Here is a 56,441-nt window from a genome sequence, read left to right as displayed (position 1 = left end):
CGCAGACACGCGCTACCTTCTGGCCGCCGATGAGGAAGCCGCAGAGCAGACGCTGGCAAGCCTCTTGCAGGCTCACGCCGATGGTGAACGCATCCGCCAAGACATCGCCTATGCGACCGAGGATCTGCGGGCAAAAGTGACCGAGGACCGCGAGGCCTTCGCGATCCGGTCTGTGCAGATTGGCGCGTCTATCGACAATGCGATGGCGCTCATCGAGCAGGAAAGCCTCGCCCGCGCGTCTCAGGGCGAGGCCCTTGCCGCATCACTGAACACGCTCACCACAACGGTCGGTGAAAACACCGCAACCGTGCAAACCCTCTCGGAGAGTGTCGACGGTATCTCAGGGCGGCACATGCTGCGCGTGAACGTGAATGGCGTTGCCACTGGCATGGTGATCGCAGCGGAGGCGGGCGACGATGGCGCGGTCAGCAGCTCTGTTGCCTTTGCCGCCGATAGCTTCACGATTTCCGCGCCGGATGGATCATCCCTCACCGTGCCGTTCTCGGTCTTTACCGTGGGGCGCACGATTGACGAGATCTATTACCCGCCCGGCGTTTACATGGAGGACATCTATGTCCGCAGGGCCATCATCGGGCGCGCGGACATCCACACCGCCAACATCGCAGAGGGTGCGATTACCAACAATTTCGCGGCTTTTGCCGGGTCCGATTTCTACCTGTCCTCAAGCTACCAAGAAGTGCTCGCAATCGACAATGTGGAGTGCTCCGGCAACACCATGTCGCTGCAGGCGAATATTCAGGTCGATGGGGCCTCGGCCATAGAGATCGAGGTGCGCGTCAATGGTGCGCCTCAGCGTGTCTTCACGGTCAGCGCCGGGATCTTCATGCAGCAGCAGAGCTACCCAGTAGGGTTTACTGCACGCGGCAGCACATATGTCGGTGAGGGCGGCGGATGGGTCAACATCTCAGTCAACGGCACCGCATCTGCGCATATTGTGCCGACGCCGATTTTCTACGCCGACCTGAAAACCATCATGATGACAGTCACGCCGGGTGAGGGAACGCATCGGGTCTCTCTGCATGCCCGCCTGAAGGCGGGAAGCATGTCGGCCTCCGCGCATGTCTTCAATCGCTTTCTGCAAGTTGAGGAAACCAAACGATGAGCAAAGAGATTTCCGTTTACTCCAAACAGACCGGCGCAATCCTTCGCGCTCTGGATGTGCCCGAGACCTATACGCCGGTTGACGACGACGAGACCGGCTATCTCGACGGCAAGCACTCGGACGTCACGCACTATGTGCCCGGCGGCGTGCTGCAAGAGCGACCCAAGATGAGCCTGTCGATCAGCGGCGCATTCGTCTCTGAAATCCCGGCAGAGGCCGTGGTGCAAATCAACAGCTCCGACTTGCCCGTATCCGTCACCGAGTTCTCGCTCGCACAATCCGGCATTGCGGCTGGCAGCACCGTGCAGGTGCGTGTCCGCCTCTGGCCTTACCAAACTGAAAACTTCGAACTTTCTGTCCCTGAAGAGGAAAATCAATAATGGCTTGGGTATCATCAGGCACGGTCACTGTGACCAATGGCAACGCCACCGTCACCGGCGCGGGCACCGATTGGTTTGGCGCGATGCAAAACGGCTGGGGCTTTGTCGGCCCGGACGGGCGGGTCTATGAGATCCTGACCGTCGATAGCGCCGACACCATCACGCTCAAGGCGCCTTATCAGGGTTCTACAGCAGCGGGACAGGCATATGCGGTCTTCCCCACCGGCTCGCATAACCTCGACCTTGCAGCGGCACTGCAGGAACTTCTGGGCAACTATCAGGGTTTTTATAACACCGTGGGTCAGGGGCGGTTTACAGGCGACATTGTGTTTGACGCAGACCGCGACACTGGCATGGGCAATCCGTCCTCCAATGAGGTGGGGTTGAAGGCGGGCGATGAGTGGCAATTGCGCTTGAAGGGCGGGAAGGCTTCAGGCGCTGCGGTGCAGGCGAGCCTCTCAGATGCGACTGAAGATAAACTCATGAAAGTGGGGGCGTTTGGTTTGGGCGGCGTTGCGTTAATTCCCCCGAACAACGATCTTAATGATATTGGAGCGACAACTGGCCTTTGGCGTGGCGGGGAAGCTGGGATTGCAAACAGCCCACCAGCCGGTCCTGTTGTCGTACAGCACCTTGTACGCTCAGCCGATGCTTACGTGCAGATCGCTGTGACGAGAGGACATGAAGCTCAACAAATATTTGCACGCCATAAGACCCAGACCTACGGTTGGTCGGATTGGGAAAAGGCTATCATTGTCAACAGCGCGGGCGTCACGCCTGACAACATTGAAATTCGCAACTCTGGCCCGTACCTGAACCTTACTGACGCTGATAGCGGCGTGAAGCATACCCTGAGCGGCAACAGCACCGGTGGTCACCTCTACGCAAAAATTGACCCGGCATCCAACGCATCGAACCCAAAGCTGTTGATTGAGGTTCAGGCCACGCGCCCGCTAGAGATTGGCAAAGATGACATAAAGTTTAACGTGCCGATTGGTAGTTACCTTGGCATTGGTCAGGCGGCCACTTCGCCGGTAAACGCCCTACACATTCGAGGATCAAGCGCCAACGATAGCCGGATAAGATTGCAGCGTGATGACATTATTGGTTCCGTTGGAATTGTGTCATATGACTTGTTGCTGGAAGGTAGAGGCTCCACGGGTACTGACGGCGGGGTAAGTTTCTATACCGGGGGAACGCACGCGGCTCGCATAACACCTGATGGCACGTTTCGACCGGGTTCTGACGGTGTACAAAACTGTGGTTTCCCCTCGTATCGGTGGGATGTTGTCTACGCCGCAACAGGTACAATCAACACGTCCGACGCGTGTACCAAGACCGACATTCAGGACTTGGATGCTGCCGAGCGCCGTGTGGCCGTGGTCGCAAAAAGCCTGCTAAAAAAATACCGCATTCGTGACGCTGTGGCCGAGAAAGGCGACGCGGCCCGCTGGCACTTCGGTATCATTGCCCAAGAGCTCGCAGCCGCCTTTGAGGCCGAGGGTCTGGACCCGTGGCGCTATGGCGTTCTGTGCTGGGATGAATGGTGGTCTGCAATGGTCGAAATCCCCGCCGAGACCGCGCCCATCATGGAAGAGGTGGAGGAAGAGATCACCCACACCGTGACAGTTGAGGAGCCGGTGCTGGATGCCCGAGGTGAGCCGACCGGCGAAGTTCAGCAGGTCGAAAAAGAAATGGTCGTGCTTGTGAAAAAACAAGTGGAGACCGGCGAACTGGAGACCCTCATTGAAGCCCGCACAGAGCTGCAAACCTTCGCCAGCGCCGAGGAAGCCCCGGAGGGGGCCGAGTACCACGACCGGCAAGGCGTGCGCTATGACGAGCTGTTCGCCTTTATTCTCGCTGCGATTTAAGGGCCTTTGAGGGGGCTTAAACGCCCCTTCAAAGGCTTCACAGTAGCGGAGGGCAGACGGGCGCAAGCGCCAATCTGCACGGGGCCAACATTCTCACACGCGACCCCGCCGACCAGCTCACGCTTCATGGCCGCCTCCTGTCCTCGAGGACGGCGCTTTCATGGAGTGATTCCAGTTGCAACTACAAGAGCAACGTTGTGGTGCATGCCGCAAACTGCTATTCAAATTTGAACCCGGCGCATTGTCTGGGGTGCTATCGATCAAGTGCCCCCGGTGCCGGTCTCACCTAGAATTGAGGCCCTTGAGCCCTTCACCAGAACGCCCAGAGCGTGATGGAAAGGACGGGCAAAGTGCCCAAATCCAAAGACATTCCCCTGCCCCCACTTCCCGCTGATACCCACGGGAAACCAAAGGGAAACCGCTATAAGCGCCAGTTCGGCGTTATTGTCATTGTCAAAGATGAGGCGGCGCAGATCGCCCTCTTTGATCGGCTGACCGCAGAAAGCCTCAAGTGCAAGGTGGTGAACACATGACCCAGATCACGGTTCACCACCGCTCGCCTTTGCCCAACACCTATCGGGCCGCGCGCGTGTCCAGTCTCTTCAATGTCGAAGGCGACGCAGATTTCAAAATCTCACTGGAAGCCCCGCTAAAGGACCGCCCTTGGCAGATCGGCCTGATCAAAGGCCCCTCGGGATCTGGCAAGAGTTCCATTGCCCGTGCGCTCTTTGGTGCGCGCCGCCTCAAATGCGCCAACCGCTGGCCGGGCAAAGGGGCCATCGTGGACGAGATCACGCCGGGCGGGTCGTTTGATGCGGTGACCGCTGCCCTCTCGGCTGTGGGCCTTGGCTCTGTGCCCTCATGGCTGCGGCCCTATGCGGCGCTCTCCACCGGCGAGAAATTCCGCGCCGATCTTGCCCGCGTCCTGTGCGAGCGCCCCGGTCTCTTTGTGATGGATGAGTTCACCTCGGCCATTGACCGTCGCGTGGCGACCATCGCCGCCGGGGCCTTTGGCAAAGCGTGGCGGCGCGGACCGGGCCAGTTTGTGGCCGTGGCCTGCCATGATGACGTGGAAGACTGGCTGCAGCCGGATTGGGTGATCGATACCGGACGCGGCGGCGAATTTGCATGGAGGCGTCTTCGACGATGCCCCAGCCTTGAGGTCGAAATCCACCAAACCGACGGCTCCCATTGGCCCACCTTTGAGCCGCATCACTACCTGAAAACCAATAATGTGATCGCTGGGAGCTTCTATCTCGCCCGCGCCGAGGGGGTGGATGTGGCCCATCTGGCGGTTACGCCCCGCCCCGGCCTGCGCGAGGCGCGCGCCTGCCGCTTTGTTGTTTTGCCAGAGTGGCAGGGCTTGGGGATTGGGCTGCGGTTTCTCACTGAGGTTGCCGCCCTGTGGCGGCGCGGCGTCAACCGGTTTGAGCGCCCGATGCCCACCCTGATCAACACATCGCATCCGGGCCTGTGCCGCCGGTTGCGCGCGCATGATCAGTGGATGCAGACCTCATGCCTTCTGTACGGCGGGGCAAGAAAGCAGGTCGGGCTGAAGGGTGGCATGGCGGGGCACTTGCGCGCCGTGCAGGGGTTTCGCTACATCGAATGAAACCGCGCTTAAACGCCCCTTCAATCCCACTTCAGCCCAAAATCTGGTTGCTGTAAAAAAGTCCGTAAATCACTGCAAAAAAGTCCGTCACGCTACAGCAAAAAAGTCCGTCACGCTACAAACAGCCACAATGGGAAACCACGGCACCCCTGCTGATGGGAAATCATGGGCGGTATGGGAAACCATGGTCCAAGCATAGCTCCCAGCGAAAACGAATCACATCAAACCATGGGATTCAGGGTTTTTTGCACCCAATCCTGCCAAAAGATGAGAACATAAGAGAAACAAAATCCACCTGCCTGCTTTCAACAGAAAGAAATGCGGGAAAATAGGGGAAGTTTTTCGCGGCAACAATGAGGCATATATATGGTGTGGGTGCGCGACCATGACCCCACATCCTGCAAAAATCCTCTTTTGAGCCCTTGAACAGCTCCGCAAGATGCGACTCAACGCACCGATTCTTACAAGAAATCCTCAAAAATCCCTTGCAGTCCCATGCATTCCCAGAGTATCCCTAATTCATCGGATGAAGACGGAGAGCACGGGGCACAAAACGACCCCAACGTCAAAATACGGCAGGTTTCATACAGGCCTTCGCTTTCATCACAAAGAGAGATCCGGCGCGCGGGCGAGCAGACATCCCCCCAGGTGGCGCGCGCAGTCGGACACCCCGCACAGCGGGTCAAGGTGGCGGGTTGATCAGTGGCAGCGGATCAACCCGCCCCTTTTAGTTTCAGGCCCCGCGTTCAGGAGGAACCGGGGAAAAGCGCGGGACGCGAGAAAGGGCGGCACATTGGGTCGCAGGTTCAGAGGCGAGAGCCACCATAAGGTGGACAGCAAGGGGCGGGTGTCTATCCCGGCCTCTTTTCGCCGTGTGCTTGAGGCCTCTGATCCGAACTGGCAGCCCGGTGACGCCCCCGAACTGGTGATCGTCTACGGCGATCAGCGCCGCCAATACCTTGAATGCTACACCATGGAAGCCATTGAAGAGGTCGACGCCAAGATCGCCGCCCTGCCCCGTGGCTCCAAGGGCCGCAAGATTCTTGAGCGCATGTTCAACGGTCAATCGCTGCCGACCACCGTGGACGAGACGGGCCGCCTTGTGCTGCCTGCAAAACTGCGCCAAAAGATCGATCTCGATGGCGAGGCCTTCTTTATCGCCTCTGGTGACACCTTCCAGATCTGGAAGCCCGAGACCTACGAAGAGGTCGAGATGGCCGAAGCCGAGAAGATGATGGAAGACCTGCCCGAAGACTTCGACCCCCTTGAATTCCTAGACGGCGCCGGAGGCGCATAACCCATGACGGACCGCACCGCTGCTCCCTCCGGTCCCCATGTTCCTGTCCTGCTGAAACCGCTTCTGGAGGCGGTGGCGCCGGTCACGGGCCGCTGGCTTGATGGCACTTTCGGCGCCGGAGGCTACACCAAGGGCCTCTTGGCGGCGGGTGCCGATCAGGTCATTGGCGTTGACCGTGACCCGCTGGCCTTCGAGATGGCGCAGGATTGGGCGGCGGAGTATGGCGCGCGCCTGGTGCTGCAACAGGGCGTGTTCTCGCGCATGGATGAATACGCCTCTGATCTGGATGGCGTGGTGCTGGACCTTGGGGTGTCGTCGATGCAGCTGGATCTGGCGGAGCGCGGTTTTTCCTTTATGAAGGACGGCCCGCTGGATATGCGCATGTCGCAAGATGGCCCCTCGGCCGCGGATCTGGTGGCAGAGCTCACCGAGGTGCAACTAGCTGATATCCTTTATAGTTTTGGCGAAGAGCGCGCCTCGCGCCGGATTGCCAAGGCGATCGTGCGGGAACGCGCGCTGGAGCCGATCACCACCACCCTGCGTCTGGCCGAGATCATCGAGAGCTGCCTGCCACGTCCCAAACCCGGCCAGTCCCACCCCGCCACCCGCAGCTTTCAGGCGCTGCGCATCGCGGTGAATGGCGAATATGAGGAACTGATGGGCGGGCTCTTGGCCGCAGAACGCGCGCTTAAACCCGGCGGGCTGCTGGCGGTTGTGACCTTCCATTCGGTCGAGGACCGCATGGTCAAACGCTTCTTCCAGCACCGCGCCAATAAGACCGGCAATGCCAACCGTTTTGCGCCCGCAATGGAAGAACAGCCCAGCCAGTTTGAGCTGGTGACCCGCAAGGCCGTTGGCCCCGACAAGGACGAGCTGGCGCAAAACCCGCGCTCGCGCTCGGCCCTGTTGCGCGTGGGGCGGCGCACCGATGCCGCTCCGGTGGAGATCACCGCCAAAGAGCTGAGCATGCCGCAGTTGAAAGAGACGCGCTGATGAGAACCCTTGCCTATATGATGACGATCCTCGCGGTCTTTGGTCTGGCGTTCTGGGCCTACCGCGAGAATTACGCCACCCAGCAGGTGCTGAAGGAAACGCGCGTTTTGCGGGGCGAGATTGCCTCTGCTCAGGTACGTCTAAGCGTGCTGCGTGCGGAATGGGCTTATCTCAACCGTCCCGACCGCCTGCGTGATCTGGCGGAACTGAATTTTGAAAGCCTCGGCCTTCTGCCCCTGCGCCCGGAGCAATTTGGCCGCGTGGATGAGGTCTCCTTCCCGCCCTCCGGTCTGGTGATTGAAGAGGGCGTCGAAGTGTCGGCCTATGGACAGGAAGCAGACGAATGATCCGCACGCCACTGCGCCCCCTCGCCCGTATTCTGCCCGCCCGCGCCCGTGGCGAGAACCCCGACCTGATCGAGCGCGAAAACATCGCCCAGCGTCACAGCGACATGGAAGCCCGCGCCCGGACCCGCGCGGAGGGCCGCCTGCTTGTGCTCGCGGCGTTCTTTGTCTGCGCCTATGTGGCGATTGGCGGGCGTATGGCGGTGATGGCCACATCGGAACCTGCTGAGCCCGTCTCGGTCGGGGGCAGCGCCATTGCCAACCAGCGCGCCGATATTGTGGACCGTGAGGGCCGCATCCTTGCCACCAATTTTGAGACCTTCTCGCTCTATGCGCAGCCACCGCAAATGGTCGATCCGCTGGATGCCGCCGACAAGCTGGTGTCGATCTTCCCCGATCTGGACCGCGAACGCCTCGTTAAGGACTTCACAGGAAGCCGTAAGTTCCTGTGGATCAAAAAGAAAATCAGCCCAGAGCAGATGCAGGCGGTGCATGATATTGGCGACCCCGGCCTGATGTTCGGCCCGCGTGAGATGCGCCTTTATCCCAATGGCAAGCTGGCCTCCCATGTGCTGGGTGGGGCCTCCTTTGGCAAAGAAGGCGTAAATGCCGCCGAGGTGATCGGCGTTGCAGGTGTGGAAAAGCAATTCGACGACTACCTGCGCGACCCTGCCAATGGCGGCAAGCCGCTGGCCCTGAGCCTTGATCTGTCTATTCAGGACGCCACCGAAGAAGTGCTTTACGGTGGCATGAAACTGATGAACGCCAAGGGTGCGACTTCGATCCTGATGGATGTCTACACAGGCGAGGTGATCTCGGTTGCATCGCTGCCCGATTTTGATCCCAACGAGCGCCCGCGCCCGCCCACCTCTGGCTTTGATCCGTCGGAAAGCCCGCTGTTCAACCGCGCGGTTCAGGGGGTCTATGAGCTGGGCTCCACCTTCAAGATCTTTACCGCGGCGCAAGCGATGGAGCTGGGGTTGGTCAATCCGGACACCATCATCGACATTCGCGGTCCGCTGCGCTGGGGCAAGTTCTCCATCCGCGATTTCAGCAACTACGGCAAAGAGTTGTCGGTGACACGCATTATCGAGAAATCCTCGAACATCGGCACCGCGCGCCTTGCCCAGCAGATCGGCACCGAACGCCAGCGCGCTTTCCTTGACCGTCTTGGTATGCTCAAGGCAACGCCGTTTGAGATCGTCGAAGCCTCTGGCGGCCAGCCTTTGCTGCCCAAGAACTGGTCGGAGCTTTCGACCATGACCATCTCTTATGGCCACGGTATTTCCACCACGCCAATGCATCTGGCGGCGGGCTATGCGGCGCTTGCCAATGGCGGGCGTCTCGTGCAGCCCACGATCCTGAAACAGAACGGCCCTCAGATGGGCGAGCGCATCGTCAGCGAAGACGTCGCGCGCGCCTCGCTCGATATGCTGCGCGGCGTTGTCAGCAGCGGCACGGCCTCGATGGCGGATGTGTCCGGCTATAGCGTCGGCGGCAAGACCGGCTCTGCCGATAAGCCCAAGCCGATGGGTGGCTATTACAAAGACAAGGTGATCGCCACCTTTGCCGCCGTCTTCCCCACCGATGAGCCCAAATATGTGCTGATCGTGACGCTGGACGAGCCGGAGATCATCGCCCTCGACAAGGACCGCCGCACCGCGGGTTGGACGGCTGCCCCGGTGGCCGGCGAGATGATTGCGCGTCTCGCGCCGCTCCTTGGCCTCAGACCGCAGATTGAACCTGCCCCTGTCACTGGTGTAACCCTCACCTCAAATTAACAGGTGGGGACGCCATGACCGAAAGACCAGCGCTAAAGCTCAGCCAGTTGGGACTGACCGCAAGGGCGGGGATGGACCCGCAAATCACAGGGCTTGCGGTGGACAGCCGCGAGGTGCAGCAGAGCTTTGTTTTTGCGGCCCTTCCCGGCTCTCGGGTGCATGGTGCCAAATTCGTCGATCAGGTGCTCGATCAGGGCGCGGTTGCGATTCTCACTGACACAGCAGGGGCCGAGATCGCAGGCGAAGCAATCGCCCGCGCAGGCGCAGCACTTGTGGTGGCAGAGGACCCGCGTCAGGCGCTTTCGGGGGCAGCGGCCCTGTGGTTCGGCGGGCAACCGCCGGTGATGGCGGCGGTGACGGGCACCAATGGCAAGACCTCGGTGTCGACCTTCCTGCGCATGATCTGGACCGAGTTGGGCCATCAGGCGGTGAACCTTGGCACCACCGGCATTGAGGGCGCATGGTCGCACCCGCTCGCTCATACCACGCCCGAGCCGATCACGCTGCATCGTGCCCTTGCAGCGGCAGCCGAGGCCGGTGTGACCCATGCGGCGATGGAAGCCTCCTCGCATGGGCTGGACCAGCGACGTCTGGACGGCGTGCAACTGTCGGCGGCGGGGTTTACCAACTTCACCCAAGACCATCTGGACTACCACGAGACCTTCGAGGCCTATTTTGCCGCCAAGGCAGGTCTGTTCCGCCGGGTTCTGTCCGAAGATGGCGTGGCCGTTATCAATATGACCGATCCCAAAGGTGCGGAGATGCGCGCCATTGCCGCCGCGCGCGGTCAGGAGATTATCACCGTGGGCCGGGGACTTGGCGATATTGCCCTGATGGGCATGCGGGTTGATGCCACCGGGCAGGACATCCGGTTCACATGGCATGACCGCCCCTTTGCCAAGCGGCTGAACCTCATTGGCGGCTTTCAGGCGGAGAACGTGCTGGTGGCGGCGGGGCTTGCGATTGCCAGCGGCGAAGACCCGGTGCAGGTCTTTGACACCCTCCCCCACCTCAGCACGGTTCGCGGCCGCATGGAACTGGCGGCAACGCGCGAAAACGGTGCTACGGTGTTTGTGGACTATGCCCACACCCCCGATGCGGTTGCGACGGCGATCAAGGCATTGCGCCCGCATGTGCTGGGACGTCTGGTGGCCATCGTCGGCGCAGGTGGGGACCGCGATGCGACCAAGCGCCCGTTGATGGGACAGGCCGCGCATGAAAACGCCGATGCGGTCATCGTCACCGATGACAACCCCCGTTCAGAAGATCCCGCCGCGATCCGCGCTGCCGTGATGGGCGGTGCGCCCGATGCGCTCAATGTCGGCGACCGTGCCGAAGCAATCCTGCGCGGTGTCGACATGCTGGAGCCGGGTGATGCGCTCCTGATCTGCGGCAAGGGCCATGAGAGCGGCCAGACCATCGGCACCGATGTGCTGCCCTTTGACGATGTCGAACAGGCCAGCATGGCCGTCGCCGCACTGGACGGGAGAATGGTATGAGCCTCTGGACCTCTGCAGATGCCGCTGCCGCCACCGGGGGGCGTGCGACCTCCGACTGGGCGGTGGACGGCATCTCGATCGATACCCGCACCCTTGCGCCCGGGGATCTCTTTGTCGCGCTCAAGGCCGCGCGCGATGGGCATGACTTTGTCGCGCAGGCACTGGCCAAGGGCGCAGGCGCCGCACTGGTCTCGCATATCCCCGAGGGCGTCGCCGAAGGTTCACCCCTCTTGGTGGTCGATGACGTACAGGCCGCGCTTGAGGCCTTGGGCCGTGCGGGGCGTGCTCGCACCAAAGCCCGCGTGGTGGCGGTGACAGGATCGGTGGGCAAGACTTCCACCAAGGAGATGCTCGCCGCGATGCTCGCGCCGCAAGGGCGCACCCATGCGGCGGTGGCCAGCTATAACAACCACTGGGGCGTGCCGCTGACACTGGCGCGAATGCCTGCGGATACGGAATTCGCGGTGATCGAGCTCGGCATGAACCACCCCGGCGAGATCGCGCCGCTGTCGCGTCAGGCCCGCCCGCATGTGGCGCTGGTGACGACCGTGGCCGCCGTGCACCTTGAGGCCTTTGAGGATGTGGCCGGGATCGCCCGTGAAAAGGCCGCCATCATTGAAGGGCTGGAGCCGGGCGGTGTTGCCGTGCTGAACGCCGATCTGGACGAAACCCCGGTGCTGCGCGCCGTGGCAGAGGCCGCAGGCATCGAGACCCGCTGGTTTGGCCAGAGCGCCGACGCCTATCGCCTCAAGGACGCAGAGCTCGACGGGGATATCACCCGCGCGCATCTGTCGCTGGCCGGGCGCGACGTCACCGCCGACATTCAATCGCTTGGCACGCATTTTGCCATGAACGCCACCGGCGCGCTGGCATCGGTGTTGGCGCTTGGCGGCGATCTTGATCTGGCGCTGGCCGGGCTGGCGGGATGGTCGCCGGTTAAAGGGCGCGGCGCGCGGTTCACCGTGGATCTGCCCTCGGGGTCGGTGACGGTGCTGGATGATGCCTATAACGCCAACCCGACCTCGATGGCCGCAGCGCTGACGGTGCTGGCTGCCACCCCAGCCACGGGCCGCAGGATCGCCTATCTGGCCGATATGAAAGAGCTTGGCCCGCAAGAGGCCGCGTTGCACGCCGCCCTCGCCGCGCATCCGGCACTGGATCGCATCGATCAGATCCACTGCATCGGCCCCTTGATGAAACACCTCTTTGACGCGCTGCCCGCGACCAAGCGTGGCATATGGGTCGAGACCTCGGCCGAGGCCGCCACCGCCCTGCCCACCCATATCAGCGGCGGCGATGCGGTGCTGGCAAAAGGGTCGCTGTCGATGGCGGTTGCGCGCGTGGTTGACGCGATCCGGGAAATCGGTCAAGGCAACCCACCTTCGTGAATCGTAAAGATAGACCACATTAAAACAGGAACCGCACTGGAATGCTCTATTGGTTGACCGCACTGTCGGACGGGGGGGATTTCTTTAACCTCTTCCGCTACATCACCTTCCGCGCAGGCGGAGCCTTCCTGACCGCGCTGATCTTTGGCTTTGTCTTTGGCAAGCCCCTGATCAATGTGCTGCGCAAGCGGCAAGGCAAGGGCCAGCCGATCCGCAATGACGGCCCGGAGGCGCATCTTGCCAAGGTCGGCACCCCCACTATGGGCGGGCTGCTGATTGTCGGAGCCTTGCTGTTTTCGACCCTCGTCTGGGCGCGCTGGGACAACCCGTTTGTGTGGCTGGTGCTGTTTGTAACACTGTCGTTTGGCCTCATCGGGTTTGCCGATGATTATGCCAAGGTTTCAAAACAAAACACCAAAGGCGTGCCCGGCAAGGTGCGTCTGCTGCTCGGTTTCCTGATTGCAATCGTCGCCGCGCTCTGGGCGAGCTGGAACCACCCGGCGGAGCTGCAAAACCAATTGGCGATGCCGATTTTCAAGGACGTTTTGCTGAACCTTGGCTATCTCTATGTGCCGTTCTGCATCTGCGTGATCGTGGGCGCGGCCAATGCGGTGAACCTGACCGATGGTCTGGACGGGCTGGCCATTATGCCGGTGATGATCGCGGCCGGAACGCTTGGCATCATCGCCTATGCGGTTGGTCGCGTTGACTTTTCCGAATATCTCGACGTGCATTACGTGCCGGGCACCGGTGAAATCCTGATCTTCACCTCTGCGCTCTTTGGCGGGGGGCTTGGGTTCCTGTGGTACAACGCCCCGCCTGCGGCGGTGTTCATGGGCGACACCGGATCGCTGGCCTTGGGTGGCGCGCTGGGGGCGATTGCGATCTCGACCAAACACGAGCTGGTGCTGGCTATTGTCGGCGGTCTTTTTGTGGTCGAAGCGCTGTCGGTGATCATTCAGGTGCTCTACTTCAAACGCACTGGCAAACGGGTGTTTTTGATGGCGCCGATCCATCACCACTATGAGAAAAAAGGCTGGGCGGAGCCGACGATCGTGATCCGCTTCTGGATCATCTCGCTGATCCTCGCGATGATCGGTCTGGCAACGCTGAAGGTGCGCTGAGCCACGCCAAAGGGACGCTTGTGGCCTGAGCCGCAGCGTCTGTTTAACATCTGAGCTATGAAAGCCGCGCGGGGGAAACCTTGGCGCGGCTTCGCTTATTAAAGGATGACGGCGTCGCCATAGGGGCGGAGCATCGACTGACCCCGAAAGGTCAGATCCTGTGAGCCTCAATCGGACCCGCCCTGCACCCAATGAGGGGGTGGTCTCTGGGGGCCGGTCTCCTGTGATATGTCGCGACACCGCCAGCATAGGGCAACGGGGTGAAAACACCCTGAGCAGAGCGTGCGGTGGGGGTGCAACGGCGGAGGACCTGTTACGGGTTTTCTTCTCGTCGCTTGCGCTGAAAAAACGCAACGCGGGACCGGACGCCGCTGTTGGGATCATCTTCAAGTTCCGCGACCAGCGCGTCCAATGTGTGCGCCATCTCGCGATCATGGCGCAAAGCGATCATCCCATCGAGCGCATGTTTGCGCACGATACTGGCGCGATCGGTCACAGCCCTTTGCAACAGCCCGAGGACGTCGGTATCGACCGTGATGTCTCGGCTCTGGAATTGCAGTTCCATACGAGAGCGCCCCGAAGGTTTGTCGATCCAGACCTTTCGGCGCTGAAGCAAAGGCCATCTGGCCTTGCCCGACAATAAGGTCTGAAGAGCCATCGCCCGGATATGCGGTTGGTGGGCTGTGCGAAAGATCCGCTCAAGCTGGGGGTCGACCTTGGGGGTTTTGCACAGTTCCCGAAACACGACCGTGAGGGCCGCGCCCTCGGACTGAATGATATCATCAACTAGGGCGCTGGCCACGTCGTCTCTTTGGGCGAGTGCCGTGATCATTTCTGGCCCCGCCTGCGACCAGCGCCCCCAACTGGCGATCCGTGGGAGGGCCGCCTTCAGGGCCGGGACGATGACGTCTGCAGAGGTCTGAGGCAGTACGCGTGCCAGGGCCTCGTGGGCCGCCTCGCGTACCTCAGGCACCCAATCATTTGTGCGCCAGAACAGGGCGTAGATGCTTGCAGGCGCGGTTAGTGGTGTATCCAGTTGCTGGAGCGCCGCTTCGCGTACATAGCCGTCCTGATGGAATAGAAAGACCTCCGCCAAGCTCGGAATCTGTTCAACTGCTTTAACGTTCTTTTTGCGACGGAGCGTCCGGCTCGCATAATATTGCTCGTCATAGTCCCAATCCGGCGGTGACCACAGGGTGTCGCGTAGGGCGCAGTAAGTCGCCTCGAACTGATCGGGCCGTGACGCCGCTTGGATTATGCGTGTGCCCTCATTGAGCAGGCGTTTGTAACCTTCTACATCTGACGAGCTAAGAGCGCGCGCAGCATCACTGGCCACCAGCCTCGCCCACAATCGCCTTAACACCATCCGCGCCTTTCCTCCCTATTTAGGCCATGCCGCCTTCGACCAGCCCCTTGGCGATGCGCGCGTAGGCCTCGGCCATGACGCCCTCTCCAGCGGCGATAGGCGTGCCGTTGTCGCCTGCCAACCGGGTCTCCAGATCAATCGGCAAGGCCCCAAGGAGCGGCAGGCCCAGGTCCTTGGCTTCGGCCGCAACGCCGCCGTTGCCAAAGATATTATGGGTGCCGCCGCAATCGGGGCAGGTAAAGAACGACATATTCTCGATGAGCCCCAGCACCGGGGTTTTGAGCGTGTTGAACATATCGAGCGCCTTGCGGGCATCCAGAAGGGCGACATCCTGCGGGGTGGAGACCACGATGGCGCCTGACAGCTCGGCCTTGGTGCAGAGCGTGAGTTGCACATCGCCCGTGCCCGGCGGCAGGTCGACGATCAACACATCCAGCTCGCCCCAGTTCACCTGCCCCAGCATCTGCTGCAGCGCCCCCATCAGCATCGGCCCGCGCCAGACCACGGCCTTGCGCTCCTCGACCATAAAGCCAATCGACATCACCGTGACCCCATGGGCATGGAGCGGCTCGATGGTGGTGCCGTCGGGGCTGGCCGGACGGCCAGAGACCCCCATCATGCGCGGCTGGGACGGCCCGTAGATATCAGCGTCCAAGAGCCCGACCTTGCGCCCCTGCCGGGCCAGCGCCACCGCGAGATTGGCGCTGACGGTGGATTTGCCAACGCCGCCTTTGCCCGAGGCCACCGCGAGGATGCGCCCGACGCCCGAGGGTTTCATCGGCGCGGCCTGCGGTTTGGGGTGACCGCCGAGTTTAAGGCTGGGGGCGGCTTTTTGCGGCGCGGGGCCGTGGGCGGTCAGCACCACCGAGACCTCCTCGACGCCGGGCAGTTCTTTCACGCAGGCCTCCGCGGCACGGCGCAGGGTTTCCATCTGGACGGCCATCTCTGGCGAGGGGGCCTCAATCACGAATCTCACCGTACCGCCCTCGATACTGAGGGCGCGCAGCATGTCGCGCGACACCAATGTGCCCCCGCCCGGAAGCGCAAGACGGTCCAATGCGGTGCGAATCTCTTCCTTGGTGACGGACATGGGGGAAACTCCTGTTTTGTGCCAAATTCGGGGCCGTGACAGATATAGGCATGCGGTGTCCGCCTGCCCAAGCGTCAAATTGCCCGCATGGGCGCGCAGGCGACCATTTATTGCCCGTGTATACATCAATCTGAAAGATTGTCGCTCAGCCATTGGGCAAAAGTAGAAAAATATCGTATCTACCCATGCACTTGCTGCATAGCAGAATTGTCCATTCCCCGGATTGTGCATTTGCAGCATTTCATTATCTTAAGGATCAACAGAGACACAGACAGTCAGTCGGGCACACGGTCCGGACGACACATAAGCGAGACGAGACGATGGCAATTCTGAACACGATCCATGCACCCAAATCCTTCACCACCGGCGGTGTGACCGGGATGATTGAGGCTGCTCGTGCCCGCTTTGCGCAATATCGCGTCTATCGCAAGACGCTGAGCGAGCTGGGCGAGCTGAGCAACCGCGAACTGGCGGATCTGGGTCTCAACCGCTCCATGCTGAAGCGCATTGCTCTTGAAGCTGCGTACGGCGAGGTTAAGTAAAGAACAAACGAGATCAGGTCCTTTCTCCTCCTCCCTTAAGGGCCTGTCCTACGCGGTGGCATCCTCCTCCTCCCTGATGCCACCGCACCTAATACCGGCGAGAGCCGGAACCAGATACACCGGGTTTCCTCCTCCCTTTTAACCCGGTGTTTGACAGAACGGCGGTGCCCTCTCCTCCTCCCTGGGCGCCGCCGTTTCCTGTTGTGGGGAGGCAAGTTTCCTAGTGTGCTCTTGTGATGCTGCGCAGGGTCTGACGGGCCTCCCCTTCCAACCCGCATTGCACGCGCGCCATCTCCCCAGAGTTTATTCAGACATCATTCCGTGCCGCACCAGCTGCGTTCTAGCGGCAGATTGTGTTACGCTGCTGGTGGTCATGCAAGCCGACACCTTTAGGCATCCAATGGGCATCGAATTCCATCAAGGCTGAACAGTTTAGCTGACACCTTCCGAATTGCCGCAAGCGGACACATATGCTTAGACGGTTGGGGGCAATGTGGACGAAGCCGACCTTCGCATTCACGCTGACCCCGGCAGATCACTCGGAAAACGAACATGCTGCAGTAGTTCAATCACTTCCCCAGCGGGGCCTTCAAAGATCGCGTTTTGTACGCTCACCTCAGGTTGGCCAAGTCCAAGATTTTCAGGGCCATGCAGATGCGTAGCGCCAACTTCGACGATTCGCGCGCATGCTTTCTCCAAGTCATTTACCGTCAGGCAAATATGCGCGAGTGCGCCCGTCACGATAACTTGGCCAACTTTCGCGCCCCTGCCCTGCATCGGGATACTTGCCTTCAGGTCGAAAATCTCGATCCAGCTTTTAGTGTCGGCCGCTTGCATCATAACGGCACGATCAATCCCATAATCCGGCAGTGTCCACTCATGCACCTGCCGGAAACCCAGTGCTTCGTAGAACGTGATCGAACGCTGCAAATCTGGGGTACGCATGGCAAAATGGTGAAATCCGACAAACAGTTGTTCAGTCATACTCTCATCTCCATATTACGGGAGATCGGTATCCAGCCCTAAGGTCCCATGAACAAGCCTGACAATTTTGACAGAGGGTCTCGTACACCCGCTACGACACAAGAGCGAAATCGCGCGAACCTGCACCAATGGTGTGATCTTGCCGTTGGTATGCAAACCATTCGAGGACAGTGGAAAGCATCTATTCTTATGGCGCTCTCGGAAGCTGAGAGTGATATACCAGCTCTCCAAGGTCGTCTCGCCGTGGCGGACCGAAGGGTGCTTGTCCGAGCGTTGCGCGAACTTGAGGAAGATCGTCTTATTGAACGTTCGGCTGGTGGCACCCGGTACTCCCTGACATCTGACGGAAGCCAGATAATTGAAATTCTGGGGGATATTGCCCGATGGCAGAGGGCTCGCAGCAAAACTGGTACCTGAGTTGACCAGCATTAAGAGCTCTCTACAGACCTTCGCCGCACGCGCCCCAATGTCAGCACTGGCGGTGATTGCTCAGGAATGTCGGTCCTCACTGAACATACCTGTCGATTTCCACTGCACATGGACGATCAGATTGCTGTCGGACAGCGGTCACGACACGGGTCATAATGCGGCTGATTTCACCCGAAAGGTTGGTTGCATCTGGGCTGGGGGATGGCCGGATCGGATCGCCTTAGGCGATTCGACCGCCTCATGTTGCAGTGATGCGTTCAGAACGGGATGTCATCGCTGGCGGAGACAAACCGGGCGACCACTTTTTTGGTGCCCGCTTTTTCGAAATCCACCTCCAGCTTGTCGCCTTCCATGCCGATGATGGCGCCGTAGCCGAATTTCTGATGAAACACCCGTTCGCCAATGGTGAAGCTCGAGGTGGCGGTCAGATCAATAATCTGCGAGTCGCTCTTGCGGGGCTTGGAATAGCCGCGCTCTGCCGTGCGCGCCTGCATGCGTTTCCAGCCGGGCGAATTATACCCATCCGCATTGCTCATCCGCTCTTCGATGGTGGAGCGCACCGGGGGCTCTGCCGCAGAGGGCGCAGCCGCGCCATAGCCGCCACCATAAAGGCCCGGAGGTGTCAGCACCTCCACATGCTCTTCGGGCAGCTCGTCAATGAAACGCGAGGGCAATTGCGACTGCCACTGGCCAAACACCCGCCGGTTGCCCGCAAAGGAGATCGTGCACACCTCCTCGGCGCGGGTGATGCCCACATAGGCCAGGCGGCGTTCCTCTTCGAGGCCCTTGAGGCCGCTTTCATCCATCGAGCGTTGCGACGGAAACAGCCCATCCTCCCAGCCCGGCAGGAACACCGCAGGAAACTCCAGCCCCTTGGCGGCATGCAGCGTCATGATCGACACTTTTTGCTCGGCGTCTTGCTTGTCATTGTCCATCACAAGGCTGACGTGTTCGAGGAACCCTTGCAGATTGTCGAAGTTTTCCAGCGCCTTGACCAGTTCCTTTAGGTTCTCGAGTCGTCCGGGGCTGTCGGGGTTCTTGTCCGCCTGCCACATGGAGGTGTAGCCGCTTTCATCCAAGATGATCTCGGCCAGCTCAACATGCGAGACCTCTGTGCGGGCCTGAAATTCCTCAAAGCTCTGCACGCCCTCAAGAACCGCATCCTCATCACCGTCATTCGGGACCACGGCGCGGGTCATCTGCCCCCAGCGGGCGATGTTTTCCACGAGCCGGCGCAGGGCGGCCCCGCCCTTACCCTTGATGAGACCTTCCTCGACCGCGAGACGCGCGCCTTCAACGAGGGAGACGCCGTTTTCGCGCGCCACCATTTGAATGGTCTGCTGTGCCTTGTCGCCAAGGCCGCGTTTGGGCGTGTTGACGATGCGCTCAAAGGCCAGATCATCCTCGGGCGAGATCACCACGCGGAAATAGGCCATGGCATCGCGGATTTCCAACCGCTCGTAAAAGCGCGGACCGCCAATGACGCGGTAGGGCAGACCAATGGTCAGAAACCGGTCCTCAAAGGCGCGCATCTGATGCGAGGCGCGCACGAGGATGGCCATTTCATTGAGGCCATACTGGCGCATACCACGGGTGCCGCGCTGCATGGCCTCGATTTCCTCGCCAATCCAGCGGGCCTCTTCCTCGCCGTCCCAATGGCCGATCAGGCGGACCTTTTCGCCGCCGTCGGCTTCGGTCCAGAGCTCCTTGCCCAAGCGGCCCTCATTGCCGCGAATAACGCCGGAGGCGGCGGAGAGGATATGTTTGGTAGAGCGGTAGTTCTGCTCCAGCCGGATCACCTTGGCGCCGGAGAAATCCTTTTCAAACCGCAGGATATTGCCCACCTCGGCGCCACGCCAGCCGTAGATCGACTGGTCGTCATCGCCGACGCAGCAAATGTTTTTATGCCCCGAGGCCAAGAGCCGCAGCCAGAGGTATTGGGCGACGTTGGTATCCTGATATTCGTCCACAAGGATGTAGCGGAACCAGCGATGGTATTGCGCCAGAAGGTCCGGGTTGTTCTGGAAAATCTCAACGCAGTGCAGCAGCAGGTCGCCAAAATCGACTGCGTTCAGCTCCTTGAGGCGGGTCTGATACTGATCGTAAAACTCGGTGCCGCGATGATTATAGGCCGCCGCATCCCCTGCGGGCACCTTGGCAGGCGTCAGCGCGCGGTTTTTCCAGTCGTCGATGATGTTTGCCAGCATCCGCGCGGGCCAGCGCTTGTCGTCGATGCCTGCCGCAGAGATGAGCTGTTTCAGCAGGCGGATCTGGTCGTCGGTATCCAGAATGGTAAAGTTGGATTTCAACCCCACCAGTTCCGCGTGACGGCGCAGCAGCTTGACGCAGATCGAGTGGAAGGTGCCGAGCCATGGCATGCCCTCGGCGGGCTGGCCGAGCATGCGACCCACGCGTTCCTTCATTTCGCGGGCGGCCTTGTTGGTGAAGGTCACCGCGAGGATCTCGTTGGTGCGCGCCCTGTTGGTGGTCAACAGATGCACGATCCGGGTGGTCAGCGCCTTGGTCTTGCCAGTGCCCGCGCCCGCCAGCATCAGCACCGGGCCGTCCAGCGTTTCCACCGCCTCGCGTTGGGCCGCGTTGAGGCCGTCCATATAGCGTGTGGAGCCCGCGGCCATGGCGCGGGCGGACAGCGATGCGCCCTCAAAGGCGTCCATTTCGTCAAATGTGCTCATGCGGCGATCCTAACCTGTTTCACAGTGGACGGGAAGAGGTCTGTTCACGCTCCGTTCCGCGCAAATTTCGATACGGCCTGATGGTGCGGCGCCCCCAACTCCGTAAGGCGCATAACAGCACGGGGGTGCGAAATAAAGCGGGGCCATGCTCCGCCATCGCGGCATGCAGATGGTCCAAAGGATAGGTGATCTGAGCCAAAGCAGCGCGCGCTGTTCCCATGCCAGAGGCAAGTGACGGCAAACACTGCCTATACTGAACGTACCACCACAAAGGTGTAAAACAGGCGGAGAACGCACGCCATGCGCAGAATAATGTACCTAAGCCGCGCCAGCAGCACCATGACAGCAGAAAAAGCCGCTGCCATTGTTGAAAAGTCGCGCCGCAAGAACGAAAGCCTCGGCATCACCGGGGTTTTGGCGCTTGAGGACGGGGTGTTTCTGCAAATCCTCGAAGGGCCGGACTTGGCGGTGGCCCAGCGCTTTGAGGCGATCCGCGGAGATTTCCGCCATCAGGCGTTTATTACGCTGTCAGACGGGCCGGTCCAGTCGCGCTGTTATCCGGGCCAGCCGATGCAAATTGTGATACCGGAAGAGTTGCCACAAGATGCGCGGGAGGCGCTGCTGTCGCGTTATGATCTGGCGCCGAAAGCGCCGCCCAAGACCCTGAGGCACCTTCTGCCCTCGTTCACCCAGTGAGCTTTTCCAGTCAACTTATCCAGTGATCGGAGCGCCGCGCGGCCAGTTCTTTTTTGCCAGCCCCCTAAATCCTGTGCCAGATGCGCAACCGCTGGACATGCGCAGCATTCTGGGAACAATGGCCGCATGAATTTGGATCAACGTTTCCCCGGCCTTGATGATCTGCGCGCCAAGGCCCGCGCGCGTCTGCCCCGCTTTGTCTGGGAATATCTCGACAGCGCCACCGGGCGAGAAGCCACGCAGGCGCGCAATCGCCGCTGCCTTGACCGGATCGGGCTGATGCCTGCGATCTTGGGTGGGCCGCAGGAGGTGAACCTGAGTACCACACTCTTTGGCACCAGATTGCCGCGCCCCTTTGGCATTGCGCCGGTGGGGATGTCGGGGCTGATCTGGCCCGACGCCGAAGGTCATCTGGCCCGTCATGCGGCGGCGACCCAGATCCCCTATGGGCTCTCGACAGTGGCGAGCCAAAGCCCCGAGGATCTGGCCCCGCATCTGGGCGAACAGGGCTGGTTTCAGATGTATCCGCCCAAGGATGAGGGCATCCGCAAGGACATGCTGGCCCGCGCCCGCGCGGCCGGATTCAAGGTCTTGGTGCTGACAGTTGATGTGCCGGTGGCCTCGCGCCGGGAACGGCAGGTGCGGTCGGGGCTGACACAACCACCCCGGCTGACCCCGCGCCTGCTGGCACAGGTGGCGATGCGCCCCACATGGGCGCTGGGGATGGCGCGGCAGCATCGCGGCGATGGCGGCATGCCACATATGCGCACGCTGGACAAATACATCGAGGGCGCGGCCTCGGCACTGTCGTCAACCGCGCATATTGGCTATCTGCTGCGCACCGCGCCGGATTGGGACTACCTGCAGTGGCTGCGCGATCATTGGGAGGGGCCGCTGGTGGTTAAGGGCGTTCTGGATGCGCGCGACGCGCCCCGGCTGGAGGCGGCAGGGGTTGATGCGATCTGGATCTCCAACCACGCGGGCCGTCAGTTTGATGCAGCCCCTGCCCCGATCGAGGTGCTGGAAGAGATGCGCGCCGCCACCGGCCTGCCGCTGATCCTTGATAGCGGCATTGAGGGTGGGCTGGATATCCTACGCGCCATGGCGCTGGGGGCGGATTTTGTGATGCTGGGACGGGCGTGGCACTATGCGCTTGCAGCATTGGGGGCCGCGGGACCGGCGCATCTACATGACATCCTGAGCAAGGATCTGAGCGCCAATATGGGACAGCTGGGTATCGGCACGCTGGCAGAGCTGCGCGACCTTAAGCGGCTGCATCTGGACTAAGTGCCAAAAAGTTGAGGCGCGATCCTCGCCCAAGGACCGCGCCTCCCCCGCCTATCCCCCCGGGTCAGACTGGTTGTTATGGGTGTCGCGCTGACGCGCCCGATCTTAGGCCGCCAGCAATTGTTTAAAGCTGGCCAGGAAGTCGCGCACCACTTGGCGCACCGTCAGATCGCGACCGCGCAGGGCGCTGTTGATCGGTAGCAAAGCACGCAACGGGGCGATATTCTCGCCACCCAGTAGCGGCAGTGCCTCGGGTGTCTCATGCACAAAAACCCAGTCTTTAAAGGCGCGCATCTGAATTTCGCGGGCTTGCAGAACCTCGAAATCGCGGTGGCGCGGATCGTCCTGAATTTTCTGGGCGCGGCGGCGGATTGCGGTCTCGTCGCCTTCGAGAATGTGCAGGAACCGGCCCTGATGCGCCACCAGCATGCCAGTTAACCCGGCCTTGCGGTTGTTGCGATGACACGCCCCCGCGATATCCGCGATCTGCTGCGCGGAGAGATCCTGAGAAGCGGTGCTGACAAAAACGAAGCGGTACATCTTTTGGGTTCCTTGGTGTGGTAGAACGAAGACCCTGCTTTGCGGTGGTCGTTGAGGATCGCGTTTTGCTGATCCGGTGCTGTTGATTAAAATTTATCCGAAATTCGCAAGAACAGAAGCACTATCCTAAAGAGTGGTTAACGCGCCAAAAGCTCAGGTTGAAAATGCTGCACTGCAAAAAAATGCGTGCGCTGGAGCCGTGGGGTGGCTACAACATCGCCAGCCCGCCTTCCCAAACGGCTTTCCGTGGCGGCAAAAACCGGGAGGTCCCGGCCAATGTTTCGCATTTCGGCAGCCTCATGCGCCGAAATTCAAGAATAAGGGACGCAAGTGAGCGCAATCATGCCGCAGATACCCAGAACCACGGATGGTCTGCGTGTCATACAGCCGTTACCACTTGCCCAACCTAGCAAGACCTCGGGGGAGAGATGACTGAGTTCAACAAAATCCTGATTGCCAACCGTGGTGAGATCGCCATCCGTGTGATGCGCGCCGCCAACGAGATGGGCAAACGTACCGTTGCTGTCTATGCGGAGGAGGACAAACTGGGCCTGCACCGCTTTAAGGCGGATGAAGCCTACCGCATCGGCGAGGGCCTTGGCCCGGTTGCCGCTTACCTGTCGATCGATGAGATCATTCGCGTCGCCAAGGAATGCGGCGCGGATGCGATCCATCCGGGCTATGGCCTATTGTCGGAAAACCCCGATTTTGTGGATGCCTGCGCGCGCAACGGCATCACCTTTATCGGCCCGAAGGCGGAAACTATGCGCGCCCTTGGCGACAAGGCCAGCGCCCGTCGCGTGGCCGTAGAGGCCGGCGTTCCGGTCATTCCCGCCACCGAGGTGCTGGGCGATGACATGGACGCGATCCGCAAGGAAGCGGCGGAGGTCGGCTATCCCCTGATGCTCAAGGCGAGCTGGGGCGGCGGCGGACGCGGCATGCGCCCGATCCACTCGGAAGACGAGCTGGAAGAGAAGGTTCTGGAAGGTCGCCGCGAGGCCGAAGCCGCATTCGGCAATGGCGAAGGGTATCTCGAAAAGATGATCACCCGCGCCCGTCACGTGGAGGTGCAGATCCTTGGCGACAAACACGGCGAGATCTACCACCTGTTTGAGCGCGACTGTTCTGTGCAGCGCCGCAACCAGAAGGTCGTGGAACGCGCGCCTGCGCCCTATCTGACGGATGCACAACGGACCGAGATCTGCGATCTGGGCCGCAAGATCTGCCAGCATGTGAACTATGAATGTGCGGGCACCGTCGAATTCCTGATGGATATGGAGACGGGCAACTTCTACTTCATCGAGGTGAACCCACGGGTGCAGGTGGAACACACCGTCACCGAAGAAGTCACCGGCATCGACATCGTGCAGGCGCAGATCCTGATTGCCGAGGGCAAGACCCTCGCAGAGGCCACCGGCAAGGCCAGCCAGGGCGATATCACCCTTAACGGGCATGCGCTGCAGACCCGTGTGACCACCGAAGATCCGCTCAACAACTTCATCCCGGACTATGGCCGCATCACCGCCTATCGCTCGGCCACCGGCATGGGCATCCGTCTGGATGGCGGCACCGCCTATGCGGGCGGGGTCATCACGCGCTACTATGACAGCCTGCTGACCAAGGTGACGGCCAAAGCGCCGACACCGGAGAAGGCCATCGCCCGTATGGACCGCGCGCTGCGCGAGTTCCGGGTGCGCGGTGTCAGCACCAACATCGCCTTTGTCGAGAACCTACTGAAGCATCCGACCTTCCTGTCGAATGAATACACCACCAAGTTCATCGACGAGACGCCGGAGCTGTTCCAGTTCGCCAAGCGCCGCGACCGGGGCACCAAGGTGCTGACCTATATCGCGGATATCTCCGTCAACGGTCACCCGGAAACCGAGGGCCGCGCCGCGCCGCATCCCGACCTGAAGGAGCCGCGCGCCCCCAAGGTCGACAAGGGCAACCTGCCCTATGGCACCCGTAACCTATTGGAACAAAAGGGTGCCAAGGCGGTCGCGGACTGGATGAAGGCGCAGCGACACCTGCTGCTCACCGACACCACCATGCGCGACGGGCACCAGTCCCTGCTGGCCACCCGCATGCGCAGCCATGACATGATCAAGGTCGCGCCGGCCTATGCGCAGAACCTCAGCCAGCTGTTCTCGGTCGAGTGCTGGGGCGGGGCGACGTTCGATGTGGCCTATCGCTTCTTGCAGGAATGCCCGTGGCAACGTCTGCGCGACCTGCGCGAGGCAATGCCAAACCTGATGACGCAGATGCTGCTGCGCGCCTCCAACGGGGTGGGTTACACCAACTATCCCGACAATGTGGTGCAGTTCTTTGTGAAAGAAGCGGCCAAGGGTATCGACGTCTTCCGCGTGTTTGACAGCCTCAATTGGGTCGAGAACATGCGCGTTGCCATGGATGCGGTGGTCGAGAGCGGCAAGATCTGCGAAGGCACCATATGCTACACCGGCGATATCCTCGACCCAGAGCGCGCCAAATATGACGTGAAATACTACGTCGGCATGGCTAAGGAGCTGGAAGCGGCGGGCGCGCATGTGCTGGGCCTCAAGGACATGGCGGGTCTGCTGAAACCGGCCTCTGCCAAGCTGCTGATCAAGGCGCTGAAGGAAGAGGTCGGCCTGCCGATCCATTTCCACACCCATGACACCTCTGGCATTGCGGGCGCGACCATTCTGGCGGCGGCGGATGCGGGCGTTGATGCCGTGGACGCGGCGATGGATGCCTTCTCTGGCGGCACCTCGCAGCCCTGTCTGGGGTCCATCGTGGAGGCGCTGAAGAACACCGACCGCGACACCGGTCTGGACATCGGCAACATCCGCGAAATCTCGGAATACTGGGAAAACGTGCGCGCGCAATATGCGGCGTTCGAGAGCGGCCTGATGGCCCCGGCCTCCGAGGTCTATCTGCACGAGATGCCCGGCGGCCAGTTCACCAACCTCAAGGCACAGGCGCGGTCCTTGGGTCTGGAGGAGCGCTGGCACGAGGTCGCCCAGACCTATGCGGATGTGAACCAGATGTTCGGCGATATCGTGAAGGTGACGCCTTCCTCCAAGGTGGTTGGCGACATGGCGCTGATGATGGTCTCTCAGGGCCTGACCCGCGCGCAGGTCGAGGACCCGAAATCCGACGTCTCCTTCCCCGACTCGGTGGTGGACATGATGCGCGGCAACCTCGGCCAGCCTCCGGGCGGCTTCCCCGAAGGCATCGTCAAGAAGGTGCTGAAGGGCGAGGCCCCCAATCTGGAACGCCCCGGCGCGCATCTGGAGCCTGTCGACATTGAAAGCACCCGCGCGGCGCTGTCCAAAGAGCTCGAAGGCTTCAAGGTCGATGACGAGGATCTGAACGGCTATCTGATGTATCCCAAGGTGTTCCTGGATTACATGGGTCGCCACCGCCAGTACGGCCCGGTGCGGTCCTTGCCGACACGGACGTTCTTTTACGGCATGGAGCCGGGTGACGAGATCACCGCCGAGATCGATCCAGGCAAGACGCTGGAAATCCGCCTGCAAGCCATCGGCGAGACCGATGAACAGGGCGAGGTCAAAGTGTTCTTTGAACTGAACGGCCAGCCGCGTGTCATCCGGGTGCCCAACCGTCTGGTGAAATCCTCCACCGCGCAGCGCCCCAAGGCTGAGGTCGGCAATGCCAACCACATCGGCGCGCCGATGCCCGGTGTCGTGGCCTCCATTGGGGTGCAGGTGGGCCAGCAGGTGCATGAGGGCGACCTTCTGCTGACCATCGAGGCGATGAAGATGGAAACCGGCCTGCATGCCGAGCGCGACGCGGTGGTGAAGGCCGTGCACGTCCAGCCCGGCGGCCAGATCGACGCCAAGGACCTGCTGGTCGAACTGGAGTAAACCAGCGCGTCCACATCCAGACGCAGACCACTGATACAGAATGCAAAGAGGGGCGGCCAAAGACCGCCCCTCTTCTTTTAAGCGCGTGTACCGATCAGAACCGGTAGGAGGCGCGCAATTGTACTTTGTCCGTATCAAGATCTGCGCCCGCGACGCCGCCTGCATCGCTAAAGTCGCTCTTGGTGTATTCAAGACCCACGCTGAACCGCTCGCTGACGAGGTATTCCGCGCCCACACCATAGGTGAACCCGTTCTCAGAGATATCTGCGCCACCCGAGGCAAGCGACAGATGCGACACGCCTGCGGTCACGTAGGGCATGAACCGTCCCAGATCCATACCGGCGCGGGCGCGCAGCGAGGTCAAATCGCCATCACCGCCATTGTCGCCGCTGATGTCGTTATACATCAACTCACCGCCGAGCACGTAGCGGCCGAAGTCGTGGTTATACCCGCCGTGCACACCAAAGGCGTCGAAATCCTCAGATGCAGAGGCACCGCCCAGCGACAGATCCGCCTCGCCCTGACCATATTGCAGACCGCCGTAAAAGCCGGTCCAGTCAGTGTCCGGTGCAGCGGTTACCACAGGTGCGGGCGGGGTCGGCATGGGTTCGACGACCGGTTCTTCCAGATTGCCCGCCACAGCAGCGGAGGCCGAGATCGACAGGGTAGATGCTAGAATGATGCGCTTCATGATGTTGTCTCCATTTTATTGCAGCCTTTCGCTGTGTGCAGAACATGGTCTGTTGCCGGACGAGGACAACCACTGCGCCCGTTCTTCCTGACCCCAAGCGCAAAGCCGGTAAAAAATTGCCGCTTCCCCAGATCTGCCTGTGCATATTCCTGCCGTTCACGCAGCTGTGTACGCATCCCTATGGAACCTTTTGGCCCGCCGTTTATCGCCCGCCGCATTCCGGCAAACCGCCGTGGGATACGCTGAAATTGCCCCACCCCGCATTTTCCGCTTGCAGCCTGTGACAAGATTTCCTAAATCCCGCTCACTGAATGGCAGCGCGGGCGTAGCTCAGGGGTAGAGCATAACCTTGCCAAGGTTAGGGTCGGGCGTTCGAATCGCCTCGCCCGCTCCATTCGGAACCGAAAAGGCCGCATCATCCGATGCGGCCTTTCGCTTTTCCCTCTGGCCGCCTGCGCTCCGCACCAAGACCCAAAGGCGTGCCAATAAATTCACCCAATTCTCAATTTTTCTCTTGCAGCCTTTGACGGGATTGCCTAAATCACGCCTCACCGAATGGCAGCGCGGGCGTAGCTCAGGGGTAGAGCATAACCTTGCCAAGGTTAGGGTCGGGCGTTCGAATCGCCTCGCCCGCTCCATTCGAAATCGAAAAGACCGCATCTTCGGATGTGGCCTTTCGCTTTTCTGGCTTCTCATCCCGCCCCCCCCCCGCCCCTGACGACACACAGAAGTTTTTGCCGTGATGCGCAAATTTTCCGCTTGCAGCCACTGGCGGGATTGCCTAAACCCCGCCTCACCAAATGGCAGCGCGGGCGTAGCTCAGGGGTAGAGCATAACCTTGCCAAGGTTAGGGTCGGGCGTTCGAATCGCCTCGCCCGCTCCATTTGGAACCGAAAAAGCCGCATCATAAGATGCGGCTTTTCGCTTTTCAGAACAGGCGCTTGTGATTTTTGATCAAAATCCTTTGACTGGCTCTCAAATGCGCGCCAATCCTTATTCCAACCTGTGACAGCAAAGGATTGGCCAGATGGCGAGCGTGATCTACCCGACGACGAATTTCACCGCGACGGAGCAGCTCTGCATCACCCATGGTGAGGGGATCTACGTCTATGATGACACCGGCAAGGAATACATCGAAGGGCTCGCGGGCCTGTGGTGTACCTCGCTGGGCTATTCCAACACCGAGGTGGTGGAGGCGATCACCGAACAGCTGAACCGCCTGCCCTTCCAGCACACATTCGGCGGCAAGACCCACGCGCCGGTGATGCAACTGGCCGAGAAGCTCAAGGCGATGGTGCCGGTGGAGGATGCCTATTTCTTCTTTGGCAACTCCGGCTCGGACGCCAATGACAGCCACTACAAGATGCTGCGCTATTACTTCAATGCGATCGGCAAGCCGCAAAAGCGCAAGATCATCACCCGCGAGCGCGGCTATCACGGCGTGACGGTGGCGGCGGGATCGCTGACCTCCCTGCCCGCCAACCTCGCCCATTTCGACGCGCCCCTTGAGGCACTGTCGATCCTGCGCGCCGATGCGCCGCATTACTACACCGGTCGTCAGGGCAATGAGACCGAGGCGCAGTTTGTCGAACGCATCCTGCAAAACCTTGAAGACCAGATCCTCGCCGAGGACCCAGAGACCATCGCCGCGATGATCGTAGAGCCGATCACCGGCGCCTCCGGCGTGATCGTCCCCCCCGAAGGCTACTACGAGGGACTGCAGGCGCTCTTGCGCAAACATGACATCCTGATCTGGGCGGATGAGGTCATCTGTGGCTTTGGTCGCACAGGCGCCGATTTCGGCTGCACCACCATGGGGATCAAACCGGATCTGATGACCTTCGCCAAGCAGCTGTCCTCGGCCTATTTCCCGATCTCCGCCTCGGTCATTCCCGGCTGGATGTATAAGGCGATGGTGGATCAAACCAATGAGGTCGGCGTCTTTGGCCACGGCTATACCTACTCCGGCCACCCCGCCGCCTGTGCCGCCGCCCTAAAAACGCTGGAGATATATGAGCGCGACAAGATCTTTGACCATGCCGCCGAGGTGGGCGCTTACATGCAAGCGCAACTGCGCGAGATCTTCACTGATCACCCGCTGGTGGGTGAGGTGCGCGGCAAAGGGCTAATCGCGGCGCTCGAACTGGTCTCCAACAAGACCACCGGCGCAACGATTGCTGGCGGCAAAGGCGGTGCTGCGGCAGTCAAAGCCTGCCAGGACGCAGGCCTGATCCTGCGCGCCGTGGCCGGAAACGCGCTGGCCTTCTGCCCGCCGCTGATCATCACCAAGGCTGAGGTGGACGAGATGCTCAAACGCACCAAGGCCGGCGTCGACACCGCCTACGAGGCCTTAAAATCCGAAGGCCTCCTGAACAGCTGACCTAAAACAAAAGGCGCCCCGACCAAAACGGGCGCCTTTCCTCTTCTAACTCTAAATATCCCGGAGCGCGAGGCAGCGCCTCGCAACAGGCTTTTCCCACAAGGAAAAGCGCAACCCGCGCGCCGCAAGGCGCTCCTTTTGGTAATCCTCAGAAGACCTTGAACGTCATCGTCGTCAGCGACCGCTCGATATTGGGGATCTGCAACAGGTGGTCGTTGATATATTTGCCCACATCCTCGCCCGATGGGATGTAGAGCTTCATCAGCAGATCATACTCCCCACTGGTGGAATAAAGTTCCGAGTGGATCTCATGCAGCGCAATATCCTCGGCCACCTTATAGGTGGTGCCGGGTTTGCAGCGGATCTGGATAAAGACGCAGGTGGACATTTCTCGCCTCAGCTTCTGTCAGGTCTGGTTGCCAGGCAACCTCGCACGCAGCGGCGCAAAGGGCAATCCCGCCGCTGTGCCGCCGTGTGATCGCTCCTCCGCCACAAAGAAAGTACAGAGAGATCACAAGCGCCGCGCAATCCGCGCGATCCCCCTTGAGCCTGCGCCGCCCCGCACCCTATAAGCCTAGGCGACAGATTGAGGATTTCACCATGCGCACAGCCCAGGTTTCCCGCTCCACCGCCGAGACGGAGATCTCCGTTTCCGTCAACCTCGACGGCAGCGGCACATATGACAATCAGACCGGCGTTGGCTTTTTCGACCACATGCTGGACCAGCTGTCGCGCCACTCGCTGATCGATATGACCATCCGCGCCAAGGGTGATTATCACATCGACGACCACCACACGGTCGAGGACACCGGTATCGCGCTCGGGCAAGCGCTGGTGCAGGCGCTTGGCGACAAAAAAGGCATCAACCGCTACGGCGAGTGTCACTTGCCGATGGATGACGCACAGGTGCGTGCCGCGCTGGACCTTTCGGCCCGACCTTTCCTTGTGTGGAATGTGGAGCTGCCGACCCAGAAGATCGGCACTTTTGACACCGAACTGGTGCGCGAGTTCTTTCAGGCGCTTGCGACCCATGGCGGCATCACCCTGCACATCGACCAGATCCATGGGGTGAACAGCCACCACATCGCCGAGGCCGCGTTCAAGGCCGTGGCCCGCGCGCTGCGCACCGCCGTTGAGGTCGACCCACGCAAGGCCGACGCCGTGCCCTCCACCAAAGGCGCGCTCTGAGCCTTCTTAGGGTGTTTTCTGACGCTAAGGCCCGGCACAGCCCGGGCCTTTTCTTTTTTAAATACATGCGTTGGTGTAGCGCTTAGCCCGCAGACACGGCCCCGCGCGCCTCCCGACGCAGCAGCCACTCTACCGCTAAGAGATTTGGCACCCAGCAAATCCATGCGATCACGGGATAGCTCGCCTCAAACCCCACAGTCATCATGCCGATGGGCAGATAGAGCCGCAGTGTCACAGCTGCCAGCGTCAGGGCGGCAGAACGGATCATCCAGGCCCTGTGCTGAGCGAACCTGCGTTGCAGGGCGGCGATCACCGCCATCGCCGTTGTTGCCAGCCAGGCCACCGCCAGCAGCGCAAAACCAAACCCCGCCACCACGCCTTCGGCCGTGGTATACGCCAGCCACAGGCTGGCAAGTCCGGACATCAAAACGCACAATGCATAGAGCCGCCCGCCCCATCGGTGCAGGCCCGGACGTCTACCGCGCAAGCGATGCGAAAACTGCACCGGCAGCAGCGCCAGAGCCACCGGCGCCAGCCCTATATGCAGGTAAAGCACCACCGGATGCGCCAGCAGGTGATGCACCATCGCCGGCATCACCAGTGACATCTCCGCCACGAGAAACCGCAGGGATCCCAATGCAATCAGGATTGACAGCACCCAGAGTGTGCCAAGCCCCCATGCGAGGCGGCGCTTGGTCCAGAAGTGACATGTCATGCGGTGGCTCCTTTACGGTCAACTTGACACTGTAAAGTAGAGATCGAACTTGACACCGTCAAGTTCCGCATCGATCCTGCCTTTATGACGGCCTCACCTCCCTCTTCCCACTCCCGGCAACGGGACCTGCGCAACACCTTGGTGCGCGCCGGGATCGACCTCTTGGAAGAGGGCGGGATAGAGGCGCTGACTTTGCGCAAATGCGCCGCGCGGGCCGGTGTCTCCCATGCCGCTCCGGCGCATCATTTCGACGGGCTTGCGGGGCTGAAGGCGGCGATTGCGGCTGAAGGGTTCCGGATCTTTTCCAACTACATGCGCGAGGCGCGCGCGCAGGGCGACCAAAGCCCGCGCGGGCAACTCAAGTCGATTTGCCGAGGATATCTGCAGTTTGGCGTCGATCATGGCGGCATCCTGCGGGTGATCTTTGGCGACCGGGGGCTGGCGGGGCTGGTGCCCGGCGGCGCGCGCGAAGACGCAGACGCCTATCAGATCCTGCGCGAGGTCTGCGCGCCCTTTGTCCCCGAGGGCACCGCTGCGCGGGTGATCGAGCTGCAGGTCTGGTCGCTGATCCACGGCTTCACCATGCTGAGCCTCGCGGGCGAATTCGGCGCGCCGGGTGGGCCGCTGGAGGACGGGCTGTTTGACCAGATCCTCGGCTTGTTGAATGCGCTGGGCACATCGGGCAGCACCTGATCCCCTGCGCCTCTTGACCCTCGCGCGGTTTCCCGCCACTTCAGGGGCGCATGACAATGAGGACGTCTTCCTATGCTGACCGCCATCATCGACTATGAATCCGGCAACCTGCACTCCGCCGAAAAAGCGTTTCAGCGCATGGCGGCTGAAGTCGGCGCTGGCGAGGTTGTGGTGACATCCGACGCCGATGTGGTCGCCCGCGCCGACCGGCTGGTGCTGCCGGGCGACGGTGCCTTTCCCGCCTGCGCGGCAGAATTGCGCGGCCACAAAGGCATTTATGACGCCATGGTTGAGGCCGTAGAGGTCAAGGGCCGCCCCTTCCTTGGGATTTGTGTCGGCATGCAGTTGATGGCCACGACGGGTCACGAATATTCCGAGACGCCGGGCCTTGGCTGGGTGGGCGGAGACGTGGTGAAGATCACGCCTGCGGATAGGAACCTGAAGGTGCCGCATATGGGCTGGAACGATCTGGTGATCGACAACCCGCACCCGGTGTTTGATGGCATCTCGACGGGCGATCACTGCTATTTCGTACACAGCTATCACTTCCGTGTCACCAATCCGGCTGAACGGCTGGCGCATGTGGATTACGCCGGGGATGTCACAGCAGTGATCGGGCGCGACACCATGCTCGGAATGCAGTTCCACCCGGAAAAAAGCCAGCATGTCGGGCTCAGGATGATCGGCAACTTCCTCACCTGGACCCCCTGACACCCCGCTCTGATCTGGACGCCTGCCGCCCGAAAGGGCGGCGCGCGCAAGGGGCCCTTGGCCGCTTGCGCGCCACCGGCAGGCCCGCGCGCCCGCCCCATCGAGGGGCGGGCGCGCGGCGTTTGACCATCACACTCAACAGATGTCAGAACACGCAACACTGGCCATGCCCATACGGCGTGGCGCAGCTGGGCCAAACGCAGCCCAGCCTCAAGCCGCGCTTTGCCTCAGGGAGACCGGCGCCACGCCGTAGGCTTTGCGAAAGGCGCGGGTAAACCCTTCGGGTGACTCATACGCATAGCGGCGGGCGACGGCCTCGACCCGGTCGCCCCGAAGCAGATCCTGCCGCGCCAGCGTCAACCGCCAGCGCCGCAGGTATCCCATCGGCGTCTCGTTCATCTGCGCTGAGAACAGCTCAGAGAACCGCGACAGCGACAATCCCGCCTCCTGTGCCAGATCAGCGGTGGTCCAGACCCGTCCCGGCTCATCATGCATCGATACAATCGCGCGGGCCAACCGCTGATCGGCAAGCCCTGCCAGCAGGCCCGGCTCTGCGGTGCCTGCCTCGATCAGATGGCGCAGCAGCCGCACCATCAGCGCCTGCCCGAGACTGGACAGAACCGATTCCGCCCCGCAGCGATGGGCCTCAAGCTCCTGCCGCATCAGGTCCAGAATCGCGGCCAACTGTGGGGTTTGTGACAACGCCACCTCGACCCGCTGCGGCAACGCCGCCACCAAAGGGTTATGCGCCCCGTCCCAGTCCACCCGCAGCGCAAGGCAGAGCGCCCCTGCCGCAGCCTCCGTGGCCTGCACTGTGCTGCCGGGGGTAAACAGCAGGGTCTGCACGCCTGTGCGCCCTGTCAGAACACACAGATTTGCACGCGGACACGCCGCGATATCCACCCGCATCCGAAACCGGGAAATAAGACTGGTGAGACGGTCCATCACATCCTCCGCATACGCATATTCGGCGCACATCCGGTTTTTAGGTCAGTTTTTTCGGAATTACCAAGCACAAATGCGTGCGATAGAGATCCCACACAGCGCACCGACCTCATGTCGGCCCCAAGCATACCGGAGTTGCCCATGCTGATCCCTCGCCAGAAAACCCCTGCCCTGTCACTGCCTTTGCTGGGCGGCGGCCAGTTCGACCTTGCCTCTGAAGTCTCCGAGCGCGGCACTGTCATCTGTTTCTATCGCGGCCTGCACTGCCCGATCTGCGCCACCTATCTGAAAGAGTTCGAAAAGCGCGCCGCAGATTTTGCCGAACGCGGCGTCAACTGCATCGCCATCAGCTCTGACGACGAGGACCGCACTCGGTTGATGGCCGAAAAGATCGAAGCCAAAAATCTGCGCTTTGCCTATGATTTGCCGCTGAATGTCGCCAAGGACTGGGGGCTTTATATCTCGACGTCGCGCGGCACCACCTCGATCGGCATTGAAGAACCTGCACTGTTTTCCGAGCCGGGCCTGTTCATGGTGACGCCGGAGCAGACGCTCTATTATGGCTCCGTGCAGACCATGCCCTTTGTGCGCCCGCATTTTTCCGAACTGGTGGCGGCGCTGGATTTTGCCATCGCTAACAATTATCCGGCGCGCGGCGAATACACCGGCAGCGGCTGAGCCTGAACCTATATGTCCTGCATCACCGGTCCCCTAAACCAATGTGAGCAATGGACATCGCCTTGCTAAAAAGGCATATGGGCCTGACCACTTTCACGGTCAGGCCCACTTCCACTTGTACTTGCGTTTCGAAAAATTCAGCCACCGGGACGGGCAGCATCGCTATCTGGTGCTGAGCTTGACGCCGACACTGTTCGGCGACTGGTGCGTGGTGCAATCCACCGGCCCGATCGGCCAGCCCGGCGGGCAGGAGCGGCGTAACTACTGCCCCACCCTTGATGAGGCGCAATCACTGTTTGAGAGCACGCGGGAGCGGCAGGTCAAACGGGGCTTTGTGCCGATCCCGGTGCAGATGGGGCTGTTCTGACCCTACCACATCCAGGTTTGAACGCGCGTTACTTCACCCGCGTCCAGGTCTGTTTCGAACAGATCAGCCCACCCGCCACACAGCCACGCAGGCGCAGGCTGTCGCCGCTCAGATCCATCTTGCCGATGTAGATCTTATTGTTGGAGGGCCGCCAGACCTTGCCCTCATAGGCGCCGCCGCCCTGCGGGACCATATCGATCACCAGCGTTTTTCCGAGGTTCGGAGATTTATACTCGCCGCTGTCATTGAAGGTGCGCGCAATGGTACCGCAAACGGCGCTGCCGCAGGGTTTCATCGCCACATGCGCGTAAGAGCCATCATCTGGCTGGGTCTTCCATGTGCCCTCGACCGGATCGGCGGCAAAGGCGGCTGTCGCCAGCCCAAGCGTCACGGCAAGGGTTGCAATCATTTGTTTCATGGTCATTCGTCCTCCCTATGGGTTTGAAGTCTGACCGAGGCGTGCGCATTCAGGCAAGATTGACCTCGGGTCGCCTTGCCTGAATGCGCCTCTCGGAACCGCCCACAGGGCCGTTTGATGCGGCCTGCGTTGCAATTCGCCGTGACCTTGGGCAAAAGAGCAGCCGACATATCTCCTCCATGACCAGAAGGGCCCCGCCGATGATCCTCTACCCTGCCATTGACCTCAAGGACGGCCAGGCCGTGCGGCTTCTGCATGGTGACATGGATAAGACCACCGTGTTCAACGATAATCCGGCCGCGCAGGCGCTGGAGTTCGTGGCGGCGGGCTGTGAATGGCTGCATCTGGTGGATCTGAACGGTGCCTTCGCCGGGGAGCCGGTGAACGCCGCGCCGGTTGAGGAGATCCTGAAGCAGTGTCAGGTGCCCGCGCAGCTTGGCGGTGGTATCCGCGATATGGCCACCATCGAGCGCTGGCTCGACAAGGGGCTGGCGCGGGTGATACTTGGCACCGTGGCGGTGGAGAACCCCGATCTGGTGCGCGAGGCGGCACGGGCGTTTCCGGGCAAGGTCGCGGTTGGGATCGATGCGCGTGGTGGCAAGGTTGCGACCAAAGGCTGGGCGGAGGAAACCGATGTCGACGTCACCGATCTGGCGAAGTCCTTTGAGGACGCCGGCGTTGCGGCGATCATCTACACCGACATCATGCGCGACGGCGCGATGAAAGGTCCAAACATTGACGCCACCGCCGCGCTGGCCAATGCCGTGTCGATCCCGGTGATCGCCTCTGGCGGCGTGTCCTCGCTCGACGATCTGCGCGCGCTGAAATCCTGCGGCGCGCCGCTCGATGGCGCAATTTCGGGCCGCGCGCTCTATGATGGCGCGATTGATCTCTCTGAGGCGCTGGCGGTCCTCAAAGGCTGATCGTCCCTGCCGCACAGGGCCTTGCGCCTGCGGCTGTCCGGTCGACCTGTTCATGAGGTGTTTCGCTTCGGGCTTTGCCCGAAGCGACCGCGGAGGCGCGTGTCCTGCGGACACGCGCCTCCGCGCCCGGCCCAACGCCGAAAGATCCTCGCCAAAGGCGGGGATTGCATCGGGGGCGGGAGCCTTCCCCTCGCTGGAGAACGCAGCACTCGATCTGCGGCACCTTGCCCACTGGTGCCACACGCCTGAGCCTGTCACGCTCCCTGAAAAGGAGCCTCGCCATGCCGAAGATCGAGACCAGCCCGCTGCCAAAAACCTCCACCCTGTGGAGGCTGGTTCAACCGGGTGACTTCATCGATGGCTATGCGGTGGAGAGCCGCCTCGGCCCACGAGAGGCGGCGGACATCGGCCTCAGCATGCCCAAATGGGCCAGCGCTCTGCTGGCCTTGCGCAACCGCATCGTGCGCCCTTTGGGCCTCAAGACCGAAGTGAGCGATTCCGGTGAAGGCGCGATTTTTCCGGTCACCTATGAAGATGCGCAGGAGGTGATCCTGGGAACCGATGACACCCACTTGAATTTCCGCATCTGCGTGCGTCAGGAGGCAGGTCGCATTCACATGGCGACTTGGGTGCATCGTAACAATTGGCTGGGACGGATCTACCTGATGGTGGTGATGCCGTTTCACATCCTGATCGTGCGCGATTCCATGCGCCGGATCGCGCGCGCAGACGCGCCTGCTGCCTCAGCGCAAACGCCGCACTAACGCAGCCCTCACGCCGAGACAGGGTATTCCTCAAACCTGCTACTGCGTTGCGGCCTCCGAGAGTTTTTGCAGCGCAGCAGTCATGCCCGCGATGAATTCAGCATTGGCTTTGATATCCAGGCCCTCGAACATCATCACCGGGTCCTCATAGGTGAGCCAGACCTTGCCCTCGCTGTCCTCATAGGCCAGCGCCTTGAGCGGCAAAAACAGCCCCGCGCGCGCATCAGCCTGCATCGCCGCTGTGCCGATCTTGGGGTTGCCAAAGATCAGCAGTTGCGAGGCGGCAAGCTCCTCGCCAATGCCTTCGGCCCCTTTGGCATGATCGACGCGGGCAAACACGGTCGCGCCCGCCTTGTCCAGCGCCATTTCGAGCGCATCCAGTGTTGCAGGCACGGAATGGCGGCTCTCGACTTTGACCAGATCCGCAAGGGCGGGCACGGCGCTCATCAGGGCAATCGCGGCAGCGGTTACAAAGGTTTTCATAAGATCTCCTCAATCACAAATGGACGATTTGGCGCAAAATCTGGCGCGCGCCACCGGGCTTCGCCAGTCACAAACGCGACAAGCGCTGAAATCGGCAAAGACCGGCCACCCCCTGCCCCGCGCCTGCCCCGCGCCCACCTCGTGCAATTCGCACGCCCGCGCGCAAAGCCCTCTTTTCCCGCAGTCGGTTCCGGTCCATAAGGCACATATGCTTAAGACCCGTCTCATTCCCTGTCTCGATGTCGCCGATGGCCGTGTGGTCAAGGGCGTGAATTTTGTCGGCCTGCGTGACGCAGGCGATCCGGTGGAGGCCGCGCGCGCCTATGACGCCGCCGGTGCCGATGAGATCTGTTTCCTCGACATCCACGCGACCCACGAAAACCGCGGCACGATGTTTGACATGGTGCGCCGCACTGCCGAGCAATGCTTTGTGCCGCTCACCGTGGGCGGCGGCGTACGCACCAAGGACGATGTGCGCGCGCTGCTGTTGGCGGGGGCCGATAAGGTCTCTTTCAACTCTGCTGCGGTGGCCAACCCGGATGTGATCCGCGAGGCCGCCGACCAGTTCGGCAGCCAGTGCATCGTCTGCGCCATCGACGCCAAATCCGTCGCTCCCGGCAAATGGGAGATTTTCACCCATGGCGGGCGCCGCGAGACCGGCATCGACGCGGTGGAGTTCGCCCGTCTTGTAACCGCCAAAGGCGCGGGCGAGATCCTGCTGACCTCGATGGATCGCGACGGCACCAAATCGGGCTTCAACCTCGAGATGACCCGCGCGATTTCCGATGCGGTGGATGTGCCGGTGATTGCCTCTGGCGGTGTCGGCACTCTGGATCACCTCGTGGATGGTGTGACCAAAGGTGGCGCTAGCGCAGTGCTGGCCGCATCGATCTTCCACTTTGGCGAATACACGGTGCAACAGGCCAAAGAGCACATGATCGCCAATGGCATCCCGATGAGGCTCCAATGACTCTGCTGCATGACCTCGAACAGACCATTCTGTCGCGCAAGGGCACCGATCCAGACACCAGCTGGACCGCGAAACTCCTGTCCAAAGGGCCGGAGAAATGTGCGGAGAAATTCGGCGAAGAAGCCATAGAGGCCATCATCGAGGCGGTGAAAGACGACAAAGCCGGGCTCGCGTCTGAGGGCGCGGATGTGCTCTATCATTTCCTGGTGATGTTGGCCGCGCGCGATGTGGCGCTGGATGATGTGCTTAAGGTTCTGGCCGAGCGTCAGGGCCTGAGCGGCATCGCCGAAAAAGCAGCACGCCCCAAGGGATAGACCCTGCCCCGCTTTGCGGGCTCTCCCCCTGCCAGCAAGGAGCGACACCCTGAAGGCGCGGCAAGACGTGCCACCAAGGCCGCGGCGGCTTGAGCGCGCCCCTCTGCCAAACACACCTCAGCATAGAAAACGCAGGCGATGTGTTTGGAGTTGCTTGCCCCTGCTCGCCCCTGCTCGGTGGCGTGCGAACATATTCTATGCCGGGGGAAAGAGGGAGCAAAACCACGCACAGCATCGCCGGCGCAGGGATGCGATGTTCGTGCGCAACTTCACAGAGCGCGCAAAAATCGGATAATTTTCAATCCGTTACATATGTATCATCGGGAGTTTAAATACCATCTCAGAAGTGAGATGGTGGGCGACCCTGGAATCGAACCAGGCGTGCGTCTCCGCGAGGGAGTTACAGTCCCCTGCCACACCTTGCGGCCTGTCGCCCACTGTCAGAAGCTTGTTGCACCTAACGTGGAGGCGTGATTACAAGCACCCCAATCGGGCGTCAACAGCAAAAGCACAACTTTTTTCGCCCACCTCGAATTTTGTTTTCCGGAGCGCGCCATGAACAAGAAACCCAGCAAGAAACCCTCTTGGGTGGTGGACAAAGAGAAGGCCAAGAAAGCTGCATCTGCCGAGACCGTCTGGCTTTTTGGCCTTCATGCTGTGCGCGACGCTCTGCTGAATCCAAAGCGTGAAAAACTGCGTCTTGTGGTGACATTGAATGCCCACAACAAACTGGAAGATGCGATCACCGCCTCTGGGGTCACCCCCGAAGTGGTCGACCCGCGCAAATTCTCAGTGCCGATCGATCCCGGTTCGGTGCATCAGGGGGCGGCGCTGGAAGTGAAGCCTCTGAACTGGGGGGGCCTCGATGAAAACTGTATCGGGGCTGAGGTCCCGCGTGTGATCCTGCTGGACCGGGTGACAGATCCTCATAACGTCGGTGCGATCCTGCGCTCTGCCGAGGTGTTGGGAGCCTCTGCGGTGATCGGCACCCGGCACCATTCGGCGCCAGAGACAGGCGCGCTCGCCAAGACCGCATCGGGTGCGCTGGAACGCCAGCCCTATCTGCGGATGCGCAACCTCTCGGATACCATCGTTGCACTGCAACAAATGGGGTATCTGGTGCTGGGGCTGGACGGTGAGGCCGAAGAAACCATCGAAGAGGCCGTGGCAGGGCGCACCAAAGAGCCGATTGCGCTGGTGCTTGGCGCGGAGGGGCCGGGTTTGCGGCAGAAAACCAAGGAAACCGTGGATAAACTGGTCAAAATCGACGCAGCGCGGGGTTTTGGCTCGTTGAATGTTTCAAATGCGGCTGCACTCTCCCTATATGCATCTCTGAAGGGTTGAGGCACACAGGAGGTCCCCATCGCACATAAGAGCATTCCCGGAGGCAAGCTGATCATTTGCTGTTATTGCGGCATGCAATCGGCCTTTGTCCCTGATGCAGCCCTACACGCGCTGGTCTGTGGCACCTGTGGCGCCCCCCTCTCGGCCCAAAAACAACGCCCCCTCAGCGAACACAAGGGGGCGAAAATGCCAACGGCGGCAAAACCAACCAAGGCGAAAAAGCCCAAGAAGTCCAAATCGGGGGACTGGGGCGCGCTCGCTTACGAGTTGGCCAATGCCAAGCTGATGAAGAAACATAAGAAGAAAAAGAAGTCCTCCTGGAAGAAAGTCTTTGATGTGATCGAGGATATTTTCGACTGAAGGAAGGGCGCGCCGGTTCAGGGCAATCGCATCTGCGCAGTTGCTGTGTCCTCACGGCTGCAGTGGAGCGCCGCTTTGCGCACAGAGCATTCACTTTCCCGTTTAGTCCCTTTTCTGATGACGCGAGCTTGGGCATTCTCCGGCGCGATACGAACAAACGGAGATCTACCGGGTGCTGACCGACTGTCTGACATATATTCTGCGTGGCACGGGCCTTGCTCTTGCGCTCGGGGGGGCGGTGTCGCTTTTGCCCTCGACCGAAGCCAAGGCACAAACGGTGTATGTGGCGGTGCAGGATGGGCTGGCGATTGGGGGGTATGATCCGGTGTCCTTCCATGTGGCGCATGAACCGATGAAGGGGCATGAAGACCACGCCTTGATGTGGAAAGGGGCGGTCTGGCTGTTTCATTCAGCGCAAAATCAATCCCGGTTCGAAGCCAATCCTCGTGCCTTTGCACCGCGATTTGGCGGTCATTGCGCCTATGGGTTGGCGCGTGGGAAAGTCTTTGAAGGCGATCCTGACACATGGGAAATTGTGGACGGGCAGCTCTATCTTTTCCGCTCACCGCGCGGGCGCAGCCTGTGGCTGGAGGATCAAAACCAGATGATCGAGGCCGCCCTTGCAGAATGGCCCGACGCGCTGCATCAGGACTGATCCGCTCAGCCTGTTTTCCGCGCTGACGTCGCAGCCCGCGGTGTGGCACTGGCGCTCTTGTCAAGTTGCAAAGCTCGCACCTTATTCACGAAAACGAGAGCGCCCCTTTTTTTGGAATATAAACGCCCCAGATTCTCAATCAGACTGTGGCACTGGAACCGCCATAGATCTTTTTCACTGTCCCTCGTTCCACACCTCGCGCCCGAAGCAATTTCGGGCGCTTTTTTCTTGCTCTGATGGGGGACCTGTTCGCCCACCCCGCGCGAGAGGGCTTGCGCGCGCGAGGCGCGGCTTACACAGTGTCTTTATGTATTCTGATGCGCTCCTGACCGATATCTTGCGCCGAACACGCAGCATTGCCGTGGTCGGGGTCTCTGCCAATCCCGTGCGACCGAGTTTTTATGTCGCCCGATACCTGTCGCTGAAAGGCTACCGGGTGATTCCGGTCAACCCCGGCCACGCTGGCAAGGAGCTCTTTGGTGAGACCGTGCGCGCGACGCTTGCCGATATTGATGAGCCGGTGGATATGGTCGATATCTTTCGCCGCTCAGAAGCGGTCCCGGAGATTGTCGACGAGGCGCTTATGGCCTTTGCATCGTTGCAAACGATCTGGATGCAGATCGGGGTCGAGCACAAAGACGCGGCAGCACAGGCTGAAGCGCGTGGCGTCACGGTGATTCAGAACCGCTGTCCCAAGATCGAATACCAACGCTTGTTTGGCGAGTTGCGGCAGGGGGGCTTTGCCACTGGGATCATATCGTCAAAGCTCTGATCCCGCCGGGGCGCTGCCCCGGACCCCGAGATATTTTTGAGAAGATGAAGAGGCTGGGCCTCAGACCGGTTGGGAAATTGCAGCCTCAACCCATGCCACCAGCGCATCCAGATCCGGGGCGGCTTCTTGAGAGACGCCTTCGGCAAAGCTCTCGAAGGCGGCGACATTCATGCGATTGACGCCGCAGACCACGGGCAGCCCCATGGCCAGCGCCTCGCCGATGAGGGGGCGCATGCCGCGCCCGTCGGCCTCATGTTTGCCGAATTTGTTGACGATCAGGACTTGTGGGGCCGGTGTTGCGTCCAGTGCGCTGGTCACAAGGCCAACCGCCCGTTCGAGCGCCTCTGGATTAAGGCGACAGCCGCGGGCCCCTTCGCCCAGCGATTGCGAGATGCGGATGGTTTCGCCGTCGGGCAACACGCGCACGTCCATATCGCAAAGCTTGTTGTCATAGCATTCGGTATTGGTCTGCACGATGCCTGCGGTGCGGATACCCTGTGCGGCGAGCCGCTCTGCCAGAGCGGTCAGCAGGCGATCCGTGGCGCCGCGTTCGGTGGTCATCACATAGGCAAGCTGCATGGGGTCGTCCTTTGCATGTCTTCCGCGCGAGCCTAGCGTGAAAGATATGCCGCCGCCAGAGCGCTGTTGTCGCAGATTAGCGCGTACCGTGCGTTCCCGCGGCCATAGCGCTGAGGCCGAGCCGGGCAAAGAGCGCCTCATCCGCGTCCTCTTCTGGATTGTCCGCCGTCAGCAGCGTGTCGCCCATAAAGATCGAGTTCGCCCCGGCAAAAATGCACATCGCCTGCAGCTCATCGCTCATTTCGGTGCGCCCGGCCGAGAGCCGCACATGCGCGCGCGGCATCAGGATGCGGGCCAGCGCGATGGTGCGAACGAATTCGATCGGATCGAGCGGAGGCGTGTCGGCCAGTGGCGTATCTGCCATCGGAATCAGCATGTTGATCGGCACAGATTGCGGATGTTCCGGCAGCGTCGCGAGGCTCAGCAGCATGTCGATGCGGTCGCCGCGCTCTTCACCCATGCCAAGAATACCGCCCGAGCAGACGTTGATCCCGGCCTCGCGCACCCGTGCCAGGGTTTCTAACCGATCCGCAAAACTGCGGGTGGTGATGACCTCCGGGTAGTAGCGCTCCGAGGTGTCGATGTTGTGATTGTAGTAATCCAAACCCGCATCCCGCAGGCGCAGCACCTGATCCTGCTCCAGCATACCAAGCGTCATGCAGGTCTCCATCCCCAGCGCCTTGACGCCTTCGATCATCGCTTCCAGCTGAGCCATGTCGCGCGCCTTGGGGCTGCGCCATGCCGCGCCCATGCAGTAGCGCGTGGCACCAGCGTCACGGGCCTTCTTGGCCTCGGCGATAACACGCTGCACCTCGATCAGTTTGGACGCCGGAAGCTGCGCGCCATTGCGTGCCGATTGCGAACAATAGGCGCAATCCTCGGCGCAGCCGCCGGTCTTGATCGACAGGAGGCGCGATTTCTGCACCGCGTTGGGATCAAACATCTGGCGGTGCAGGCTCTGGGCCTGAAACAGCAGATCCATGAAGGGTTGGGCATAAATCTCCTCTGCCTCCTGTCGGGTCCAGTCGGTGCGGATAAGGGGCGTATCGAGCATGGAAAAACCTCGCTGGGCAGATGGCAGGGGACACGCCAAAGGCGATCTCCCATTTTATAGATAATATATAAAATGAGTCGCAAGAGTTTAAATCCTTGATTTTCAGTCGCCTTGAAGGCGTCTCCCCCGCCTGACCGCCCGGAAGACGCGAAAAGAGGCCCATTGAAAGGGCGATGGAAAATTCGCTTGACGCACCACGCTCCCCTCCCCTACCCCTAAGGCACGCAGGGGAGTCCCGCCGAGGGGACTGAGAGGCAGACAGGGGGAAATCCCGGTGACGCGACCCTTAGAACCTGACCCAGTTGATACTGGCGTAGGAAGCTAGGACAGTCGCGCACCGCCCCCGTTCAGGGCGCGTTCGCGCTGATCTGATACGGCAGGATCTGAACACCCTGCCCCGTTTTCCTGAGGCCCGGCTCAATTGGTGTTTTTGAGAATGGACTCGAGGAGCACCAAGATGAACGTCCCCAACCCAAAGATCACCACAGGCGCATTGCCCGCCTCTCGTAAGATCTATGTGGCAGGCGAGATGCATGAAGGCATCCGCGTGCCGATGCGCGAAATTGCCACCCACCCCACCGCGGGCGAGGCGCCGCTGCCGGTCTATGACAGCTCCGGGCCCTATACCGACCCCGATGTGTTGACCAACATTCGCGACGGATTGGCCCCGTTGCGCGCGGCGTGGATCAAGGCGCGCGGCGATGTTGAGGCCTACACTGGCCGGGATGTGACCGCTGCAGACAATGGTTTTGTCAAAGGTGACCGGCTGGTGCCGGAATTTCCTGTAAAACCGGCCCCTTTGCGCGGGGTGAATGATGCAGCACCGACCCAGCTGGCCTATGCGCGCGCAGGTATCATTACGCCCGAGATGGAGTTCGTGGCGATCCGCGAAAACCAGCTCCGGGAACTGTCGCCCTGTCATGGCGCCCGCGACGGGGAGGATTTTGGCGCCAATATCCCCGACTATGTGACGCCGGAATTTGTACGCGCTGAAATCGCCGCAGGGCGCGCCATCATCCCCGCCAATATCAACCACCCGGAGTTGGAGCCGATGATCATCGGTCGCAATTTCAAGGTGAAGATCAACGCCAATATGGGCACTTCCGCCGTCACCTCCTCGATGGAGGAAGAGGTGGACAAGCTGGTCTGGGCGATCCGCTGGGGCGCGGATACGGTGATGGATCTCTCAACGGGCCGCAACATCCACAACACCCGTGAGTGGATCATCCGCAACAGCCCCGTGCCCATCGGCACCGTGCCGATCTATCAGGCGCTGGAGAAGGTGAACGGCATCGCCGAGGATCTGACCTGGGAGGTATTCCGCGACACGCTGATCGAGCAGGCGGAACAGGGCGTCGATTACTTCACCATCCACGCAGGCGTGCGGCTGCATATGGTGCCGATGACCGTGGAACGCGTGACGGGGATCGTGTCGCGCGGTGGCTCGATCATGGCGAAGTGGTGCCTGCATCACCACAAGGAGAGCTTTCTCTACGAGCATTTTGAGGAGATCTGCGACATCTGTCGGCGCTATGATGTGTCGTTTTCATTGGGCGATGGGCTGCGTCCCGGCTCGATTGCCGATGCCAATGACGCCGCGCAATTTGCCGAGTTGGAAACGCTGGGAGAGCTGACCAAGATCGCCTGGGCCAAGGACTGTCAGGTGATGATCGAAGGGCCGGGCCATGTGGCCATGCACAAGATCAAGGAGAACATGGACAAGCAGCTGGAGTGCTGCCACGAGGCGCCGTTTTACACGCTGGGCCCGCTCACCACGGATATTGCGCCGGGGTACGATCACATCACGTCTGGCATTGGCGCGGCGATGATCGGCTGGTTTGGCTGCGCGATGCTCTGTTATGTGACGCCAAAGGAGCATCTGGGCCTGCCGGACCGCGATGACGTCAAAACCGGGGTGATCACCTATAAGATTGCCGCTCATGCCGCCGATCTGGCCAAGGGTCTGCCCGGCGCGCAGCGGCGCGATGATGCGCTCAGCCGCGCGCGGTTTGAATTCCGCTGGGAGGATCAGTTCAACCTGTCGCTCGACCCGGAAACGGCACAGAGCTTCCACGATGAGACCCTGCCCAAAGAGGCACATAAGGTGGCACATTTCTGCTCCATGTGCGGGCCGAAATTCTGCTCTATGCGGATCAGCCACGACATCCGCGCCGAGGCTCAGAAAGAGGGGTTTGAGGCGATGGCCGCGAAATTCCGCAAGGGCGGTGAGCTCTATGTGCCATTGAAGGAAACCGCGCCAGAAGAGGCCTGAGCGCAGCCGTGTCCACCCGCTGCGCTGCCTGTGCGCCTTTTTAGGCGCGCGGGCAGCGCCCGGCCCAACGGGAGGTCGGGTCCCACCTTGAAAAGGTGGGGCATGACCGACGGGCGGGAGCCTCCCCGCCGCAACCTACCCAAATCAGGCCGAGATCAGCGCCTGATCAGAGCGGCTTGCCTTCGAACTGCTGCAAGGTGACACCTGCCGCCTCAAGCTGGCGACGCACCGCGCGCGCGATGTCCAGCGCCTCGGGCGTGTCGCCGTGCAGGCAAATGGTGTCGATGCGTGCCGGAATACGGCTGCCGTCCTCGGCCAGAATCGCGCCCTCTTTCACCATCTGGGTGATCCGCTGCCCGGCGCGATCCGCATCGTGGATCACCGCCCCCGGCAGCGCGCGGTCCACAAGGGTGGCATCGGCGTTATAGGCGCGGTCGGCAAAGATCTCGCAGGCGACATTGCAGCCCAAGGCCTCGGCTGCGGCCTGTTGCTGGGTGCCCGCCATCACCATGATGATGATTTCCGGTGCCACCCTCAAGGCAGCCTCATAACAGGCGCGCGCCATGTCATGATCGGCTGCGGCCATATTGGCCATGGCCCCGTGCAGTTTCAGGTGACGTACCTTGCCCCCGGCGGCCTCTGCCATAGCCTGCGCCGCCCCCACCTGATATTGTACCAGATTGGCCAGGCTCTCATGCGGCAGGTGCAGCTTGCGGCGGCCAAAGCCCTGCAGATCGGGAAAGCCCGGATGCGCGCCAATGCCAACGCCGCGCGCCACCGCATCGGCCATGGTGCGCGCCATCACATCCCAATCGCCCGCATGCACACCGCAGGCCACATTGGCCGAGGTTACGACATCCAGCACCTCAGCATCGCGCCCCATCACCCATGGGCCAAAGCTCTCGCCCATGTCGGCATTCAGATCAACGGTAGATGTCATGGCACATGGCCCTCCTCGGTCTTTGGTTTACAGTCCCTCATCCAGCTCACGGCCAGCGGTAACACCGCCCACAAGCTGATAGGACAGAAGATCGCGCATGCTGGCCGGGTCGCGCAACAGCGGCGCAAGGCGCGACGGCAGACGCTCCAGATCCGCCAAGGCGCGGCGTTCCAGCTCTATGGCCTCGTCCAGTGAAACCAGCGTGAACCGGAACTCTGCCCCCGCCTGTGCCTGCGCCACACGCGGCATATCGCAGGGCAGCACTGAGCCGATGCGGGGATAGCCACCGGTGGTCTGGCATTCGCTCATCAAGACATAAGGCGTGCCATCGCCTGTGACCTGAATGTCACCGGGCGCGATCACCTCAGACAGGACACTCAAGCCCCCCTCAAGCGCAAACCCCTGCCCCTCTGGCAAGAGCCGCACACCCATGCGATTGGCGCGGCTGTCGCGGCTGAACCGGACCTCTTGGAAGCGGGCCACCTCCGCATCGCCAAAAAGGCCGGTCTGAAGGCTTGGCACCATGCGCAAACGGCCGCCCTCCAGACGGGGTTCCGGCTCAAGCGTCATATTGACCGCACCACCTGCATCACGGCCCAAGGGCAGCTCGGTGCCATCTGTAAGTCGCGCGCCAAGGCCCGACGCGAGATGCGCACTGCGCGCGCCAAGCTGCAATTCGCTTGCAATGCCACCGCCAAGGTGCAGATAGCCGTAAGACCCTGCCCGCACCGCGCCAATGGTCAGTTGCACCCCCGCGGGCAGCAGGTGGCTGGCGTTCCAGCGCAGCACCGTACCATCCTGAAGGGTCGCCCCCATGGGCGCGCCGGTGAGGGCGATTCGCGTGTCATGCGTGACCTCAAACGTGCCGCCAAGCCCGGCCATTTCAATCGCCGCCGTGCTGGGGTCATGCCCCAAAAGAGCCGCCCCCTCGTAGAGGGCCAGCCGATCCGCGGCCCCGCCACGCGACAGGCCGAACACCAGATAGCCGCTGCGGCCAAGGTCCTGCACGCTGAGGCCCGGCCCCGCGCGGTGAATAATCAGACGCACGCTCATGCCAGCACCTCGGATGTGGCACCACCATCTGCGCCCGCTTCTTCAAGGGCGGCGTAGCGCTCGGGCGAGATCGGCTCAAACAGCACCTCATCGCCGGGGCGCAGCACAAATGGCTCTGGCGCGTCGGGGCGGAACAGGCGAAAGCGGGTCTGGCCGATGTGACGCCAGCCGGTGGGGGTGGTTACGGAGAACAGGACGATCTGGCGGATCGCCACCACCACCGCACCCTCGGGCACCTGCGGCGTGAGCTCGGTCTGGCGCGGAATATCAAAGGCAGGCGGCAGCTCGCCCAAGTAGGGCTGACCGGGGGCAAAGCCGATGGTCTGCACCCGCAGCTGGGTCTGCGCGATCTGCTGGATTGCCTCATCTGGGGTCAGCCCCGCACGCGCGGCGGCCTCCTCAAGCTGGGGGGCGAGATCGGTGCCAAAGACCGTTGGCACCCGCCAGAGCCGGCGCCCCTGCGGCAATGCTGCGTCATACCAATCACGCGTTTTCAGCAATGCCTGAACCTGCGCCATCATCGCGTCATGGGCACATCCCAAAGGATCAAACCGCAGATAGGTCGAGACCAGCGAGGTGGAGGTTTCCTCAATTGCCGCCCAGCCAGCCGCCTCGACCGCAGCGCGAAACGCAAGGGCGGCGCGGTTGGCGGGTTCGCTCAGACTGTCGGCAAAGCGCACCACCACGCCGTCAAATCCGGCGGTTGCGACCTTGGGCCATTGCTTATCCCCTGCGGGGACCGGAGCAGATGAAGGGCTGTTTGTCATGGCATATGACTGCCAGCGGTTGCGGCGAAACACCAGACCCAAATGTCGGTAGTGACTGGCCTTTTGTCGGGAAGCCTCTCGCCAAGTGGCGGCTTGCGGCCCATAGTTGCAAGACCCTAGCCATGAGCACGCATGTATGTCTCGCCGCCATTATAACCTGCCGCCTCTGACAACGCTCACCGCTTTTGAAGCGGCGGCGCGGCATCTGAGCTTTAAGCAGGCCGCCAAGGAACTGTCGGTAACCCCCGGCGCGGTCAGCCATCAGGTGAAGGCGCTGGAGGGCGAATTGGGTGTGGCCCTGTTTCGGCGCAAACATCGTGGGGTGGAGCTGACGCCACCGGGGCGGACGCTCTATGACACGCTGGCCGCCTCGCTCACCAAAGTCTCCCAAAGCCTGCAGGCGATCCGCGACCAAGGCAGCGCGGGCGTGGTCACGGTGGGGTCGACCACGGCAATGGCCTCGATGTGGCTATCGCCTGCGGTGATCCGGTTCTGGCGCGATCATCCGGAGATCAACATCAACCAAGTGGTGCGCGACCGCGCCTTTACCACCTCTGCCGAGATGGATCTTTATATCTGGTATGGGCGCGAAAAGGATCAGCGGCTCGATCAGTTTCCGCTTTATCGCGACCGGTTGCTGCCCGTCGCCGCTCCGGAAAAAGCCGCAGAACTGGCGGGGGCGGACCTTGATCTGCTGGCCCGGCAAAGGCTGATCCATCTAGAAGGCGACGATATCAGCTGGACCAAATGGCACGATTGGTTCCGCCAGCTTGGCTACAGCGGCCCGGTGGCCTCGGGCATTCGGGTCAATAACTACTCCATCGCGTTGCAGGCCGCGCGCGACGGGGCTGGGTTGACGCTTGGATGGGAGCGGCTGATTTCGCCCCTCACCGACCGGGGCGATCTGCATGTGATCCCGCCGCATGTCCTATCCGCACCGGAGCGGTTTTTTCTGGTCAGCAAACCCGAAGAGGAACTGACGCCCAGCGCGCGGATGCTGCGCGACTGGATAATCTCAGAGGCCAGCCAGCTCACGGATGAACCAAGCTAACCTGTGAGTGAGATTTTCTGATATTGAGGGCATCCCCCCCGCGTCTCATCCTCGACGGAATATCCTTGCCACGTCAGTTCGCAGGAGAGCCTGATGAACAAGCCAAGCACGCTTCAGTCTGTCATGACTTCGGTCAACCGGGCCAATGGGCTGCCCAATGCCCATTATATTGACCCGGTGGTTTTTGCCGAGGAACGCGCCTCGGTGCTGTTTGCCAGCTGGTCCGGTGTGGGCTTTGGCAAGGACATTCCCGAACCGGGCGATGCCAAGCCCGTGGATTTCCTCGGCGTGCCGCTGTTGTTGGTGCGCGATCAGGACGGGGCCATTCATGTCTATCAGAACACCTGCCGCCACCGCGGGATGATCCTTGTGGAGGAGGCAAAAAACATCCGTGGCACCATTCGCTGCCCCTACCACAGCTGGTGTTACAGCCTCAAAGGGCAGCTGCGAGCCGCACCCCATGTGGGCGGTGTGGGGCAAAACACCCATGAGGACGTGAAGATGGCGGAGCTGGGCCTTGTCTCCTTTCGCGCGCATGTGTGGCAGGATGTGATCTTTGTGAATATCGACGGCAAGGCCGCACCCTTTGAGGAGGTGCATGCAGAGCTCTTGGACCGCTGGCAGGAGTTTGACCGCCCCCTGCATCACGGCGGGCCGGAAAGCTCGTTGAAACTTGAGGTCAACACCAATTGGAAGCTCGCCGTGGAGAACTATTGCGAGAGCTACCATCTGCCCTGGGTGCATCCGGGTTTGAATAGTTATTCCCGGCTGGAAGATCACTACAACATTGAATCACCCGGAAAATACTCGGGCCAAGGCACGCTGGTTTATCGCCAGTTGCGCGGCGCCGAAGGTGAGGTTTTCCCCGATTTCGACGCGCTCAGCGACAAATGGACGACCGGCGGTGAATATGTTGCCGTTTATCCCAACGTCCTCTTGGGCGTGCAGCGTGATCATACCTTTGCCATCGTGCTGGAACCTCGGAGCTGCGAGCAAACGGTCGAGCATATTGAGCTTTATTACGCAAAATCCAGCGCCGAGACGCCGGAACTCGATCCGTTGCGCCACCAGAACGCGCAACTGTGGAAGACCGTCTTTGAAGAAGACATCTTTGTTGTTGAGGGCATGCAAAAGGGCCGTCATGGGCCAATGTTCGACGGCGGGCGGTTTTCGCCTGCGATGGACGGGCCGACGCATAACTTCCATCACTGGGTCGCCACCCAAATCGAGGCCGGGCGCGCGTCATGAACGCAGAATGGACGCAAATATCCCCGCAGGAGGCCGCAGCGCTCCATGCAGCGATCCTTGCGGCTCATGCCAATCACGATCTGGAACGACTGGTCGAGCTTTACGCAATTGCTGCTGACAGCAAAGAAAGAGAAGGCGATGTGGATGCCGCCTGTTTCTTTCTGACGCAGGCCTTTGTTTTTGCGTTGGAAACCGGAATTTCCCGCGCCCATGAACTGAACCGGCGCCTTGTGGCCTATGGCCGCGCATGGCCGCTGGAGCCTTAGGCGCGGGGTCAATCGCGGCGGGCACGGGCTGAGAGCGGCTTTCGCTATTGTTTTGCAGTTGAAATCTTGGTTCATTCGGCCCCGATAAGGGGACCCACTTGATAAAAATCCTGCATACCGCCGACGTTCATCTAGATTCACCACTGCGATCACTTGCCCTGAGAAACACCGGCTTGCGTGACACCATCGCGGCGGCGTCGCGGTCTGCTTTCAGCCAGTTGATTGACCGCGCGATTTCCGAAGAGGTGGCGGCGTTGTTGATCGCCGGGGATCTCTTTGACGGAAAAGAACGCACCGCACGCACGGGCGCGTTCTTGCTGGCGGAACTGGATCGCCTCGGAGAGGCCGGGATCAAGGCGTTCTACATCAAGGGCAACCATGACGCGGAAAACCCGATCACCGGCACGCTCGACCTGCCCGGCCATGTGCATGTGTTCGATGCGCGGGGTGGCAAATATCAACTGACCGAAGATGTCTGGATACACGGGGTCAGCTTTGCGGATCGCCACGCGCCCGACAGCCTATTGCCGCGCTTCAAATCTCCGGTGTCGGGGGCGGTGAACATCGCCATGCTGCACAGCTCTCTTGGTGGGGCGGCGGGTCACGATGAATACGCCCCCTGCAGCGTCACGGAGCTGGCAGGCATGGGGTTTGACTACTGGGCGCTTGGTCACATCCACAAGCGGCAGGTTCATTCCAGCGCGCCATGGGTGGTGATGCCCGGCATTCCCCAAGGACGCGACATTGGCGAGGCAGGCCCAAAATCCGCCACCCTGCTGACAATCGATGGTGGGCACATCGAGATCAGCGAAGTGCCTACATCCGTTGTCGAATTTGTCCAGACCGAACTGGACGTCACAGATGCCGATAGCGATGAGGCCCTGCGGGTGCTGCTGAAGGATCATCTGACCGCGATGCGAAACGCGCTCTCGGCGCCTCAGGGTGTCCTGCGCCTGACGCTGACCGGTCGCCCTGCCCGCCATTGGCAATTTCTCAGGGACCGTGATGTTTGGATCGAACAGTTGGAAGAGCTTGCCCAGAGCCAAGGCAGCCTCTGGATCGACAAGCTGCTGTTCGCCTTCTCGCCGCCAAACACGGACGAGCGCACCAGCAGCGCCGCAGATGAGCTGGCCGCGACAATGGCGACCATCCGCACCGAGCCGGGGTTTGCAGACCATGCCCGCGCTGAGGTGGAAACCGTCCTGCAGGATCTGCCTGCTGCCCTGCGCGATAAGCTGATGGCGGATGAAGCCGCCCGCGACGCCCTGATCGACCGGCTGACCCAAGCGGGCGCCGATCTTGTGCTGGCGCAGATGAAGGGAGTGGAAAACTGATGCGGATCCAACGGCTTTCTCTGGACCGTTTTGGCCATTTCACCGACCGGCAGTATGATTTTGGATCTGGGCGCGACGGGCATGATTTTCACATCATCTACGGCCCCAACGAGGCGGGTAAAACCACCACGATGGAAGCGGTCCTGCGGCTGTTTTACGGTTTTCCGATGCGCGAGAGTTATGCCTTCCGGCACCCGCGCAAGAACCTGCAAATCTCTGCCACATTAGAGATTGAGGGGGCGTTGCGCAATTTCACCCGCCTGCCCTCCCGCAGCGGGGCCTTGGTGGATGAGACCGGGACCGCAGTGCCAGAAGCCGCCCTCTCTGCACATCTGGCGGGCCTGTCGGAGTTGGACTATCGCCGCCTCCTTTGCCTTGATGACGAGACGATCGAACGCGGCGGTGAGGAGATCGCAAACGCCGAAGGTGACATCGGGCGTCTGCTCTTTTCCGCCGCCGCGGGCGTCGCGGACCTCAGCAGTGTGTTGGATGGCATCCGCGAACGGGCTGATGCGCTCTGGAAAAAGCGCGCAAGCACCACCCGTATGGCCGAGTTGAAACGCGCCTTGGCGGAGGTCGACAAGGACATAAAAGCGCGCGACGTAACGGCCAGCGCGTGGAAGGCCCTGAAACGCGACCTCGCAAAAGCGCAGGACGCTGAACTGAGCGCGCGTGAGACCCGCAATGCGTTGAACACCGCCAAGGCCCGGACCGAGGCACAGCGGCGTGCCTTGCCACTGGTGGCAGAAATTGCCGAACTGGAACAGGCCATTGCGCCATGGTCGGCCTACCCCACACACCTTGATTTCAATCCTGAACGTCTGATCGAACTGCGCAGTGATCGCGGTGTCGCCTCACAGAATATCGCGCGGCTGAGCGACGAGATTGCCACCCTACAGGAAGAGCGCGCCCGCCTCTCGGTTGCGCCGGCAGGGCTTGAGCTTGCGGGTGCCTTGCAGGCGCTTGAGGATCTGGCCGCACGCGACCGCACCGCACGGCTTGACCTCGGCAGACGGCAGGACGAGCAGCAGGCGGCTGAGGTGGCGATGCGGCAGACGGCGCGGGATCTTGGCATCGTATCGCCAGACGCGGATTTGCAGGACCTTGTCCTATCCAGCGCCGATATTGCGCAGCTGGAAACTGTCAGAGAAACCCTGCGCGCCGCCAGTGCCGCCGCAGAAGCCGAGGCGCGCGAAGTCGCTGACCTGCAAGAACGGGTGAATGCCGCAAACCAAGCCCTGAAGGACACTCAGCCCGTGGCTGATCCGGCCCCGCTGGTCGGGGATATCTTGCTCCGTTTCGATGCAGAGAGCCTTGCCCCCGCCCATGCCACAGCACTGCAAGCCATTGAAACCGCGAAGATCAAGGCAGGTCGGTCCCTCTCGGCGCTGTCATTTGCGGGTGCTTCATTTGACAGCTTGCCCGCTTGCCCCTGCTCTCGCCCGCAGGCGGTACTCTGGTCCGAACGCCACCAAGAGGTGCTGCGTGAGCTGCGTGCGACACAGGAAAAACGCGACGCACACCAAGAGGACGCAGAAGCGCGCGCGGCTCAGGCCCGTGTGCTGACAGAGGATGCAAAGGTCGTTTCTGACAGCGAGGCGGAAGAGTTGCGCGCGCAGCGGGATACCCGGTGGGCAGAGCATCTTGCGGCCTTGACCCCAAGCACCGCCAACGGCTTTCACACCGCGATGCAACTGCACGATACCGCTGCCGACGCGCGATTGACCCAGTCCCGCGAATTGGCGCAATTGCGTGAGATCCGGCAGGCTGAGGCCGAGGCTCGTGCACGCGCAGCGCAAGCACAGGTGCGCATCACAAGCCTGCACGACGCGTGCAGCGATATTGAGCGGGACGTCCACGCGGCAGCGGCTCAGGTGGGGCTCACCGCTCCTCTGTCACCTGCCGAGTGGCTGGAGTGGGTGCAGCTCCACGAGGTTGCCAGCGAAGACGCGCGGAGCCTTCGCGAGACACAGGAGGCTCATCAATCGACATTGCGGCGGGCGGAGGCCCTGATGACGGAGCTTGCCGCCGTCCTGCCGTTTGCTCCGGCTGATCTGAACACGGCCCTGGCCACCGCACGCCGCCTGACTGAAGAAGAGCGCAAACAAGCTGAGGTTCGCACCAAGACCCAGGACGCCCAGCAACAGGCAAAACGGGATCTCGCCCAGCGCGAGGCGCGCCACACAAAAGCACAACGCGCAAAAGAGGATGCAGAGCAGGCGTGGCAGAGGCTGGTTCAGAACCTTCTTGGCGCAGGGTTTGCGCCCGAGCGCCTCATGGCCTCGTTAGAGCCACTGCGCGCGTTGCGCGAACATGAGAAAACCCGCGCTGGCGCGGCCCGTAGGGTCGTGACCATGCAGACGGACCAATCGCAATTCGCCGAGGAAGTGGCCGCATTGGCCCGCGCCCACGATCTACCCCCGCAGGCGACAGCAGCCGAAACATATGCCGCGCTCAAGGCTCTGGCAGAACATGCGCGGGCGACCCAAGAGAAACAGGAGAGCCTCGATCATGCGCTTGAGGCCGCCAAGGCGGACAAAGCCGATCACAAAAGCAGGCAGGACGCCATTGATCAGGAGGTCGCGGCCATCGCGTCGGTCTTCCCGACCCCTGAGGCACTGCAGGATATCGACGCTCTGCGCGAGGTCGCAACCCGCGCGCAGCAAGTCATCGAGAGCCGCGCCAAATTGGACGCCCTCACCCGCCAAGTGCGCTCTGAACTGGACACCGATGATATCGACACCGCAAGAGCGCAGCTTGCAGAGACCTCGGTTTCTGAACTGGACGCAACGCTGGACAGCAACGCCTCCGACCTCGCGCACGCCGAAGAGCAGCTGACCCGTGCGATCCAAGAGCGAGTCACCGCCGAACATGCTCTTGCCGAGATCAAGGGAGACGATGCGATTGCCACTTTGGTCGAACAGAAGGCAACGCTGGAACTGCAACTCGAAGAGACCGCAGTCAAGCACCTTGAGCTTTCCTTGGGTCACCATCTCGCCTCGGATGCGATCCGACGCTACCGCGACAGCCACCGCAGCGGGATGCTCACGGCAACCGAACAGTGTTTTGCCAGTCTGACACAAGGGGCCTATCCGTCCCTCAGCACCCAGATCGATAAGGATAGCGAGGTTTTGCTGGCCGTCGACAAATATGGCGTAAGCAAGAGAGCAGATGAGATGTCAAAGGGCACTCGGTTTCAGCTCTATCTGGCACTACGCGCCGCAGCGCATGAACAGCTCGTGGCCCAAGGCACGACGCTGCCGTTTTTCTGCGATGATATTTTCGAAACCTTTGACGAGGCACGCACCAGTGCTGCCTGCCGCGTTATGGAAACCATCGGTGGGCGTGGCCAAGCAATCTACCTGACCCATCACCGCCATGTGGTCGACATCGCCAAATCCGTCTGCACGACACCGCCCATCGTTCATGAACTCTAGGTTCCGGGCGTTGGAAACGGGGTCAGCCCGGTTCAGCGTTTTTGCGCAGCGCAGCGCTGTTGAACCCACAAGTACTTGTCCATCAACGACGCCCCCTCAGAGTCAAGCAACTGTAGGTAAAGGAAAAAATATCGGACCCACACTTTTAGGGTCAGGATTCA

General features: G+C 61.3%; 54 protein-coding genes, 4 tRNA genes and 1 riboswitch (1 of these 59 running past the window's edge). Of the genes, 41 read left to right on the top strand and 17 right to left on the bottom strand.

Features of this window, described 5'->3' with window-relative positions:
• The 13 genes from UB90_RS17455 to mraY form a co-directional block, all read left to right on the top strand.
• On the top strand, window positions 1-1,123 hold the final stretch of the coding sequence (locus UB90_RS17455; protein WP_131818791.1) for a DUF1983 domain-containing protein. The gene continues 2,087 nt to the left of window position 1, outside the view; only the last 1,123 of its 3,210 coding nucleotides appear in the window; its start codon lies off the left edge, out of view; its stop codon occupies window positions 1,121-1,123.
• Window positions 1,120-1,503, top strand: a complete 384-nt coding sequence (locus UB90_RS17450) for a hypothetical protein (RefSeq protein WP_065325691.1) — start codon at window positions 1,120-1,122, stop codon at window positions 1,501-1,503. The genes UB90_RS17455 and UB90_RS17450 overlap by 4 nt, the downstream gene beginning before the upstream one ends.
• A complete protein-coding gene (locus UB90_RS17445; RefSeq protein ID WP_065325690.1) occupies window positions 1,503-3,374 on the top strand; it encodes a tail fiber domain-containing protein in 1,872 nt (623 codons plus the stop codon). Before UB90_RS17450 ends, UB90_RS17445 begins: the two co-directional genes overlap by 1 nt.
• Before the next feature lie 175 nt (window positions 3,375-3,549).
• Window positions 3,550-3,768: a Com family DNA-binding transcriptional regulator gene (locus tag UB90_RS23325; protein WP_074712540.1), complete on the top strand. Its 219-nt coding sequence runs from the start codon at window positions 3,550-3,552 to the stop codon at window positions 3,766-3,768.
• Complete coding sequence (locus UB90_RS17440) at window positions 3,725-3,907, top strand: hypothetical protein (protein ID WP_065325758.1); 183 nt, start codon at window positions 3,725-3,727, stop codon at window positions 3,905-3,907. The genes UB90_RS23325 and UB90_RS17440 overlap by 44 nt, the downstream gene beginning before the upstream one ends.
• Window positions 3,904-4,986, top strand: coding sequence for an ABC transporter ATP-binding protein (locus UB90_RS17435; protein ID WP_065325689.1), 1,083 nt, complete (start codon window positions 3,904-3,906; stop codon window positions 4,984-4,986). The genes UB90_RS17440 and UB90_RS17435 overlap by 4 nt, the downstream gene beginning before the upstream one ends.
• A 793-nt stretch (window positions 4,987-5,779) precedes the next feature.
• Complete coding sequence (gene mraZ, locus UB90_RS17430) at window positions 5,780-6,283, top strand: division/cell wall cluster transcriptional repressor MraZ (RefSeq protein WP_074712538.1); 504 nt, start codon at window positions 5,780-5,782, stop codon at window positions 6,281-6,283.
• A 3-nt stretch (window positions 6,284-6,286) separates the two neighbouring features.
• Window positions 6,287-7,276, top strand: a complete 990-nt coding sequence (rsmH, locus tag UB90_RS17425; protein WP_065325688.1) for a 16S rRNA (cytosine(1402)-N(4))-methyltransferase RsmH — start codon at window positions 6,287-6,289, stop codon at window positions 7,274-7,276.
• A complete protein-coding gene (gene ftsL, locus UB90_RS17420; RefSeq protein ID WP_039982713.1) occupies window positions 7,276-7,623 on the top strand; it encodes a cell division protein FtsL in 348 nt (115 codons plus the stop codon). Before rsmH ends, ftsL begins: the two co-directional genes overlap by 1 nt.
• Window positions 7,620-9,401 carry a peptidoglycan D,D-transpeptidase FtsI family protein gene (locus tag UB90_RS17415; RefSeq protein WP_065322715.1) on the top strand — a complete coding sequence of 594 codons (1,782 nt, stop codon included), beginning with the start codon at window positions 7,620-7,622 and terminating at the stop codon, window positions 9,399-9,401. The genes ftsL and UB90_RS17415 overlap by 4 nt, the downstream gene beginning before the upstream one ends.
• Window positions 9,402-9,415: 14 nt before the next feature.
• Window positions 9,416-10,900 (top strand): UDP-N-acetylmuramoyl-L-alanyl-D-glutamate--2,6-diaminopimelate ligase, encoded by a 1,485-nt coding sequence (locus UB90_RS17410; RefSeq protein ID WP_065325687.1) that lies wholly within the window; start codon window positions 9,416-9,418, stop codon window positions 10,898-10,900.
• The gene (locus UB90_RS17405) at window positions 10,897-12,288 is read left to right on the top strand and encodes a UDP-N-acetylmuramoyl-tripeptide--D-alanyl-D-alanine ligase (RefSeq protein WP_009176415.1); all 1,392 of its coding nucleotides are present in this window, start codon (window positions 10,897-10,899) and stop codon (window positions 12,286-12,288) included. The genes UB90_RS17410 and UB90_RS17405 overlap by 4 nt, the downstream gene beginning before the upstream one ends.
• Window positions 12,289-12,329: 41 nt before the next feature.
• Entirely contained in the window at window positions 12,330-13,412 is a 1,083-nt protein-coding gene (gene mraY, locus UB90_RS17400; protein WP_005639991.1) for a phospho-N-acetylmuramoyl-pentapeptide-transferase, read from the top strand.
• 313 nt (window positions 13,413-13,725) lie between these two features.
• Here the strand turns inward: mraY and UB90_RS17395 are convergent, their stop codons facing one another.
• Window positions 13,726-14,748: a hypothetical protein gene (locus UB90_RS17395; protein WP_227512100.1), complete on the bottom strand. Its 1,023-nt coding sequence runs from the start codon at window positions 14,746-14,748 to the stop codon at window positions 13,726-13,728.
• Window positions 14,749-14,797: 49 nt separating this feature from the next.
• Window positions 14,798-15,868, bottom strand: coding sequence for an Mrp/NBP35 family ATP-binding protein (locus UB90_RS17390; protein WP_065325685.1), 1,071 nt, complete (start codon window positions 15,866-15,868; stop codon window positions 14,798-14,800).
• A gap of 320 nt (window positions 15,869-16,188) precedes the next feature.
• On the opposite strand from UB90_RS17390, the gene UB90_RS17385 reads away from it, so the two are divergent.
• Complete coding sequence (locus UB90_RS17385) at window positions 16,189-16,410, top strand: DUF1127 domain-containing protein (RefSeq protein ID WP_005653679.1); 222 nt, start codon at window positions 16,189-16,191, stop codon at window positions 16,408-16,410.
• A 516-nt stretch (window positions 16,411-16,926) separates the two neighbouring features.
• On the opposite strand, the gene UB90_RS17380 is transcribed toward UB90_RS17385, so the two are convergent.
• Window positions 16,927-17,394: a VOC family protein gene (locus UB90_RS17380; RefSeq protein WP_009176553.1), complete on the bottom strand. Its 468-nt coding sequence runs from the start codon at window positions 17,392-17,394 to the stop codon at window positions 16,927-16,929.
• A gap of 48 nt (window positions 17,395-17,442) precedes the next feature.
• Here UB90_RS17380 and UB90_RS23320 point away from each other — a divergent pair, with 48 nt between their 5' ends.
• Window positions 17,443-17,811, top strand: a complete 369-nt coding sequence (locus tag UB90_RS23320; RefSeq protein ID WP_081285615.1) for a winged helix-turn-helix transcriptional regulator — start codon at window positions 17,443-17,445, stop codon at window positions 17,809-17,811.
• A gap of 269 nt (window positions 17,812-18,080) precedes the next feature.
• Here UB90_RS23320 and UB90_RS17370 read toward each other — a convergent pair whose 3' ends face one another.
• On the bottom strand, window positions 18,081-20,516 hold the full coding sequence (locus UB90_RS17370) for an ATP-dependent helicase (RefSeq protein ID WP_065325683.1): 2,436 nt from the start codon (window positions 20,514-20,516) through the stop codon (window positions 18,081-18,083).
• A 300-nt stretch (window positions 20,517-20,816) separates the two neighbouring features.
• On the opposite strand from UB90_RS17370, the gene UB90_RS17365 reads away from it, so the two are divergent.
• The gene (locus UB90_RS17365) at window positions 20,817-21,212 is read left to right on the top strand and encodes a BLUF domain-containing protein (RefSeq protein ID WP_065325682.1); all 396 of its coding nucleotides are present in this window, start codon (window positions 20,817-20,819) and stop codon (window positions 21,210-21,212) included.
• Window positions 21,213-21,338: 126 nt separating this feature from the next.
• Window positions 21,339-22,499, top strand: a complete 1,161-nt coding sequence (locus UB90_RS17360; protein WP_065325681.1) for an alpha-hydroxy acid oxidase — start codon at window positions 21,339-21,341, stop codon at window positions 22,497-22,499.
• Window positions 22,500-22,604: 105 nt separating this feature from the next.
• Here UB90_RS17360 and UB90_RS17355 read toward each other — a convergent pair whose 3' ends face one another.
• Window positions 22,605-23,039 (bottom strand): BLUF domain-containing protein, encoded by a 435-nt coding sequence (locus UB90_RS17355; protein ID WP_009176168.1) that lies wholly within the window; start codon window positions 23,037-23,039, stop codon window positions 22,605-22,607.
• 428 nt (window positions 23,040-23,467) lie between these two features.
• Here UB90_RS17355 and UB90_RS17350 point away from each other — a divergent pair, with 428 nt between their 5' ends.
• Complete coding sequence (locus UB90_RS17350) at window positions 23,468-26,908, top strand: pyruvate carboxylase (protein ID WP_065325680.1); 3,441 nt, start codon at window positions 23,468-23,470, stop codon at window positions 26,906-26,908.
• A gap of 94 nt (window positions 26,909-27,002) precedes the next feature.
• On the opposite strand, the gene UB90_RS17345 is transcribed toward UB90_RS17350, so the two are convergent.
• Window positions 27,003-27,599 carry an outer membrane protein gene (locus UB90_RS17345; RefSeq protein WP_065325679.1) on the bottom strand — a complete coding sequence of 199 codons (597 nt, stop codon included), beginning with the start codon at window positions 27,597-27,599 and terminating at the stop codon, window positions 27,003-27,005.
• 319 nt (window positions 27,600-27,918) lie between these two features.
• Between UB90_RS17345 and UB90_RS17340 the strand changes: the two genes are divergently transcribed.
• From UB90_RS17340 to UB90_RS17325, 4 genes are all read left to right on the top strand, one after another.
• Window positions 27,919-27,993, top strand: a tRNA-Gly gene (locus UB90_RS17340).
• Window positions 27,994-28,162: 169 nt separating this feature from the next.
• A tRNA-Gly gene (locus tag UB90_RS17335) sits at window positions 28,163-28,237 on the top strand.
• Window positions 28,238-28,407: 170 nt separating this feature from the next.
• A tRNA-Gly gene (locus UB90_RS17330) sits at window positions 28,408-28,482 on the top strand.
• 144 nt (window positions 28,483-28,626) lie between these two features.
• Complete coding sequence (locus tag UB90_RS17325) at window positions 28,627-29,979, top strand: aminotransferase (protein WP_065326120.1); 1,353 nt, start codon at window positions 28,627-28,629, stop codon at window positions 29,977-29,979.
• A 148-nt stretch (window positions 29,980-30,127) separates the two neighbouring features.
• Here UB90_RS17325 and UB90_RS17320 read toward each other — a convergent pair whose 3' ends face one another.
• Window positions 30,128-30,367, bottom strand: coding sequence for an Lrp/AsnC family transcriptional regulator (locus UB90_RS17320; protein WP_005652398.1), 240 nt, complete (start codon window positions 30,365-30,367; stop codon window positions 30,128-30,130).
• 212 nt (window positions 30,368-30,579) lie between these two features.
• On the opposite strand from UB90_RS17320, the gene hisB reads away from it, so the two are divergent.
• Window positions 30,580-31,167, top strand: a complete 588-nt coding sequence (hisB, locus tag UB90_RS17315; RefSeq protein ID WP_009176774.1) for an imidazoleglycerol-phosphate dehydratase HisB — start codon at window positions 30,580-30,582, stop codon at window positions 31,165-31,167.
• An 82-nt stretch (window positions 31,168-31,249) separates the two neighbouring features.
• Here hisB and UB90_RS17310 read toward each other — a convergent pair whose 3' ends face one another.
• Complete coding sequence (locus tag UB90_RS17310; protein WP_065326121.1) at window positions 31,250-31,882, bottom strand: DUF2306 domain-containing protein; 633 nt, start codon at window positions 31,880-31,882, stop codon at window positions 31,250-31,252.
• 84 nt (window positions 31,883-31,966) lie between these two features.
• Here UB90_RS17310 and UB90_RS17305 point away from each other — a divergent pair, with 84 nt between their 5' ends.
• Window positions 31,967-32,575 (top strand): TetR/AcrR family transcriptional regulator, encoded by a 609-nt coding sequence (locus UB90_RS17305; protein WP_065326122.1) that lies wholly within the window; start codon window positions 31,967-31,969, stop codon window positions 32,573-32,575.
• Window positions 32,576-32,647: 72 nt separating this feature from the next.
• Complete coding sequence (hisH, locus tag UB90_RS17300; RefSeq protein ID WP_065326123.1) at window positions 32,648-33,286, top strand: imidazole glycerol phosphate synthase subunit HisH; 639 nt, start codon at window positions 32,648-32,650, stop codon at window positions 33,284-33,286.
• A 210-nt stretch (window positions 33,287-33,496) separates the two neighbouring features.
• On the opposite strand, the gene UB90_RS17295 is transcribed toward hisH, so the two are convergent.
• Window positions 33,497-34,231 (bottom strand): helix-turn-helix transcriptional regulator, encoded by a 735-nt coding sequence (locus tag UB90_RS17295; RefSeq protein WP_065326140.1) that lies wholly within the window; start codon window positions 34,229-34,231, stop codon window positions 33,497-33,499.
• 141 nt (window positions 34,232-34,372) lie between these two features.
• Here UB90_RS17295 and UB90_RS17290 point away from each other — a divergent pair, with 141 nt between their 5' ends.
• Together UB90_RS17290 and UB90_RS17285 are read left to right on the top strand one after the other, a co-directional pair.
• A complete protein-coding gene (locus UB90_RS17290) occupies window positions 34,373-34,909 on the top strand; it encodes a peroxiredoxin-like family protein (RefSeq protein ID WP_065326124.1) in 537 nt (178 codons plus the stop codon).
• 115 nt (window positions 34,910-35,024) lie between these two features.
• Window positions 35,025-35,276 carry a WGR domain-containing protein gene (locus UB90_RS17285; RefSeq protein WP_005675380.1) on the top strand — a complete coding sequence of 84 codons (252 nt, stop codon included), beginning with the start codon at window positions 35,025-35,027 and terminating at the stop codon, window positions 35,274-35,276.
• A 28-nt stretch (window positions 35,277-35,304) separates the two neighbouring features.
• Here the strand turns inward: UB90_RS17285 and UB90_RS17280 are convergent, their stop codons facing one another.
• Window positions 35,305-35,694, bottom strand: coding sequence for a DUF2147 domain-containing protein (locus tag UB90_RS17280; protein ID WP_065326141.1), 390 nt, complete (start codon window positions 35,692-35,694; stop codon window positions 35,305-35,307).
• Window positions 35,695-35,894: 200 nt separating this feature from the next.
• Here UB90_RS17280 and hisA point away from each other — a divergent pair, with 200 nt between their 5' ends.
• Together hisA and UB90_RS17270 are read left to right on the top strand one after the other, a co-directional pair.
• Complete coding sequence (hisA, locus tag UB90_RS17275; RefSeq protein ID WP_065326142.1) at window positions 35,895-36,617, top strand: 1-(5-phosphoribosyl)-5-[(5-phosphoribosylamino)methylideneamino]imidazole-4-carboxamide isomerase; 723 nt, start codon at window positions 35,895-35,897, stop codon at window positions 36,615-36,617.
• A 281-nt stretch (window positions 36,618-36,898) separates the two neighbouring features.
• Window positions 36,899-37,381, top strand: coding sequence for a DUF2867 domain-containing protein (locus tag UB90_RS17270; protein WP_065326125.1), 483 nt, complete (start codon window positions 36,899-36,901; stop codon window positions 37,379-37,381).
• Between the two features lie 39 nt (window positions 37,382-37,420).
• Here the strand turns inward: UB90_RS17270 and UB90_RS17265 are convergent, their stop codons facing one another.
• On the bottom strand, window positions 37,421-37,864 hold the full coding sequence (locus UB90_RS17265; protein WP_065326126.1) for a DUF302 domain-containing protein: 444 nt from the start codon (window positions 37,862-37,864) through the stop codon (window positions 37,421-37,423).
• 208 nt (window positions 37,865-38,072) lie between these two features.
• On the opposite strand from UB90_RS17265, the gene hisF reads away from it, so the two are divergent.
• Together hisF and UB90_RS17255 are read left to right on the top strand one after the other, a co-directional pair.
• The gene (hisF, locus tag UB90_RS17260; RefSeq protein WP_039982953.1) at window positions 38,073-38,834 is read left to right on the top strand and encodes an imidazole glycerol phosphate synthase subunit HisF; all 762 of its coding nucleotides are present in this window, start codon (window positions 38,073-38,075) and stop codon (window positions 38,832-38,834) included.
• A complete protein-coding gene (locus UB90_RS17255; RefSeq protein WP_065326127.1) occupies window positions 38,831-39,148 on the top strand; it encodes a phosphoribosyl-ATP diphosphatase in 318 nt (105 codons plus the stop codon). The genes hisF and UB90_RS17255 overlap by 4 nt, the downstream gene beginning before the upstream one ends.
• Before the next feature lie 352 nt (window positions 39,149-39,500).
• Here UB90_RS17255 and UB90_RS22860 read toward each other — a convergent pair.
• Window positions 39,501-39,584, bottom strand: a tRNA-Tyr gene (locus UB90_RS22860).
• A gap of 119 nt (window positions 39,585-39,703) precedes the next feature.
• Here UB90_RS22860 and rlmB point away from each other — a divergent pair.
• From rlmB to UB90_RS17235, 4 genes are all read left to right on the top strand, one after another.
• Window positions 39,704-40,492: a 23S rRNA (guanosine(2251)-2'-O)-methyltransferase RlmB gene (gene rlmB / locus UB90_RS17250; protein ID WP_065326128.1), complete on the top strand. Its 789-nt coding sequence runs from the start codon at window positions 39,704-39,706 to the stop codon at window positions 40,490-40,492.
• 186 nt (window positions 40,493-40,678) lie between these two features.
• The gene (locus UB90_RS23155; protein ID WP_227512101.1) at window positions 40,679-40,852 is read left to right on the top strand and encodes a hypothetical protein; all 174 of its coding nucleotides are present in this window, start codon (window positions 40,679-40,681) and stop codon (window positions 40,850-40,852) included.
• Between the two features lie 172 nt (window positions 40,853-41,024).
• Complete coding sequence (locus UB90_RS17240) at window positions 41,025-41,507, top strand: YHS domain-containing (seleno)protein (protein ID WP_065326130.1); 483 nt, start codon at window positions 41,025-41,027, stop codon at window positions 41,505-41,507.
• Between the two features lie 307 nt (window positions 41,508-41,814).
• A complete protein-coding gene (locus UB90_RS17235; protein WP_005612631.1) occupies window positions 41,815-42,279 on the top strand; it encodes a CoA-binding protein in 465 nt (154 codons plus the stop codon).
• 60 nt (window positions 42,280-42,339) lie between these two features.
• Here the strand turns inward: UB90_RS17235 and UB90_RS17230 are convergent, their stop codons facing one another.
• Together UB90_RS17230 and bioB are read right to left on the bottom strand one after the other, a co-directional pair.
• Window positions 42,340-42,858, bottom strand: a complete 519-nt coding sequence (locus tag UB90_RS17230; protein WP_065326131.1) for a DUF2478 domain-containing protein — start codon at window positions 42,856-42,858, stop codon at window positions 42,340-42,342.
• A 76-nt stretch (window positions 42,859-42,934) separates the two neighbouring features.
• A complete protein-coding gene (gene bioB / locus UB90_RS17225) occupies window positions 42,935-43,912 on the bottom strand; it encodes a biotin synthase BioB (RefSeq protein ID WP_065326132.1) in 978 nt (325 codons plus the stop codon).
• Between the two features lie 216 nt (window positions 43,913-44,128).
• A riboswitch (TPP riboswitch) is annotated at window positions 44,129-44,249 on the top strand.
• A 120-nt stretch (window positions 44,250-44,369) separates the two neighbouring features.
• Between bioB and thiC the strand changes: the two genes are divergently transcribed.
• Window positions 44,370-46,184 carry a phosphomethylpyrimidine synthase ThiC gene (gene thiC, locus UB90_RS17220; RefSeq protein WP_065326133.1) on the top strand — a complete coding sequence of 605 codons (1,815 nt, stop codon included), beginning with the start codon at window positions 44,370-44,372 and terminating at the stop codon, window positions 46,182-46,184.
• A 166-nt stretch (window positions 46,185-46,350) separates the two neighbouring features.
• Here thiC and UB90_RS17215 read toward each other — a convergent pair whose 3' ends face one another.
• From UB90_RS17215 to UB90_RS17205, 3 genes are read right to left on the bottom strand one after another with little or no spacing between them, the layout of a single operon-like run.
• A complete protein-coding gene (locus UB90_RS17215) occupies window positions 46,351-47,124 on the bottom strand; it encodes a LamB/YcsF family protein (RefSeq protein WP_065326134.1) in 774 nt (257 codons plus the stop codon).
• A gap of 27 nt (window positions 47,125-47,151) precedes the next feature.
• Window positions 47,152-48,177: a 5-oxoprolinase subunit C family protein gene (locus UB90_RS17210; RefSeq protein ID WP_065326135.1), complete on the bottom strand. Its 1,026-nt coding sequence runs from the start codon at window positions 48,175-48,177 to the stop codon at window positions 47,152-47,154.
• On the bottom strand, window positions 48,174-48,944 hold the full coding sequence (locus tag UB90_RS17205) for a 5-oxoprolinase subunit B family protein (RefSeq protein WP_065326143.1): 771 nt from the start codon (window positions 48,942-48,944) through the stop codon (window positions 48,174-48,176). The genes UB90_RS17210 and UB90_RS17205 overlap by 4 nt, the downstream gene beginning before the upstream one ends.
• Before the next feature lie 136 nt (window positions 48,945-49,080).
• Here UB90_RS17205 and UB90_RS17200 point away from each other — a divergent pair, with 136 nt between their 5' ends.
• The 5 genes from UB90_RS17200 to UB90_RS17180 all read left to right on the top strand — a co-directional run bounded on the left by UB90_RS17200 (window position 49,081) and on the right by UB90_RS17180 (window position 56,280).
• Window positions 49,081-49,995, top strand: coding sequence for a LysR substrate-binding domain-containing protein (locus tag UB90_RS17200; RefSeq protein WP_065326136.1), 915 nt, complete (start codon window positions 49,081-49,083; stop codon window positions 49,993-49,995).
• A gap of 93 nt (window positions 49,996-50,088) precedes the next feature.
• On the top strand, window positions 50,089-51,243 hold the full coding sequence (locus tag UB90_RS17195; RefSeq protein WP_065326137.1) for an aromatic ring-hydroxylating oxygenase subunit alpha: 1,155 nt from the start codon (window positions 50,089-50,091) through the stop codon (window positions 51,241-51,243).
• Complete coding sequence (locus UB90_RS17190) at window positions 51,240-51,509, top strand: hypothetical protein (RefSeq protein WP_065326138.1); 270 nt, start codon at window positions 51,240-51,242, stop codon at window positions 51,507-51,509. Before UB90_RS17195 ends, UB90_RS17190 begins: the two co-directional genes overlap by 4 nt.
• Window positions 51,510-51,607: 98 nt before the next feature.
• Window positions 51,608-52,843 (top strand): metallophosphoesterase family protein, encoded by a 1,236-nt coding sequence (locus tag UB90_RS17185; RefSeq protein WP_074712536.1) that lies wholly within the window; start codon window positions 51,608-51,610, stop codon window positions 52,841-52,843.
• Complete coding sequence (locus UB90_RS17180) at window positions 52,843-56,280, top strand: ATP-binding protein (protein WP_065326139.1); 3,438 nt, start codon at window positions 52,843-52,845, stop codon at window positions 56,278-56,280. The genes UB90_RS17185 and UB90_RS17180 overlap by 1 nt, the downstream gene beginning before the upstream one ends.
• Window positions 56,281-56,441: the final 161 nt, after the last annotated feature.

Source organism: Tritonibacter mobilis (genome assembly GCF_001681715.1).
Lineage (GTDB): Bacteria > Pseudomonadota > Alphaproteobacteria > Rhodobacterales > Rhodobacteraceae > Epibacterium > Epibacterium mobile.
The sequence above is the reverse complement of the archived record's forward strand: the minus strand, read 5'-3'. Positions and strand labels throughout refer to the sequence as shown.

Coding starts and splice junctions, on each gene's coding strand:
- UB90_RS17450 (WP_065325691.1), top strand. CDS start 1,120: ATGAGCAAAGAGATTTCCGTTTACTCCAAACAGACCGGCGCAATCCTT.
- UB90_RS17445 (WP_065325690.1), top strand. CDS start 1,503: ATGGCTTGGGTATCATCAGGCACGGTCACTGTGACCAATGGCAACGCC.
- UB90_RS17435 (WP_065325689.1), top strand. CDS start 3,904: ATGACCCAGATCACGGTTCACCACCGCTCGCCTTTGCCCAACACCTAT.
- rsmH (WP_065325688.1), top strand. CDS start 6,287: ATGACGGACCGCACCGCTGCTCCCTCCGGTCCCCATGTTCCTGTCCTG.
- ftsL (WP_039982713.1), top strand. CDS start 7,276: ATGAGAACCCTTGCCTATATGATGACGATCCTCGCGGTCTTTGGTCTG.
- UB90_RS17415 (WP_065322715.1), top strand. CDS start 7,620: ATGATCCGCACGCCACTGCGCCCCCTCGCCCGTATTCTGCCCGCCCGC.
- UB90_RS17410 (WP_065325687.1), top strand. CDS start 9,416: ATGACCGAAAGACCAGCGCTAAAGCTCAGCCAGTTGGGACTGACCGCA.
- UB90_RS17405 (WP_009176415.1), top strand. CDS start 10,897: ATGAGCCTCTGGACCTCTGCAGATGCCGCTGCCGCCACCGGGGGGCGT.
- mraY (WP_005639991.1), top strand. CDS start 12,330: ATGCTCTATTGGTTGACCGCACTGTCGGACGGGGGGGATTTCTTTAAC.
- UB90_RS17390 (WP_065325685.1), bottom strand. CDS start 15,868: ATGTCCGTCACCAAGGAAGAGATTCGCACCGCATTGGACCGTCTTGCG.
- UB90_RS17385 (WP_005653679.1), top strand. CDS start 16,189: ATGGCAATTCTGAACACGATCCATGCACCCAAATCCTTCACCACCGGC.
- UB90_RS17380 (WP_009176553.1), bottom strand. CDS start 17,394: ATGACTGAACAACTGTTTGTCGGATTTCACCATTTTGCCATGCGTACC.
- UB90_RS23320 (WP_081285615.1), top strand. CDS start 17,443: ATGAACAAGCCTGACAATTTTGACAGAGGGTCTCGTACACCCGCTACG.
- UB90_RS17370 (WP_065325683.1), bottom strand. CDS start 20,516: ATGAGCACATTTGACGAAATGGACGCCTTTGAGGGCGCATCGCTGTCC.
- UB90_RS17365 (WP_065325682.1), top strand. CDS start 20,817: ATGCGCAGAATAATGTACCTAAGCCGCGCCAGCAGCACCATGACAGCA.
- UB90_RS17360 (WP_065325681.1), top strand. CDS start 21,339: ATGAATTTGGATCAACGTTTCCCCGGCCTTGATGATCTGCGCGCCAAG.
- UB90_RS17355 (WP_009176168.1), bottom strand. CDS start 23,039: ATGTACCGCTTCGTTTTTGTCAGCACCGCTTCTCAGGATCTCTCCGCG.
- UB90_RS17350 (WP_065325680.1), top strand. CDS start 23,468: ATGACTGAGTTCAACAAAATCCTGATTGCCAACCGTGGTGAGATCGCC.
- UB90_RS17345 (WP_065325679.1), bottom strand. CDS start 27,599: ATGAAGCGCATCATTCTAGCATCTACCCTGTCGATCTCGGCCTCCGCT.
- UB90_RS17325 (WP_065326120.1), top strand. CDS start 28,627: ATGGCGAGCGTGATCTACCCGACGACGAATTTCACCGCGACGGAGCAG.
- UB90_RS17320 (WP_005652398.1), bottom strand. CDS start 30,367: ATGTCCACCTGCGTCTTTATCCAGATCCGCTGCAAACCCGGCACCACC.
- hisB (WP_009176774.1), top strand. CDS start 30,580: ATGCGCACAGCCCAGGTTTCCCGCTCCACCGCCGAGACGGAGATCTCC.
- UB90_RS17310 (WP_065326121.1), bottom strand. CDS start 31,882: ATGACATGTCACTTCTGGACCAAGCGCCGCCTCGCATGGGGGCTTGGC.
- UB90_RS17305 (WP_065326122.1), top strand. CDS start 31,967: ATGACGGCCTCACCTCCCTCTTCCCACTCCCGGCAACGGGACCTGCGC.
- hisH (WP_065326123.1), top strand. CDS start 32,648: ATGCTGACCGCCATCATCGACTATGAATCCGGCAACCTGCACTCCGCC.
- UB90_RS17295 (WP_065326140.1), bottom strand. CDS start 34,231: ATGGACCGTCTCACCAGTCTTATTTCCCGGTTTCGGATGCGGGTGGAT.
- UB90_RS17290 (WP_065326124.1), top strand. CDS start 34,373: ATGCTGATCCCTCGCCAGAAAACCCCTGCCCTGTCACTGCCTTTGCTG.
- UB90_RS17280 (WP_065326141.1), bottom strand. CDS start 35,694: ATGAAACAAATGATTGCAACCCTTGCCGTGACGCTTGGGCTGGCGACA.
- hisA (WP_065326142.1), top strand. CDS start 35,895: ATGATCCTCTACCCTGCCATTGACCTCAAGGACGGCCAGGCCGTGCGG.
- UB90_RS17270 (WP_065326125.1), top strand. CDS start 36,899: ATGCCGAAGATCGAGACCAGCCCGCTGCCAAAAACCTCCACCCTGTGG.
- UB90_RS17265 (WP_065326126.1), bottom strand. CDS start 37,864: ATGAAAACCTTTGTAACCGCTGCCGCGATTGCCCTGATGAGCGCCGTG.
- hisF (WP_039982953.1), top strand. CDS start 38,073: ATGCTTAAGACCCGTCTCATTCCCTGTCTCGATGTCGCCGATGGCCGT.
- UB90_RS17255 (WP_065326127.1), top strand. CDS start 38,831: ATGACTCTGCTGCATGACCTCGAACAGACCATTCTGTCGCGCAAGGGC.
- rlmB (WP_065326128.1), top strand. CDS start 39,704: ATGAACAAGAAACCCAGCAAGAAACCCTCTTGGGTGGTGGACAAAGAG.
- UB90_RS23155 (WP_227512101.1), top strand. CDS start 40,679: ATGCCAACGGCGGCAAAACCAACCAAGGCGAAAAAGCCCAAGAAGTCC.
- UB90_RS17235 (WP_005612631.1), top strand. CDS start 41,815: ATGTATTCTGATGCGCTCCTGACCGATATCTTGCGCCGAACACGCAGC.
- UB90_RS17230 (WP_065326131.1), bottom strand. CDS start 42,858: ATGCAGCTTGCCTATGTGATGACCACCGAACGCGGCGCCACGGATCGC.
- bioB (WP_065326132.1), bottom strand. CDS start 43,912: ATGCTCGATACGCCCCTTATCCGCACCGACTGGACCCGACAGGAGGCA.
- thiC (WP_065326133.1), top strand. CDS start 44,370: ATGAACGTCCCCAACCCAAAGATCACCACAGGCGCATTGCCCGCCTCT.
- UB90_RS17215 (WP_065326134.1), bottom strand. CDS start 47,124: ATGACATCTACCGTTGATCTGAATGCCGACATGGGCGAGAGCTTTGGC.
- UB90_RS17210 (WP_065326135.1), bottom strand. CDS start 48,177: ATGAGCGTGCGTCTGATTATTCACCGCGCGGGGCCGGGCCTCAGCGTG.
- UB90_RS17205 (WP_065326143.1), bottom strand. CDS start 48,944: ATGACAAACAGCCCTTCATCTGCTCCGGTCCCCGCAGGGGATAAGCAA.
- UB90_RS17200 (WP_065326136.1), top strand. CDS start 49,081: ATGTCTCGCCGCCATTATAACCTGCCGCCTCTGACAACGCTCACCGCT.
- UB90_RS17195 (WP_065326137.1), top strand. CDS start 50,089: ATGAACAAGCCAAGCACGCTTCAGTCTGTCATGACTTCGGTCAACCGG.
- UB90_RS17190 (WP_065326138.1), top strand. CDS start 51,240: ATGAACGCAGAATGGACGCAAATATCCCCGCAGGAGGCCGCAGCGCTC.
- UB90_RS17180 (WP_065326139.1), top strand. CDS start 52,843: ATGCGGATCCAACGGCTTTCTCTGGACCGTTTTGGCCATTTCACCGAC.